At 67.5% G+C, this 55,838-nt stretch carries 56 protein-coding genes and 1 tRNA gene (1 of these 57 running past the window's edge); 40 read left to right on the top strand and 17 right to left on the bottom strand.

Translation table 11 applies throughout. The features are described from left to right. Positions 1-115: 115 nt before the first annotated feature. The 7 genes from efp to folE2 all read left to right on the top strand — a co-directional run bounded on the left by efp (position 116) and on the right by folE2 (position 5,647). Positions 116-682, top strand: coding sequence for an elongation factor P (gene efp / locus CSC78_RS12480; RefSeq protein ID WP_162338187.1), 567 nt, complete (start codon positions 116-118; stop codon positions 680-682). After that, a complete protein-coding gene (locus CSC78_RS12485) occupies positions 682-897 on the top strand; it encodes a hypothetical protein (protein ID WP_162338188.1) in 216 nt (71 codons plus the stop codon). The genes efp and CSC78_RS12485 overlap by 1 nt, the downstream gene beginning before the upstream one ends. A gap of 6 nt (positions 898-903) precedes the next feature. Beyond that, entirely contained in the window at positions 904-2,241 is a 1,338-nt protein-coding gene (locus CSC78_RS12490) for a TRZ/ATZ family hydrolase (RefSeq protein WP_162338190.1), read from the top strand. A 140-nt stretch (positions 2,242-2,381) separates the two neighbouring features. Continuing rightward, a complete protein-coding gene (ubiG, locus tag CSC78_RS12495; protein WP_162338192.1) occupies positions 2,382-3,101 on the top strand; it encodes a bifunctional 2-polyprenyl-6-hydroxyphenol methylase/3-demethylubiquinol 3-O-methyltransferase UbiG in 720 nt (239 codons plus the stop codon). Next, positions 3,098-3,793, top strand: coding sequence for a phosphoglycolate phosphatase (locus CSC78_RS12500; RefSeq protein ID WP_162338193.1), 696 nt, complete (start codon positions 3,098-3,100; stop codon positions 3,791-3,793). Before ubiG ends, CSC78_RS12500 begins: the two co-directional genes overlap by 4 nt. 99 nt (positions 3,794-3,892) lie before the next feature. Continuing rightward, complete coding sequence (locus tag CSC78_RS12505; RefSeq protein WP_162338194.1) at positions 3,893-4,600, top strand: isoprenoid biosynthesis enzyme family protein; 708 nt, start codon at positions 3,893-3,895, stop codon at positions 4,598-4,600. Positions 4,601-4,714: 114 nt separating this feature from the next. Further along, positions 4,715-5,647 carry a GTP cyclohydrolase FolE2 gene (gene folE2, locus CSC78_RS12510; protein WP_238391270.1) on the top strand — a complete coding sequence of 311 codons (933 nt, stop codon included), beginning with the start codon at positions 4,715-4,717 and terminating at the stop codon, positions 5,645-5,647. A 107-nt stretch (positions 5,648-5,754) separates the two neighbouring features. Here folE2 and CSC78_RS12515 read toward each other — a convergent pair whose 3' ends face one another. Genes CSC78_RS12515 through yidD form a run of 3 tightly spaced genes read right to left on the bottom strand, consistent with a single transcriptional unit; the run spans position 5,755 to position 8,209 of the window. Next, positions 5,755-6,603 carry a M23 family metallopeptidase gene (locus tag CSC78_RS12515; protein WP_379609298.1) on the bottom strand — a complete coding sequence of 283 codons (849 nt, stop codon included), beginning with the start codon at positions 6,601-6,603 and terminating at the stop codon, positions 5,755-5,757. A 2-nt stretch (positions 6,604-6,605) separates the two neighbouring features. Further along, positions 6,606-7,952, bottom strand: coding sequence for a dihydroorotase (locus CSC78_RS12520; RefSeq protein WP_162338196.1), 1,347 nt, complete (start codon positions 7,950-7,952; stop codon positions 6,606-6,608). After that, positions 7,952-8,209, bottom strand: coding sequence for a membrane protein insertion efficiency factor YidD (gene yidD / locus CSC78_RS12525; RefSeq protein WP_162338197.1), 258 nt, complete (start codon positions 8,207-8,209; stop codon positions 7,952-7,954). The genes CSC78_RS12520 and yidD overlap by 1 nt, the downstream gene beginning before the upstream one ends. 96 nt (positions 8,210-8,305) lie before the next feature. On the opposite strand from yidD, the gene dksA reads away from it, so the two are divergent. Continuing rightward, the gene (gene dksA, locus CSC78_RS12530; RefSeq protein WP_162338198.1) at positions 8,306-9,433 is read left to right on the top strand and encodes an RNA polymerase-binding protein DksA; all 1,128 of its coding nucleotides are present in this window, start codon (positions 8,306-8,308) and stop codon (positions 9,431-9,433) included. 67 nt (positions 9,434-9,500) lie between these two features. Here dksA and CSC78_RS12535 read toward each other — a convergent pair whose 3' ends face one another. The 3 genes from CSC78_RS12535 to cysS all read right to left on the bottom strand — a co-directional run bounded on the left by CSC78_RS12535 (position 9,501) and on the right by cysS (position 12,724). Then, positions 9,501-10,742, bottom strand: a complete 1,242-nt coding sequence (locus CSC78_RS12535) for an MFS transporter (protein WP_162338199.1) — start codon at positions 10,740-10,742, stop codon at positions 9,501-9,503. Further along, on the bottom strand, positions 10,739-11,176 hold the full coding sequence (locus tag CSC78_RS12540; protein WP_162338200.1) for a SufE family protein: 438 nt from the start codon (positions 11,174-11,176) through the stop codon (positions 10,739-10,741). Before CSC78_RS12540 ends, CSC78_RS12535 begins: the two co-directional genes overlap by 4 nt. A 159-nt stretch (positions 11,177-11,335) precedes the next feature. Next, positions 11,336-12,724, bottom strand: a complete 1,389-nt coding sequence (gene cysS / locus CSC78_RS12545; RefSeq protein WP_162338201.1) for a cysteine--tRNA ligase — start codon at positions 12,722-12,724, stop codon at positions 11,336-11,338. A 142-nt stretch (positions 12,725-12,866) separates the two neighbouring features. Here cysS and CSC78_RS12550 point away from each other — a divergent pair, with 142 nt between their 5' ends. The 13 genes from CSC78_RS12550 to CSC78_RS12610 all read left to right on the top strand — a co-directional run bounded on the left by CSC78_RS12550 (position 12,867) and on the right by CSC78_RS12610 (position 25,989). Further along, on the top strand, positions 12,867-13,373 hold the full coding sequence (locus tag CSC78_RS12550) for a hypothetical protein (RefSeq protein WP_162338202.1): 507 nt from the start codon (positions 12,867-12,869) through the stop codon (positions 13,371-13,373). A gap of 271 nt (positions 13,374-13,644) precedes the next feature. After that, positions 13,645-14,670 (top strand): N-acetylornithine carbamoyltransferase, encoded by a 1,026-nt coding sequence (locus tag CSC78_RS12555; protein ID WP_162338203.1) that lies wholly within the window; start codon positions 13,645-13,647, stop codon positions 14,668-14,670. Between the two features lie 144 nt (positions 14,671-14,814). Beyond that, on the top strand, positions 14,815-16,017 hold the full coding sequence (locus CSC78_RS12560) for an argininosuccinate synthase (RefSeq protein WP_162338204.1): 1,203 nt from the start codon (positions 14,815-14,817) through the stop codon (positions 16,015-16,017). Between the two features lie 146 nt (positions 16,018-16,163). Next, positions 16,164-17,255, top strand: a complete 1,092-nt coding sequence (locus tag CSC78_RS12565; RefSeq protein ID WP_162338205.1) for an acetylornithine deacetylase — start codon at positions 16,164-16,166, stop codon at positions 17,253-17,255. 81 nt (positions 17,256-17,336) lie between these two features. Next, the gene (locus CSC78_RS12570; RefSeq protein ID WP_162338206.1) at positions 17,337-18,656 is read left to right on the top strand and encodes an acetylglutamate kinase; all 1,320 of its coding nucleotides are present in this window, start codon (positions 17,337-17,339) and stop codon (positions 18,654-18,656) included. Positions 18,657-18,666: 10 nt separating this feature from the next. Then, a complete protein-coding gene (locus tag CSC78_RS12575; RefSeq protein ID WP_162338207.1) occupies positions 18,667-19,281 on the top strand; it encodes a GNAT family N-acetyltransferase in 615 nt (204 codons plus the stop codon). Continuing rightward, positions 19,278-20,243 (top strand): N-acetyl-gamma-glutamyl-phosphate reductase, encoded by a 966-nt coding sequence (gene argC, locus CSC78_RS12580; protein WP_162338208.1) that lies wholly within the window; start codon positions 19,278-19,280, stop codon positions 20,241-20,243. Before CSC78_RS12575 ends, argC begins: the two co-directional genes overlap by 4 nt. A gap of 155 nt (positions 20,244-20,398) precedes the next feature. Further along, positions 20,399-21,691, top strand: a complete 1,293-nt coding sequence (argH, locus tag CSC78_RS12585) for an argininosuccinate lyase (RefSeq protein ID WP_162338209.1) — start codon at positions 20,399-20,401, stop codon at positions 21,689-21,691. 14 nt (positions 21,692-21,705) lie between these two features. Further along, the gene (locus tag CSC78_RS12590; protein WP_162338270.1) at positions 21,706-21,945 is read left to right on the top strand and encodes a YciI family protein; all 240 of its coding nucleotides are present in this window, start codon (positions 21,706-21,708) and stop codon (positions 21,943-21,945) included. Positions 21,946-21,954: 9 nt separating this feature from the next. Beyond that, the gene (gene proB, locus CSC78_RS12595; protein WP_162338210.1) at positions 21,955-23,103 is read left to right on the top strand and encodes a glutamate 5-kinase; all 1,149 of its coding nucleotides are present in this window, start codon (positions 21,955-21,957) and stop codon (positions 23,101-23,103) included. Positions 23,104-23,341: 238 nt separating this feature from the next. After that, positions 23,342-24,613: a glutamate-5-semialdehyde dehydrogenase gene (locus CSC78_RS12600; protein WP_162338211.1), complete on the top strand. Its 1,272-nt coding sequence runs from the start codon at positions 23,342-23,344 to the stop codon at positions 24,611-24,613. Positions 24,614-24,638: 25 nt separating this feature from the next. Further along, positions 24,639-25,088: a hypothetical protein gene (locus tag CSC78_RS12605; RefSeq protein WP_162338212.1), complete on the top strand. Its 450-nt coding sequence runs from the start codon at positions 24,639-24,641 to the stop codon at positions 25,086-25,088. Positions 25,089-25,101: 13 nt separating this feature from the next. Further along, positions 25,102-25,989 carry a hypothetical protein gene (locus tag CSC78_RS12610; protein ID WP_162338213.1) on the top strand — a complete coding sequence of 296 codons (888 nt, stop codon included), beginning with the start codon at positions 25,102-25,104 and terminating at the stop codon, positions 25,987-25,989. A 307-nt stretch (positions 25,990-26,296) separates the two neighbouring features. Here CSC78_RS12610 and CSC78_RS12615 read toward each other — a convergent pair. After that, positions 26,297-26,373, bottom strand: a tRNA-Pro gene (locus CSC78_RS12615). Positions 26,374-26,519: 146 nt separating this feature from the next. Here CSC78_RS12615 and hisS point away from each other — a divergent pair. Together hisS and CSC78_RS12625 are read left to right on the top strand one after the other, a co-directional pair. Beyond that, the gene (gene hisS / locus CSC78_RS12620; RefSeq protein ID WP_162338214.1) at positions 26,520-27,902 is read left to right on the top strand and encodes a histidine--tRNA ligase; all 1,383 of its coding nucleotides are present in this window, start codon (positions 26,520-26,522) and stop codon (positions 27,900-27,902) included. A 1-nt stretch (position 27,903) separates the two neighbouring features. Beyond that, entirely contained in the window at positions 27,904-29,793 is a 1,890-nt protein-coding gene (locus tag CSC78_RS12625; protein ID WP_162338215.1) for an HAL/PAL/TAL family ammonia-lyase, read from the top strand. A gap of 94 nt (positions 29,794-29,887) precedes the next feature. Here the strand turns inward: CSC78_RS12625 and CSC78_RS12630 are convergent, their stop codons facing one another. After that, on the bottom strand, positions 29,888-31,723 hold the full coding sequence (locus tag CSC78_RS12630; protein ID WP_162338216.1) for a sensor domain-containing diguanylate cyclase: 1,836 nt from the start codon (positions 31,721-31,723) through the stop codon (positions 29,888-29,890). Between the two features lie 224 nt (positions 31,724-31,947). Between CSC78_RS12630 and CSC78_RS12635 the strand changes: the two genes are divergently transcribed. The 12 genes from CSC78_RS12635 (at position 31,948) to CSC78_RS12690 (ending at position 42,721) form a co-directional block, all read left to right on the top strand. Further along, complete coding sequence (locus CSC78_RS12635; RefSeq protein WP_162338217.1) at positions 31,948-32,274, top strand: YerC/YecD family TrpR-related protein; 327 nt, start codon at positions 31,948-31,950, stop codon at positions 32,272-32,274. 9 nt (positions 32,275-32,283) lie between these two features. After that, positions 32,284-33,198, top strand: a complete 915-nt coding sequence (gene hisG / locus CSC78_RS12640; RefSeq protein WP_162338218.1) for an ATP phosphoribosyltransferase — start codon at positions 32,284-32,286, stop codon at positions 33,196-33,198. Further along, on the top strand, positions 33,195-34,508 hold the full coding sequence (gene hisD / locus CSC78_RS12645) for a histidinol dehydrogenase (RefSeq protein ID WP_162338219.1): 1,314 nt from the start codon (positions 33,195-33,197) through the stop codon (positions 34,506-34,508). Before hisG ends, hisD begins: the two co-directional genes overlap by 4 nt. Continuing rightward, entirely contained in the window at positions 34,505-35,650 is a 1,146-nt protein-coding gene (gene hisC, locus CSC78_RS12650) for a histidinol-phosphate transaminase (protein WP_238391271.1), read from the top strand. The genes hisD and hisC overlap by 4 nt, the downstream gene beginning before the upstream one ends. Next, a complete protein-coding gene (gene hisB, locus CSC78_RS12655) occupies positions 35,647-36,720 on the top strand; it encodes a bifunctional histidinol-phosphatase/imidazoleglycerol-phosphate dehydratase HisB (RefSeq protein ID WP_162338220.1) in 1,074 nt (357 codons plus the stop codon). The genes hisC and hisB overlap by 4 nt, the downstream gene beginning before the upstream one ends. Continuing rightward, positions 36,720-37,319, top strand: a complete 600-nt coding sequence (hisH, locus tag CSC78_RS12660; protein WP_162338221.1) for an imidazole glycerol phosphate synthase subunit HisH — start codon at positions 36,720-36,722, stop codon at positions 37,317-37,319. The genes hisB and hisH overlap by 1 nt, the downstream gene beginning before the upstream one ends. Further along, complete coding sequence (gene hisA, locus CSC78_RS12665) at positions 37,316-38,053, top strand: 1-(5-phosphoribosyl)-5-[(5-phosphoribosylamino)methylideneamino]imidazole-4-carboxamide isomerase (protein WP_162338222.1); 738 nt, start codon at positions 37,316-37,318, stop codon at positions 38,051-38,053. Before hisH ends, hisA begins: the two co-directional genes overlap by 4 nt. Continuing rightward, entirely contained in the window at positions 38,047-38,823 is a 777-nt protein-coding gene (hisF, locus tag CSC78_RS12670; protein ID WP_162338223.1) for an imidazole glycerol phosphate synthase subunit HisF, read from the top strand. Before hisA ends, hisF begins: the two co-directional genes overlap by 7 nt. Further along, on the top strand, positions 38,813-39,436 hold the full coding sequence (hisIE, locus tag CSC78_RS12675) for a bifunctional phosphoribosyl-AMP cyclohydrolase/phosphoribosyl-ATP diphosphatase HisIE (protein ID WP_162338224.1): 624 nt from the start codon (positions 38,813-38,815) through the stop codon (positions 39,434-39,436). The genes hisF and hisIE overlap by 11 nt, the downstream gene beginning before the upstream one ends. Positions 39,437-39,597: 161 nt before the next feature. After that, positions 39,598-41,181 (top strand): calcineurin-like phosphoesterase C-terminal domain-containing protein, encoded by a 1,584-nt coding sequence (locus CSC78_RS12680; protein WP_162338225.1) that lies wholly within the window; start codon positions 39,598-39,600, stop codon positions 41,179-41,181. Between the two features lie 2 nt (positions 41,182-41,183). Then, complete coding sequence (locus CSC78_RS12685) at positions 41,184-41,759, top strand: YdeI/OmpD-associated family protein (RefSeq protein WP_162338226.1); 576 nt, start codon at positions 41,184-41,186, stop codon at positions 41,757-41,759. A 92-nt stretch (positions 41,760-41,851) separates the two neighbouring features. Further along, on the top strand, positions 41,852-42,721 hold the full coding sequence (locus CSC78_RS12690; RefSeq protein WP_162338227.1) for a cupin-like domain-containing protein: 870 nt from the start codon (positions 41,852-41,854) through the stop codon (positions 42,719-42,721). A 179-nt stretch (positions 42,722-42,900) separates the two neighbouring features. On the opposite strand, the gene yddG is transcribed toward CSC78_RS12690, so the two are convergent. The 4 genes from yddG to CSC78_RS12710 form a co-directional block, all read right to left on the bottom strand. Continuing rightward, positions 42,901-43,782, bottom strand: coding sequence for an aromatic amino acid exporter YddG (gene yddG / locus CSC78_RS12695; protein WP_162338228.1), 882 nt, complete (start codon positions 43,780-43,782; stop codon positions 42,901-42,903). Then, positions 43,779-44,483, bottom strand: coding sequence for an acireductone synthase (mtnC, locus tag CSC78_RS12700; RefSeq protein WP_162338229.1), 705 nt, complete (start codon positions 44,481-44,483; stop codon positions 43,779-43,781). The genes yddG and mtnC overlap by 4 nt, the downstream gene beginning before the upstream one ends. 79 nt (positions 44,484-44,562) lie before the next feature. After that, positions 44,563-45,123 carry a 1,2-dihydroxy-3-keto-5-methylthiopentene dioxygenase gene (locus CSC78_RS12705; RefSeq protein WP_162338230.1) on the bottom strand — a complete coding sequence of 187 codons (561 nt, stop codon included), beginning with the start codon at positions 45,121-45,123 and terminating at the stop codon, positions 44,563-44,565. A gap of 95 nt (positions 45,124-45,218) precedes the next feature. Then, positions 45,219-45,860 (bottom strand): methylthioribulose 1-phosphate dehydratase, encoded by a 642-nt coding sequence (locus CSC78_RS12710; protein WP_162338231.1) that lies wholly within the window; start codon positions 45,858-45,860, stop codon positions 45,219-45,221. Between the two features lie 111 nt (positions 45,861-45,971). On the opposite strand from CSC78_RS12710, the gene CSC78_RS12715 reads away from it, so the two are divergent. Beyond that, complete coding sequence (locus CSC78_RS12715; protein WP_162338232.1) at positions 45,972-46,301, top strand: high-potential iron-sulfur protein; 330 nt, start codon at positions 45,972-45,974, stop codon at positions 46,299-46,301. A 57-nt stretch (positions 46,302-46,358) separates the two neighbouring features. Here CSC78_RS12715 and CSC78_RS12720 read toward each other — a convergent pair whose 3' ends face one another. After that, complete coding sequence (locus tag CSC78_RS12720; protein ID WP_162338233.1) at positions 46,359-47,789, bottom strand: amino acid permease; 1,431 nt, start codon at positions 47,787-47,789, stop codon at positions 46,359-46,361. 76 nt (positions 47,790-47,865) lie between these two features. Beyond that, positions 47,866-49,338 carry an amino acid permease gene (locus tag CSC78_RS12725; protein WP_162338234.1) on the bottom strand — a complete coding sequence of 491 codons (1,473 nt, stop codon included), beginning with the start codon at positions 49,336-49,338 and terminating at the stop codon, positions 47,866-47,868. A 185-nt stretch (positions 49,339-49,523) separates the two neighbouring features. Here CSC78_RS12725 and CSC78_RS12730 point away from each other — a divergent pair, with 185 nt between their 5' ends. After that, positions 49,524-50,072: an NUDIX hydrolase gene (locus CSC78_RS12730; protein ID WP_162338235.1), complete on the top strand. Its 549-nt coding sequence runs from the start codon at positions 49,524-49,526 to the stop codon at positions 50,070-50,072. Positions 50,073-50,102: 30 nt separating this feature from the next. On the opposite strand, the gene serA is transcribed toward CSC78_RS12730, so the two are convergent. Beyond that, entirely contained in the window at positions 50,103-51,344 is a 1,242-nt protein-coding gene (gene serA / locus CSC78_RS12735) for a phosphoglycerate dehydrogenase (protein ID WP_162338236.1), read from the bottom strand. 192 nt (positions 51,345-51,536) lie between these two features. Between serA and CSC78_RS12740 the strand changes: the two genes are divergently transcribed. From CSC78_RS12740 to CSC78_RS12750, 3 genes are all read left to right on the top strand, one after another. Continuing rightward, complete coding sequence (locus CSC78_RS12740; RefSeq protein ID WP_162338237.1) at positions 51,537-52,925, top strand: FAD-binding oxidoreductase; 1,389 nt, start codon at positions 51,537-51,539, stop codon at positions 52,923-52,925. Positions 52,926-53,013: 88 nt separating this feature from the next. Beyond that, a complete protein-coding gene (locus CSC78_RS12745) occupies positions 53,014-53,313 on the top strand; it encodes a DUF2388 domain-containing protein (RefSeq protein ID WP_162338238.1) in 300 nt (99 codons plus the stop codon). Next, positions 53,313-55,136 (top strand): DUF7844 domain-containing protein, encoded by a 1,824-nt coding sequence (locus CSC78_RS12750; protein WP_162338239.1) that lies wholly within the window; start codon positions 53,313-53,315, stop codon positions 55,134-55,136. Before CSC78_RS12745 ends, CSC78_RS12750 begins: the two co-directional genes overlap by 1 nt. Positions 55,137-55,144: 8 nt before the next feature. Here the strand turns inward: CSC78_RS12750 and yeiP are convergent, their stop codons facing one another. Together yeiP and CSC78_RS12760 are read right to left on the bottom strand one after the other, a co-directional pair. Next, on the bottom strand, positions 55,145-55,711 hold the full coding sequence (gene yeiP / locus CSC78_RS12755; protein ID WP_093486429.1) for an elongation factor P-like protein YeiP: 567 nt from the start codon (positions 55,709-55,711) through the stop codon (positions 55,145-55,147). Positions 55,712-55,743: 32 nt separating this feature from the next. Further along, positions 55,744-55,838 carry the 3' portion of an SDR family NAD(P)-dependent oxidoreductase gene (locus CSC78_RS12760; protein WP_162338240.1) on the bottom strand. It continues 676 nt past the right edge of the window, so only the last 95 of its 771 coding nucleotides appear in the window; its start codon lies off the right edge, out of view; its stop codon occupies positions 55,744-55,746.

Genomic DNA, 55,838 nt, shown 5'->3' on the forward strand with positions numbered 1-55,838 from the left:
CTGCGGGTATCATGTCGGGTCTGGAAACAAGCACCCGCCGGATCCGGCGGGTTCCCCATTCTATCCGCCCGGCCGCCCTGCGCGGCGGGTCCGCCTTACCCTCAGGAGCACACGCATGGCCAGTTACGGCATGAACGACGTCAAGAACGGGATGAAGATCCTGATCAACAACGACCCGGCGATCATCACCGACACCGAGTACGTCAAGCCGGGCAAGGGCCAGGCCTTCACCCGCGTGAAGTACCGCCTGATCAAGAGCGGCCGCGTGCAGGAAATCACCATGAAGAGCACCGACTCGGTCGAGGCGGCGGACGTGGTGGATACCGACATGCAGTACCTGTACACCGACGGCGAGTACTGGCACTTCATGCAGCAGGAAACCTTCGAGCAGGTGCAGGCCGACAAGGCCGGCATGGGCGGCGCCGAGAAGTGGCTGAAGGGCGAGGAAGACTGCGTGGTGACCCTGTGGAACGGCAACCCGATCCAGGTGACCCCGCCGAACTTCGTCGAACTGCAGATCACCGAGACCGACCCGGGCGTGAAGGGCGATACCGCCGGCACCGGCGGCAAGCCGGCCACGCTGGAAACCGGCGCCGTCGTGCGCGTGCCGCTGTTCGTCGGCCAGGAAGAGGTCATCAAGGTCGACACCCGCACCGGCGAATACGTCAGCCGCGTGAAGTGATGGGACAGCTCGCGCTCTACCTCGGCGTCTGGGCGGTCGGCGTACTGATCGCCGGGCTGGGCGTCATGCTGTGCTGGAACGCCACGCTGCCGAAACTGTTCGCTGGCGTGCCGAGGCTGGGCTACGGCCGCGCGCTGGCGCTGATGCTGCTGTGCTGGCTGCTGTTCGGCGCGGGCGCGTTCGGCATCACCTATACCCTGGGCTTCGGGATCTGACCCTGCATGACCGACGTTGCGCCTGATACCTGCGACCTGTTGATCGAAGCCGGTTTCGTGGTGCCGGTCGTCCCGCACGGGGTAGTACTGGAGCACCATGCGGTCGCCGTCACCGGCGGCCGCATCGTCGCGATCCTGCCGGTGGCCGAGGCGCGCCAGCGCTTCCTGCCGCGCGAGACGGTATCGCGCCCCGACGCGGCCCTGATCCCCGGCCTGGTCAACGCGCATACCCACAACCCGATGACGCTGCTGCGCGGCGTGGCCGACGACCTGCCGCTGAAGGTCTGGTTGCAGGAGCACATCTGGCCGATCGAGGGCGCGGTGATCGGCCCGGATTTCGTCGCCGACGGCATCACCCTGGCGATTGCCGAGATGCTCCGCGGGGGCACCACCTGCGTCAACGAGAACTACTTCTTCCCCGACGTGCAGGCGGCGACCTACAAGCGCCACGGCTTCCGTGCACGCGTCGGCCTGCCGGTGATCGATTTCCCCACGGCGTGGGCGGCCTCGGATGACGAATACTTCGAGAAGGCAGGTGAGGTGCACGATCAATGGCGCGACGACGCGCTGATCGCCACCGCGTTCGCGCCGCACGCGCCGTACACGGTGAACGACGCCAACTTCGAACGCGTGCGCATGCTTTCGGATCAGCTGGACGTGCCGGTGCACCTGCATCTGCATGAGACCGCGCAGGAAGTCGAACAGTCGCTGGAGAAGCACGGCCAGCGCCCGATCGCGCGGCTGGACCGGCTGGGGCTGGTCAACGACCGCCTGATCGCCATCCACATGACCCAGCTCACCGAGGCGGAGATCCACCTCTGCGCCGAGCGCGGCGTCAGCGTGGTGCATTGCCCCGAATCCAACCTCAAGCTGGCATCCGGCTTCTGCCCGGCCTGCGCGCTGGAGCGCGCGGGCGTGACGCTGGCCGTCGGCACCGACGGCTGCGCCAGCAACAACGACCTGGACATGTTCAGCGAGACCCGCACCGCGGCGCTGCTGGCCAAGGCGGTGGCCCAAGACGCGGCGGCGCTGGATGCGTTCAGCGCCTTGCGTGCCGCGACACTGGGCGGTGCGAAGGCGATCGGCTTCGACGACCGCATCGGCTCGATCGAACCGGGCAAGGAGGCCGACCTGGTCTGCGTCGACCTGTCCGCACTGGAAACCCAGCCGCTGCACCACGTGGTATCGCAGCTGATCTACGCGACCGGGCGACAGCAGGTCAGCGACGTGTGGATCGCCGGTCGCCCGAAGCTGCTGCAGCGCGTGCTGGTGGAGATGGACATCGAAGGTGTCATCGCCAACGCGAGGCAATGGCGCGAACGGATTGCTGGCCTGCGCCGCTAAGCTGCCATCGTCCCAGCGAACGCTGGGACCCATTCTGCGCTTGCTCCGCATGACACCGGCGAGTGCAACATCAACATGGGTCCCAGCGTTCGCTGGGACGACGGACGCCCCGCCAGGCCCTGGCGCTCTACAATGACGCCATGACGACCACGACTTCGCCCCGCGACGACAACTTCACCCAGGCCGAGCTCGACAAGTTCGGCGCGCTGGCCAACCGCTGGTGGGATCCGGACGGTCCCCAGAAGGCCCTGCACGCGCTCAATCCCGTCCGCCTGCAGTACGTGCGCGAGCGCATGCGGTTGACCGGCGCCATCGCGCTGGATGTCGGCTGCGGTGGTGGCCTGCTGAGCGAAGCGCTGGCACGCGAGGGGGCCCAGGTCACCGCGATCGACCTGGCGCCGGAACTGGTCAAGGTCGGCCGGCTGCACAAGCTCGAATCGGGCGTGCAGGTCGACTACCAGCTGCGTTCGGTCGAGTCGCTAGCGGAAGAGCGCCCGGGCGGCTTCGACGTGGTCACCTGCATGGAGATGTTGGAACACGTACCGGACCCGGCCTCGATCATCCGCGCCTGCCACGCGCTGCTGAAGCCGGGCGGGCAGCTGTTCCTGTCGACGCTGAACCGCACGCCGGCCGCGTTTGCGCTGGCCATCGTCGGCGCCGAGTACATCGCGCGCCTGCTGCCGAAGGGCACGCACCACTACAAGGAATTCATCCGTCCCTCGGAACTGGCCGCGTGGCTGCGCGAGGCCGGATTCCAGTTGCAGGACGTCACCGGCCTGGCCTACGAGCCGTGGCGCCAGCGCGCACGCCTGACCTCGCGCACCGACGTGAACTACCTCGCCAGCGCGGTGAAGCCGTGACGGCGACGGGATTTCCGCGCGCCGCGCTGTTCGATCTGGATGGCACGCTGCTCGACAGTGCGCCGGACATGCTGGCCACCGCCAACCGCATGCGTGCGTCGCGCGGCGTCGATCCGATGACGCTGGACGCGTTGCGCCCGCACGTGTCGAAGGGCGCGCGCGCAATGCTGGCGGCGGCATTCCCCGACATGGAACAGGGTCCACGCGAAGCGCTGGTGCCGGAGTTCCTGACGATCTACCAGGAGGAACTCGGTCGCCACAGCGTGCTGTTCGATGGCGTTGCGGAGATGCTCGACGCGCTCGAGGCGGCGGGCAGCACCTGGGGCATCGTCACCAACAAGCCGGAATACCTGGCGCGCGACATCCTGCCGCAACTGGGCTGGAGCGATCGCTGCGCGGTGCTGATCGGCGGCGACACGCTGGCAGAGAAGAAGCCGCATCCGCTGCCGTTGCAGGTCGCCGCCGAACGCATCGGCATCGGCATCGCCGACTGCGTCTACGTGGGCGACGACGAGCGCGATATCCAGGCCTCGCGGGCGGCCGGCATGCCGTCGATCGCGGCATTGTGGGGTTACCGGCAGGCGCACGAGGTGCCCGCCGAGTGGGGTGCGGACGTGATGTGCGAGACCGCGGATGAGCTCATCAAGCCGGCCGCATGGCCGGCAATCCGTTCCTCAGTGGGAGCGACGTAAGTCGCGAGCGGTTTGGCGGTCACGCATGTCTTGAGCGTCGATTCGTACTCCTGCAACCTCCATCGCGACTGACGTCGCTCCCACGTCTCTGTAATTTGCATGTCCGACTCCGCCGCCCTCGTCAGCTTCCTTGAAAAATGGCACGCACGCTGGCCCGAATGGTCGGTGGCGGAGATCTTCGTTGCGCCCGCGCGCCGGGACATCGCGGTCGCGTGGTTCGCCTTGCTGCAGGAATTCGACGATGTCCTGAACATCAGCGGCGATCCGCTGCCGGCGGATGCCAAGCTCGCGTGGTGGAGCGAAGAACTGCGTGGCTGGAGTGCGCAGCGCTCTCGCCATCCGCTCGGCCGCAGGCTGGAACCGGTGCGTGCTCCATGGGCATCGTTGGCCGACGCGTTGCCCGTGCTGGTGGCTGCGCGCGACACACCGAGTGGCAGTGACGAGGCGTTCGCAGCACTGGCGCCGTTCGGTGCTGCCGTCGCCGCAGTGGAAGCCGACGTACTCGGCCGCGCGCCGGATGCGGATGCCGTTGTTGCGCAGGTGCTTGCCACGCGAGTGGCCGACATGGGCATCGCCGCCGTGCCGACGGCCTTCCGTCAAGCGGACGATGCGGCTTCCCTGCGGGGTTGGGCGACGGAGGTCCTGCAGCGCTGGCCTGCGTCGCGACCGGCAGCCCGTGAGCGCCGCGTGCTCGCCACGTACGCACGCGGCCGGCTGGATCGCCTGTCGCGGAAGGGCGCGCCCGCACCGCTGCCATCGCGCCCCGTGCTGCTGTTCACCGGCTGGCGTGCGGCGCGTGGCGACTGAAGGCCGCGCATATCGCCGCGATAGCGAAGGGAATGGTCCGTAACGGACTGTTTCATCGGGAAATTCAGGGGCAGGGCGTACAATGCGCGGCATCCACTCCCCCGTGCAATGACGATGGCTCCCTCGCTTCCCGTGGCGCCCCGCGCCGATCTCCCCGATGTCGCCCACCAGCGCGTGCCGCTGGCGCGCCCCCTGGACTGGGTGGGCATGGAGAACATCGCGCTGCCGGTCCGCATCGCCGACGGGCAGGGTGGTCAGCTGCAGGTGGCCGCCAGCATCGACCTGTCGGTGAACCTGGCCAACCCCGACGCGCGCGGCATCCACATGTCGCGCCTGTACCTGCAACTGCAGGACGGACTGGCGCGTGAAGCGATCACGCCGGCCGGGCTGCGGCACCTGCTGCAGGACGGCGTGGCCTCGCAGGCCGGGCTTGCCACCAGCGCACGGCTGAAGATCCGCTACGACGCGCTCCTGCAACGCAAGGCGCTGGAGAGCGACTACGCCGGCTGGAAGCGCTATCCGGTGGAAATCGAGGCGACGCTGGTCGACGGGCATCTCGGCCTGGCGCTGTCGTTCGCGGTCGAATACTCCAGCACCTGTCCGGCATCCGCGGCGCTGTCGCGGCAGGCCAACGCCGAGCGCTTCGCAAGCGATTTCGATGGCCCGCCCGCGCTGTCGGTCGCTGCCGTGCACGACTGGCTGGCCTCCGAGCGTGGCCTGGCCGCTACCCCGCATGCCCAGCGCAGCCGTGCCAGCGTGCGGGTGGAACTGCGCCCGCAGTTCGACGAACTGCCGCTGGTCCCCTTGGTCGACGCCATCGAAGCCGCCCTCGGCACGCCGGTGCAGACGGCGGTCAAGCGCGTCGACGAGCAGGCCTTCGCACGCCTCAATGCCGAAAACCTGATGTTCTGCGAGGACGCCGCCCGCCGCGTCGCGTCCGTGCTCGCCGGCGACGCGCGCGTGGCCCGTTACGACGCCACCGTGGCGCATTATGAAAGCCTGCATCCGCACGATGCCGTTGCCCGGGTGAGTGGCAGCAACGTCTGATCCGGACGCTCGGGGTACAAGATCGAGGATGTGGGAGCGACGTAAGTCGCGAAGCTTTTTCTTCGGCCCGATCGCGACTTACGTCGCTCCCACAAGAGCGAGGCGATTCACTTCCCGCGTTCGAGGACCAGCAGGGGATCGATTCGGACATCGAACCAGTTCATCCCCCAATGCAGGTGCGGCCCCGTCGCACGTCCGGTCGCACCGACGGCGCCGATCACCTGGCCCGGTTCCACGCGGTCGCCCACCTTCACGTCGATGCGCGACAGGTGCAGGAAGTTGGAGCTGACGCCGTGCCCGTGGTCGAGCAGCACGGTGCCGCCGGTGAGATAGAGATCCGGTGACGCGAACGTCACGATGCCACCGGCCGGTGCCTTGATCGGCGCGCCGTTCGGGGCCGCGATGTCCATGCCGGAATGGCCGGCGCCGGGCTGGCCGTTATAGACCCGCGCATTGCCGAAGCGGCCACTGATGCGGCCTTGCACGGGCCACTGGAACGGCAGCGCGAAGTCGGTGCGTTCATCGTCTCGGACGCGCGCGGCGGTGACCATGGCCTGCTCGCGTTCGATGCGCGCGGCGATGGCGGGAGGAGGGTTGACCGTCTTCGGTGGCACGCCGTTGACGCGTTCGACCGGCCAGTCGCGTGGCGTCACCGCGACGCTGACAGATTCGGTGCGACCCGACGGCGTGGTGACATCGACCTTCAGCGGCCCCGCTTCATCGCGGCCCACGCCGAACACGACCGTGCCGTAGCCGGTGGTGCGCAGCGCGCGGTCGCGGTAACGGACCTGACTGCCCGGCGGTACCTTGCCGAACACCAGCGCGCCCTGCGACACGCTGGCGGGGAACACGATGCGGTCTTCCTGGGACACCGGTGTTGCCGGCACCGCATCCTGAGCGGCGACCAGCGGAATCCACCCGACACATACCGCGGCGAACAGTGCCGCCACCGCCAGCTTCAACGCGCGAACTCCAGGCGCCGGCCATTGGGCGTGCCGACCAGGTGCTCGCCGTTCCAGACCATGCGGCCGTTGACCCAGGTGGCGCCGATGCGCGAGCGGAACGTGCGGCCTTCGAACGGCGACCAGCCGACCTTCGACAGCACGTCCTCGCGCTTCACCGTGAAGGGCTCGTCGTCGATCAGCACGAGGTCGGCGAAATAGCCTTCGCGCAGGTAGCCGCGCTCCTTCACGTCGAACAGCTGCGCGGGGGCGTGGGCGAACTTCTGCACGACGCGGGTCACGTCCATGCGCTGCTCATGCACCAGTTCCAGTGCCGCGACCAGTGCGTACTGCACCAGCGGCAGGCCGGACGGCGCCTGTACGTAGGGCTTTTCCTTCTCTTCCAGCGTGTGCGGCGCGTGGTCGGTCGCCAGCACGTCGATCACGTCGTCCACCAGCGCCTTGATCAGGGCCTCGCGGTCGCTGGCGTCCTTGATCGCGGGGTTGCACTTGATCAGGTTGCCGAGCGCGGCGTAGTCGGCACGGTCGAAGCGCAGGAAGTGGATGCAGGTCTCCGCGGTGATCTGCTTGCGCGTGCCGTCGGCGGCGATCAGCGGACCCGGCGTGAACAGCGCCAGTTCGTCGGCCGTGGAGATGTGCAGCACGTGCAGGCGGGTGCCGTGCTTGCGTGCCAGCGACATCGCCAGGCGGGTGGACTTGATGCAGGCCTCGCGACTGCGGATGTCCGGATGGTGCTCGGCGCTCAGCGCATCGCCGTACTTCGCCTGGAACGCCGCCAGGTTGGCGTCGATCATCGGCGTGTCTTCGCAGTGGGTGATGATCGGCGTGGGCGCCTCGCGGAAGATCGCATCCAGCGTCTCCGGGTTGTCGACCAGCATGTTGCCGGTGGAGGCGCCCATGAACACCTTGATGCCTGGCGCGGTCTTCGGGTCCAGCGTGCGGATCGCCTCGAGGTTGTCGTTGCTGGCGCCCATGTAGAAGCCGTAGTTGCCCCAGGCCCGGCCCTTGGCGCGCTGGTACTTGTCCTCCAGTGCGGCGGCGTCGAGCGTCGGCGGGCTGGTGTTGGGCATGTCCATGAAGGTGGTCAGGCCACCGGCGACGGCCGCGGCCGACTCGGTCGCCATGTCGCCCTTGTGCGGCATGCCGGGTTCGCGGAAGTGCACCTGGTCGTCGATCATCCCCGGCAGCAGCCAGCGCCCGGCGGCGTCGATCACGGCATCGTCGCCCTGCGGGCGGATCTCGGCGGCGATGCGGGCGATGCGCCCGTTCTCGATGCGCAGGTCGCCCTCGGTGACACGGCCTTCATTGACCAGACGGGCGTTGACGATGACGGTAGCGGGCATCAGTGGGGTCCTGTGCAGGAATGGGGGGAAGAGGGGTCGGCCCGCGGGGGAACGGGGTCGTATCCGCCGGGATGCAGGGGATGGCAGCGGCCGATCCGGCGGATCGCCAGCCAGCCGCCCTTCATCGGACCGAAGCGGCCGATCGCCTCCATGGCGTACTCCGAGCACGACGGCACGAAGCGGCAGCGCGGCCCCAGCATGGGACTGATGAAGCGCTTGTAGCCCTTCAGCAGCAGGATGAGCAGGCGGGCGAGCATGGCCCGATGATACCGCGTCGGGTTGCCGCTGCCTCCCGGGTAGGCTATAAAAGCGCGCTTTCCCGATGCTCGGGAAGAACCAAGGAAGCGCTGTTCGTGGCTGCAAAGAAACCTGCGAAGAAGGCCGTCAAGGCCGCCAAGAAACCCGCTCAGACCGTCGCCAAGAAGCCTGTCGCGAAGAAGGCTGTCGCCAAGAAGCCGGCCCCCAAGCCGGTGGCGAAGAAAGCGGCCCCCAAGCCTGTCGCCAAGAAGGCGGCCGCCAAGAAGGCCGCTCCGGCCAAGAAGGCGGCTGTCCCGGCGAAGACGCCGGCGCCAAAGCCCGCCGCGAAGCAGGCGGCACCGGTCAAGAAGGCGGTCGCCAAGGCGACCAAGCCCGCAGTCGCCAAGAAGCCTGCGCCCGCGCAGGTCACCAAGGCGCCTGCCGCCAAGGCGGCACCGGTGAAGGCGCCGGCCAAGGCCACGAAACCCGCTCCTGCCCCCGCACCGAAGCCTGCCGCCAAGCCGGCTCCGGCAAAGTCCGCCCCCACCGCGGCTGCGACCAAGACTCCCGTGCCTGCATCCGCCCCCAAGGCGGCTGCCCAGGCCCCGGCGCCCGCCGCCAAGGTTCCGTCCCCCCCGAAGCCTGTGCCAGTCCCGAAACCGACTACCAAGAACGCCAAAGCCTCCACCGCCGTCGAAGCGCCCGTGAGCCCCCGTCCAGCCGTTGCCCGCCCCGTGGGCAAGGTCGCGGTCGCCGTGGCTGCCCGCCCTGCGGCGCCGGTCGTGCGCGGCAAGGTGAAAGAAGTGCCCTACAAGATCGACGAAGCCACCGGTCGCCCGATCATTCCGGCCGGCTACAAGCCCTCGTCCGACGAGGAGTACATGAGCACCCTGCAGCTCGAGTACTTCCGCCAGCGCCTGCTGCAATGGCGCGCCGACCTGGTCGAGGAATCCAAGCAGACCATCGAGAACCTCAAGGACGAAGTCCGCGACATCGGCGACGAAGCCGAGCGCGCGACCCGCGAGACCGAGAACTCGCTGGAACTGCGCACCCGCGACCGCTACCGCAAGCTGATCGGCAAGATCGACAGCACGCTCAAGCGCCTGGAAGCCGGCGACTACGGCTACTGCGTCGATACCGGCGAAGAGATCGGCCTGGACCGCCTGGAAGCGCGCCTGACCGCCGAACGCACCATCGATGCGCAGGAGCGCTGGGAACACATGCAGAAGCAGCAGGGCGACTGAGCCCTCGGTTCCTGCAGACGAAAAACCCCGCCTAGGCGGGGTTTTTCATGGCCGGGCGCCGGTCGCGCTACTGCAGCTCGCGCAGGTCCAGCCGCCGCAACCTCGGCGCCTTCCACGCGGTCACGCCCGCCACCGACAGGATGGCGAAGCCGCCCAGGATGACCGCCGGCACCAGCCCGAGCAGCCTGGCCATCGTGCCGGCGTAGAACGCACCCAGTTCGTTCGACGAACTGACGAAGATGCCGTTGATCGACGACACACGCCCGCGCATCTCGTCCGGCGTGGACAGCTGCAGGATGGTCGAGCGCACCACCACCGACACGCCATCGCACATGCCGTAGAAAAGCAGGATGACCGCCGACAGCCAGAAGCTGCGCGACAGGCCGAAGGCGATGACCGCCAGGCCGAAGCCGGCGACGGCGAACAACAGCACGCGTCCCGCGTTCCTCTGGAGCGGGTGGCGGGCCAGCCACAGGCCCACGCAGACCGATCCCGCTGCCGGCGCAGCCCGCAGGATGCCGAGCCCTTCGGGACCGTAGTGCAGGATGTCGTGGATGAAGGCGGGCAGCATCGCCACAACGCCGCCGAGCAGGACGGAGAACATGTCCAGCGCCATCGCGCCCAGCATGATCTGGTTGCCCAGCACGAAGCACGCGCCCTGCGCGATGCTCGCGAAGACCGGCAGGCTGACGGCGGGCGGTCCGGGTTCCTCCACGCGCAGGCGCGCCAGCACGGTCGCCGCCAGCAGCGCGAACACCACCGCCATCGCATAGGACAGGGTCTTGCCGCCGAAGCCGACCAGCAGGCCGCCCAGTGCCGGCCCGGTGACCAGCGAAGCCTGGAAGATCACGCTGCCAAGCCCGGCGGCACGCACGAAATCCTCGCGTGGCAGCACTTTCGCGAACAGCGCGTTGTAGACCGGGCTGAGGAAGGAACGCGCCATGCCGGTCAGCGCGATGGCGGCGTAGATCGGCCACGTCCCGTGGAACGGCAGCCAGCCGGCGGACACCGCCACCAGGATCACGGCCGTGGTCGCGAGCGCAGCGCAGGCCACCATGCCGACGCGGCGGCGGGGGAGGTGATCGACAAGGTAGCCCGCGAACGGCGCCACGCAGAAGAACGGCAGTACTTCCGCCAGGCCCACGAGCCCCAGCGAGAACGGATCCTTGGTCAGTTCGTAGATATGCCAGCCGACGGTGACGGCGACGATCTGGTACGACAGCAGCGCGCAGATGCGGTACGCCAGCACCGCCGCATAGCCGCGGTTGCGGAGCAGCGAGAAGGCGGAAGGCGTACCGGTTCCGCTCACTTCGCGTTCGCGGCCGTCTCGCGGATGAAGGCCAGCAACGACGCGAGGCCGTTGCTGCGGGTGGGCGAGAGGTGCTTGGCCAGGCCGATGTCGGCGATGTAGTCGGGCGAGGCGGCCAGGATGTCCGCGGCGGAACGACCCGAGTACACGCGCAGCGCCAGGAAGATCAGCCCCGAGACGATCGCCGAATCACTGACCGCGTGGAAATCCAGCTTCGCCGCATCGCCTTCGGGCACGATCCAGACCATCGACTGGCAGCCGAGCAGGCGGTGCTCCTCGCGCTTCCATTCCTCGGGGAATGCGGGCAGCTTGCGGCCCAGGTCGATCAGGTACTGGTAGCGCTCGGACCAGTCGCCGAAGAAGGCGAATTCGTCCTTGATGGCGGCCTGCGCGTCGGCGGCGGTGGGTTCGAGCGGGAAGATCGTGTCGGTCATCGTGTCTTGATATGTCCGCGGTTCAAGCCCCTCTCCCATCGGGAGAGGGGTTGGGGAGAGGGTACGGCGAAGTAACGAAGTTGCCGGCGTCCAGATCCCGCCACACCCTCATCCGGCGCTTCGCGCCACCTTCTCCCGACGGGAGAAGGAAAGATCGGCTCACGCCCGCTTCCAGCGCACGCCCTGCGGCGTGTCTTCCAGCAGGATACCTTCCGCCGCCAGTTGGTCGCGGATGGCATCCGAGCGGGCAAAATCGCGTGCTTTCTTCGCCGCCGCGCGCTCGTCGATCAGCGCCTGGATGCGCGCATCGTCATCCGACGAAGTTCCGCGACCGAACCACTCGGCAGGATCCTGCTGCAACAGGCCCAGCACAAGGCCGGCGCCCAGCAACTCGCTCTTGAGGCGCTGCTTCTCCGCATCACCGGTTGCCTTGCGCGCGTCGGCCGCGATGCGTGCAACCTCCGCCAGCGCCTGCGGCGTGTTGAGATCGTCGTCCAGCGCGTCTTCGATGACCTGCGGCGTCACCGCAACAGCATCGACATCGCCCAAATCACGCAACGTCCCGTACAGTCGGTCCAGCGTGTTCTTCGACTGCTCCACCAGCGCCTCGGACCAGTCCAGCGGCTGCCGGTAGTGCGCCGACAGCAGGGCGTAGCGAAGTGCCTCCGGCGGATGTTGCTGCAGCAGGTCGTGGACTTTCTCGATGTTGCCCAGCGACTTGCTCATCTTGGCGCCGCCGAAGTTCAGCATGCCGTTGTGCAGCCAGAAGCGCGCGAACGTCTTGTGCGACCCGTCGGCGTGCTTGTGCGCGCATTCGCTCTGCGCCACTTCGTTCTCGTGGTGCGGGAACTGCAGGTCCACGCCGCCGGCATGGAGGTCGATGGTTTCGCCCAGGTGGGCCGCGGCCATCGCCGAGCATTCGATATGCCAGCCCGGGCGGCCGATGCCCCAGGGCGAGTCCCAGCCCGGCAGGTCCGGCGTGGAGGGCTTCCACAGCACGAAATCGCCCGGGTCGCGCTTGTAGGGGGCGACTTCCACGCGGGCGCCGGCCAGCATTTCCTCCGGGTCGCGACGCGAGAGCTTGCCGTACTCCGCGAAGCTGCCGACCGAGAACAGCACATGGCCTTCGGCCGCGTACGCATGACCGCCGGCGATCAGCTGCTCGATCATCGCGATGATGTGGCCGATGTGGTCGGTCGCGGCTGGTTCGATGTCCGGGGCGAACTCGCCGGTCACGCCCAGGCCCGCCATGTCCTCGCGGTAGGCGGCGGCGTAGCGGTCGGTGATGGCGGAGATCGCCACGCCCAGTTCCTTCGCCGCGGCGTTGATCTTGTCGTCCACGTCGGTGATGTTGCGGGCGTAGCGAAGCTGGCCGAAGCGGCGGCGCAGCAGGGCCGCCAGCACGCCGAACACGACCGGACCTCGCGCATTGCCGATGTGGACGTAGTTGTAAACGGTGGGCCCGCAGACGTACATCGTGGGGATCGGGCCAAGGGGAGCGAAGTCCTCGACCCGGCGGGTGAGGTTGTTGTGCAGGCGCAGGGTCATGAGGACAGGGCAGGGGAGAGCCGTGGAATTCTACCGCCTGCGCCGCTTGCAGGGGCCGCGCGGGCTTGGGGGCGGCCGATGTTCAGCGTGACTCAAGGCGTGGTTCTTACACTGGGCCCCCTGGATACCGCTTGCAGGCCACATGCCCCGCCTCCGCACCACCCTTTTCCTGTCCTGCCTCCTGCTCGCCGCCCCGGTCGTGGCGCAGGAGCGGGTGATCCCGACGGAGAACGTGCGCCTGGATTATGCGCAGGTGCTGGGCGTGGAGCCGGTATACCAGACCCTGCGGGCGACCCGCACCGAACAGCGTTGCGATGAAGTACCGGCATCCAAGGCCGAAGCGCCTGCGCAGGGAGCCAAGGAAGAGGGTCGCTGGAGCCGGATGGTCAGCTCGGTGCGAGGCTGGTTCGGTGGCGATGAAGAGCCGGCGCAGACGCCTCCGGTGACGCTGCCCGCGGTCAAGGTCAATTGCCGCATCGTGCCGATCGAGCGCGAGTTCCAGCGCCCCATCGCCTACGACGTGGACTATATCTACAAGGGCGTGAAGTACCGCTCGCGGCTGGCCGAAGATCCCGGCAACCGCCTGCGCATCCGCATCTCCGTGGTGCCCTACGTGGCGCCGGTCCAGCCGACCGCCAGCGGTCCCTGATTCGTGCACGGTTGCACACGCAACCGAATCCGTCCTTGCGCTGCGCCGCAGCACATGCGAGCATTCGCGCCCATGAAGATGAACGCACACGCCCATGCTGACAGCGCGGCCTCGCAGGCCTCGAGCATGACCTCGCGTGCGCGTCGACCGGAATCCTGCCTCTAGCTGGGTACCCCGGACGTCGTCGCCTGTTCACCGGAACCCAGCCAGAGGCTGGGTTTTTTCGTTTCCGAAGCCCGTTTTGCCACATTCCCGACACCAGGATGCCGTAATGAAGCACTTCTTGAACACGCAGGACTGGAGCCGCAGCGACCTCGATGCGCTGCTGACGCAGGCCGCCCTCTACAAGCAGCACAAGCTGGGCGACGCGCTGAAAGGCAAGTCCATCGCGCTGGTGTTCTTCAACCCGTCCATGCGCACCCGCACCAGCTTCGAGCTGGGCGCGTTCCAGCTGGGCGGCCATGCGGTGGTGCTGCAGCCGGGCAAGGACGCGTGGCCGATCGAGTTCAACCTGGGCACGGTGATGGACGGCGACACCGAGGAGCACATCGCCGAAGTGGCGAAGGTGCTGGGCCGTTACGTGGACCTGATCGGCGTGCGTGCCTTCCCGAAATTCGTCGACTGGGCGTACGACCGCGAGGACATCGTGCTGAAGTCGTTCGCCAAGTACTCGCCGGTGCCGGTGATCAACATGGAGACGATCACCCATCCCTGCCAGGAACTGGCCCACGCGCTGGCGCTGCAGGAACACTTTATGAAGTTGGACCCCGGATCAAGTCCGGGGCAGGCTCTGCGCGGCAAGAAGTACGTGCTCACCTGGACCTACCATCCCAAGCCGCTGAACACTGCCGTCGCCAACTCGGCGCTGACCATCGCCACGCGCATGGGCATGGACGTGACCCTGCTGTGCCCGACGCCGGACTACGTGCTGGATGAGCGCTACATGGGCTGGGCCGAACAGAACGTCGCCGAGAGCGGCGGATCGCTCACGGTCAGCCACGACATCGACAGCGCCTATGCCGGTGCCGACGTGGTGTATGCCAAGAGCTGGGGCGCGCTGCCGTTCTTCGGCAACTGGGAGCCGGAGAAGCCGATCCGCGACCAGTACCAGCACTTCATCGTCGACGAACGGAAGATGGCGCTGACCAACAACGGCGTCTTCAGCCACTGCCTGCCGCTGCGCCGCAACGTCAAGGCCACCGACGGCGTGATGGACTCGCCGCAGTGCATCGCCATTGACGAAGCCGAGAACCGCCTGCATGTGCAGAAGGCGATCATGGCGGCCTTGGTGAAGTAACCCGGTTCTGCTCCTTCCCCCGCATGCGGGGGAAGGCTGGGATGGGGGCGAACCGCCTCCGGAAAGTTCGGCCTCGTCCCATTGCCCCCACCCCGACCCTCCCCCGCAAGCGGGGGAGGGGGCACATCACTTGAGACCTCAGAAATGACTGCTTCCGAATCCAAAGACATCGTCCTCGCCTTTTCCGGCGGCCTCGACACCAGCTTCTGCGTGCCCTACCTGAAGGAGCGCGGCTGGAACGTGCATACCGTGTTCGCCGACACCGGCGGCGTGGATGCGGAAGAGCGCGCCTTCATCGAGCAGCGTGCCGCCGAGCTGGGCGTGGCGAGCCACGTCACCGTCGATGGCGGTCCTGCCATCTGGGACGGCTTCGTCAAACCGTTCGTGTGGGCGGGCGAGGGCTACCAGGGCCAGTACCCGCTGCTGGTGTCCGACCGCTACCTGATCGTCGACGCCGCGCTGAAGCGCGCTGCCGAACTGGGCACGAACGCCATCGCGCACGGCTGCACCGGCATGGGCAACGACCAGGTGCGCTTCGACCTGGCGGTCAAGGCCAGCGGCGACTACCGCATCGTGGCGCCGATCCGCGAGATCCAGAAGGAACACACGCAGACGCGCGCCTACGAACAGGCCTACCTGGAAGAACGCGGCTTCGGCGTGCGCGCCAAGCAGAAGAGCTACACGATCAACGAGAACCTGCTGGGCCTGACCATGTCCGGTGGCGAGATCGACAAGTGGGAAGCGCCCGGCGAAGGTGCGCGCGGCTGGTGCGCGCCGCGCGCCGAGTGGCCCGAGGCGCCGCTGCGGGTGACCATCGGCTTCAAGCACGGCGAAGCGGTCAGCCTGGACGGCCAGCCGGTCGCCGGCGCCGCGTTGCTGGCGAAGTTGAACGCATTGTTCGCGCCCTATGGCGTGGGTCGTGGCGTGTATACCGGCGACACCGTGATCGGCCTGAAGGGCCGCATCGTGTTCGAAGCGCCGGGCCTGGTGTCGCTGCTGGCCGCGCACCGCGCGCTGGAAGAGACGGTGCTGACCAAGCAGCAGAACCGCTTCAAGCCCGAGGTCGCGCGCAAGTGGGTGGAGCTGGTGTACGAAGGCTTCTACCACGATCCGCTGAAGGAGGACCTGGAAGCGTTCCTGCAGTCCTCGCAGTCCATCGTCAACGGCGAGGTGGTGCTGGAAACCCGCGGTGGCCGCGTCGATGCGGTAGCGGTGACGTCGCCGCACATCCTCAACGCCAAGGGCGCGACCTACGCGCAGTCGGCCGACTGGGGCGTGGAGGAGGCGGAAGGCTTCATCAAACTGTTCGGCATGAGCTCGACCCTGTGGGCCGAGATCAATCGCTGAGCACACGCTGCAACTCACCACGTCATTCCAGCGCAAGCTGGAATCCACGTTGATTCTGCCTCGGATGCGTTAGAGGCAAGAGCAAGATGGATCCCGGCTTTCGCCGGGATGACGACTGAAACGACGACGGTCCACGGACACACACCATGCTGCAATCCGTTCTCCAACATCTCGAAAAGCTGGTGTCGTTCGATACCCGCAATCCGCCACGCGATATCGGCACGGACGGGATCTTCGATTACCTGCGCGCGCAACTGCCGGACTTCCGCATCGAGGTGACCGACCACGGTGCCGGCGCGGTGTCGTTCTTCGCCGTGCGCGGACAGCCGAAGCGGGTGTTCAACGTGCACCTGGACACGGTGCCGTCGTCGCCGGCGTGGAGCGCCAGTCCGCACGTGCTGCGCATCGAAGGCGACCGGGCCATCGGCCTGGGGGCCTGCGACATCAAGGGCGCTGCCGCCGCGCTGGTCGCGGCGGCGCAGGTGACGCAGGTGACGCAGGGCGATGCCGCGTTCCTGTTCACGACCGATGAGGAAGCGAACGATGCGCGCTGCATTGCCGCGTTCCTGGCGCGCGACCATGGCTTCGGCGAGGCGATCATCGCCGAGCCGACCCGCTGTGAAGCCGTGCTCGCGCACCGCGGCATCAGCGCGGTGCGCATGGCGTTCAAAGGGCAGGCAGGCCACGCCTCGGCCGAGAACGCGCTGTCGCTGAGTGCGCTGCACAACGCGATGCGCTGGGGCACGACGGCGCTGGACTTCGTGCAGGACCAGCATCACCTGCGTTTCGGCGGGCTGACCGGACTGCGCTTCAACATCGGCCGGGTCGAGGGCGGCATCAAGGCCAACATGATCGCGCCGAGTGCGGAGGTCCGCTTCGGCTTCCGTCCGCTGCCGTCGCAGGACATGGACCAGCTGCACGCCACGTTCCGCGGCTTCGCCAATGCCGAGGCGCTGGCCGAGTACGAAGAGACCTTCCGAGGCCCGTCGCTGCCGTCCGGCGACGTCGCGCGTGCCGAGGAACGCCGTCTGGCCGCACGCGACCTCGCCGACGAACTCGGCCTGCCGATCGGCAACGCGGTGGACTTCTGGACCGAGGCCTCGCTGTTCTCGGCCGCCGGCCTGACGGCCTTCGTCTACGGGCCTGGCGATATCGCCCAGGCGCATACCGCCGACGAATGGGTGTCGCTGGAGCAGTTGCAGCGGTATGCCGAGAGCGTTGCGCGAATTCTCCAGTAGCACCGTAGGGCGGGCCTCGGCCCTCCGTGCGCAACCCGATGACGACGGTGGGCCAAGGCCCACCCTACGACAAGCAAAGACATGGAATCGAACAAGCAAACCCGCCAGACCATCATCCGGCTGCTGTCCAGCATGGCCAGTGCGAAGGAGATCTCGCAGTACGTCAAGCGCTTCTCGCAGCTGGACGCCAAGCGCTTCGCCGTGGTCAAGGTCGGCGGCGCGGTGCTGCGCGACGACCTGGAAGCGCTGACGTCCTCGCTGACCTTCCTGCAGGAAGTGGGCCTGACGCCCATCGTCGTGCACGGCGCCGGCCCTCAGCTGGACGAGGAGATGACCGCCGCCGGCATCACCAAGCAGACCGTCAACGGCTTGCGCGTGACCACGCCGGATGTGCTCGCCATCGTGCGCAAGGTGTTCCTGCAGCAGAACCTGGCGCTGGTCGAGGCGCTGCAGCAGGTCGGCGCGCGTGCCACGTCCATCGTGTCCGGCGTGTTCGAGGCCGAATACAAGGACCAGGCCACCTACGGGCTGGTCGGCGATGTCACCCGCATCAACCAGTCGCCGATCGAGGCCAGCCTGAAGGCCGGCTCCATCCCGGTGATCGCCAGCATGGGCGAAACCATCGGTGGGCAGATCCTCAACATCAACGCCGACTTCGCCGCCAACGAACTGGTGCAGGTGCTGCAGCCGTACAAGATCATCTTCCTGACCGGCACCGGCGGCCTGCTGGATGCGGAAGGTCGCGTCATCGACTCGATCAACCTGTCCACCGAGTACGACGAGTTGATGGCGCAGCCGTGGATCAACGGTGGCATGCGGGTAAAGATCGAGCAGATCAAGGATCTGCTGGACCGCCTGCCGCTGACCTCGTCGGTGTCGATCACCAAGCCCGCCGAACTGGCCAAGGAACTGTTCACCCACCGTGGCTCCGGCACGCTGGTGCGCCGCGGCGAGCGCGTGCTGCGCTTCCAGGATGGCTGGGACGGCGTGGACCTGCCGCGCCTGAAGACGCTGATCGAATCCAGTTTCGGCCGGACGCTGCTGCCTGATTATTTCGAGCGCACCACGCCGTACCGCGTCTACATCAGCGAGAACTACCGCACCGCGCTGATCCTGACGCAGGAAGAGGGCTTCGCCTATCTCGACAAGTTCGCCGTGTTGGACGATGCGCAGGGCGAAGGCCTGGGCCGCGCGGTCTGGCACGTGATGCGCGAGGAGAATCCGCAGCTGTTCTGGCGTTCGCGCCACAACAACCCGGTCAACATCTTCTACTACGCCGAATCGGACGGCTGCTACAAGCAGGAGAAGTGGAAGGTCTTCTGGTATGGCATCGAGGCTTTCGGCGATATCGAGCGCTGCGTCGCGCATTGCCGCACGCGGCTGCCGACGCTGAAGGACTGACGTGGCCGACATGTCCCTTCCCGCCGCCTGGCAGCAGGTTCCCGTTCTTGCGGGTCGCCATGCCCGCCTGGAGCCGATGTCGCGTGACCACGTCGCTGGCTTGCGCGCGGCATTGGCCGGCGATGCGCTGGCCGCCTTGTGGTTCACCAGTGTGCCGAAGGCTGACGAGGCGGCGGGCTACGTGGATGCGGTGCTGGCGGCGCAGGCCGAGGGCCGCGTGCTGCCGTTCGTGGTGCTGGATGCCGATGGCCGCGTGGTGGGCAGCACGCGCTACTACGGGCTGGAAGCGGATGTACCCAAGCTCAGCATCGGCTACACCTGGTATGCGCCGGATGTGCAACGCACGGGGATCAACACCGAGACCAAGCTGCTGCTGCTCACCCACGCGTTCGAGACGCTGGGCTGCATCAGCGTGGTGTTCGAGACCAGCTGGTTCAACCAGCGCTCGCGCGCGGCCATCGCCCGCCTGGGCGCCAAGCAGGACGGCGTGCTGCGCAACCACAAGCGCCACGCCGACGGGTCGCCGCGCGATACCGTCGTCTTTTCCATCATCGACAGCGAATGGCCCGCGGTGAAACGCAACCTGCAGGCCAGGCTGGCGCAGCACGAACAGGATTCCCCATGAGCAACAAGAAGACCGTCGGCATCGTCGGCGCCCGTGGCCACACCGGCGCGGAACTGATTCGCCTGATCGCCTGCCATCCGCATCTTGAACTGGCCTTCGTGTCCTCGCGCGAACTCGCCGGCCAGAAGGTCAGCGACCATATCGCCGGGTTCGTCGGTGACCTGTGCTACGAGAACCTCAGCCACGAGCAGGTCGGCGGCAAGGGCGCGGACGCCGTGATCCTGGCGCTGCCCAACGGCAAGGCCGTCGAGCTGGTCGCCGCCATCGATGCGCAGGCACCCGATACCGTCGTGGTCGACCTGTCCGCGGATTACCGCTTCGACGAACACTGGTACTACGGCCTGCCCGAACTGACCCGGCAGAAGTACGCCGGTGAGAAGCGCATCAGCAACCCCGGCTGCTACGCCACCGCCATGCAGCTGGCCATTGCGCCGCTGCTCGGTCGCCTGGCCGGACCGCCGCAGTGCTTCGGCGTGTCTGGCTATTCCGGCGCGGGCACGTCGCCGTCCGACAAGAACAACACCGAGCTGCTGCGCGACAACCTGATGCCGTACGCGCTGACCGACCACATGCACGAGCGCGAGGTCAGCCGGCAGCTTCGCGTGCCGGTCGAGTTCATACCGCACGTGGCGCCGCATTTCCGCGGCATCACCATGACGGTCAATTTGTGGCTGCAGCAGGCGATGAAGATCGACGAGGTCCGCGCGCTGTATCGCGAACGCTACGCAACCGAGCCGCTGATCCGCATCCTCGACGAGGCACCCTGGGTCAGTCGCATCGCCGGCCGGCATGGCGTGGAGATCGGTGGTTTCACCCTGGCGCCCGGCGGCAAGCGGCTGGTCGTGGTCGCCACGCTGGACAACCTGCTCAAGGGCGCGGCGACGCAGGCGATGCAGAACCTCAATCTGGCATTCGGCTTCGATGAGTTCACTGCTATCCCGGAGAATCCGGGACAGGTTTGAAAGCCCCTCTCCCTCCGGGAGAGGGGTTGGGGTGAGGGTACGGCGAAGCTGCAGGCAGCCAGCGCGCCGCACCCTCATCCGGCCCTTTGGGCCACCTTCTCCCGGAGGGAGAAGGAAAAGAGCGAGGGATCGGCAATTTCTTGCGGAGAGACACGATGTCTGATTTGTTGTGGCAAAAACCCGGCGTGGCGGTGGACGCGGAGATCCAGCGTTTCCTCGCCGGCGATGACGTGGTGCTCGACCGCGAATTCTTCCTGCACGACATCCAGGCCAGCGCCGCGCATGCCGAAGGCCTGCAGCGCACCGGCATCCTGTCGGGCGACGAACTGGCCGGGCTGAAGCGCGAACTCGCGACGCTAGCCGAGGATTTCCGGCGCGGTGACTTCGTGCTCGACGAGCGCTTCGAAGACGGCCATTCCGCCATCGAGGCGCGCCTGACCGAGCGCTTGGGCGATGCCGGCCGCAAGATCCATACCGGCCGCAGCCGCAACGACCAGATCCTGGTCGCCACGCGTCTGTGGCTGAAGGAGAAGCTGGCGCGCGTAGCGGTGCTGTCGCGCGAGATCGCCAAGGTCGCGCTGGACCGCGCGCAGGCCGAGCGCGACCTGCCGATTCCCGGCTACACCCACATCCAGCGGGCCGTCGTCTCGTCGGCCGGCATGTGGTGGGCGGGCTGGGCCGAGGCCTTCGTCGACAACACCACGCGTGCGCGCGACACGCTGAAGCTGGTCGACGCCAATCCGCTCGGCACCGCGGCCGGCTACGGCGTCAACCTGAAGCTGGATCGCGAACACACCACTGCTGCACTCGGCTTCGCGCGCATGCAGGTCAGCCCGATCTACGCCCAGCTCTCACGCGGCAAGTTCGAACTGGCCGCGCTGGAAGCGCTCGGCGGTGCCACGCTGGACCTGCGCCGCATCGCCTGGGACCTGTCGCTGTTCACCAGCGCGGAATTCGGTTTCGTCGCGCTGCCGGCGCAATACACCACCGGCAGTTCGATCATGCCGAACAAGCGCAACCCCGACGTCATCGAGCTGATGCGTGCCACCCACGCCAGCGTGTCGGCGGCGCGCAGCGAGATCGAACAGTTGCTGTCGCTGCCGTCCGGCTACCACCGCGATCTGCAGGCCAGCAAGGGCGCGATCTTCCATGGCTTCGGCCGTGGCCTGCCGGCACTGGAACTGCTGCCCGCGCTGCTGGCCAACCTCGAGTGGCGCGAAGACAAGCTGCGTGCCGGCATCGATTCCGGCATGTATGCCACCGATGTCGCGGTCGAGGCGGCCGTTGCCGGCGTGCCGTTCCGCGAGGCCTACAAGGCCGCTGCGGCCTCCGCCGACAGCGCGGGGCAGGGACGCACGCCGGAAGGCAGCCTCGCTGCGCGCGTGTCGCCCGGCGCCGCCGCCGACCTGCGGCTGGACGAACTGCTCGCCCGCTGGGACGCGCTGTGATCCGCTACCTCGTCATGGCGATGCGTCGCCCCTCGTTCGATGATGCGGTGATCGCACCGCATCTCGCGTTCCTCGATGAACTGCGTGCCGCCGGGCACGTTGAAATGACCGGCGGCTTCAGCGACAAGACCGGTGGCGCCTACGTGCTGGTCAACGTCGCTTCGCTGGACGAGGCGCAGGCGATCGCCGCGCGCGATCCTCTGGCGCTGACCGGCGCCTCCGACCTCACCGTCCACGAATGGAATACCCACTGAGGCGACCCGATGACCCTCGCCATGCCGCCGCCGTTCTCCGAACAACCGTTGCCGGCCTGGCGTCGCGCCGTGCTCAAGGTGGGCAGCAGCCTGCTGGCGGCGGAAGGCGAGGGGTTGAGCCCGCGTCATGCGCTGAACCTGGCGCAGTTCGTGTCGTCCAGCATCGCCGCCGGGCGCGAGGTGGTGATCGTGTCGTCCGGCGCGGTCGCCGCCGGACGCGGCCTGCTGCATCGCAAGCCGCAGGCCGGCGTGGCGATGGCCGAACGGCAGGCGTTGGCGGCGCTGGGTCAGGCGCAGCTGATCGCGCTGTGGCAGCGCTTCTTCGACCGTCCGGTGGCGCAGGTGCTGCTGACCCACGACGACCTGCGCAACCGCCGTCGCTACCTCAACGCGCGCGCCACGCTGCAGGAGCTGCTGGCGCTGGGCGCGTTGCCGGTGGTCAACGAGAACGACACCGTCTCCGTCGACGAGCTGAAGCTCGGCGACAACGACAACCTGGCCGCGGTCGTCGCTGCGCTGATCGATGCCGATGCGCTGTTCATCGCCACCGACATCGACGGCTTCTACACCGCCAACCCGCGCACGCACGCGGATGCGCAGCCGATTCTCGACGTGGAAGCGCTGACCCCCGAGTTCTTCGCCATGGCCGGCGGTGCCGGCAGCGGCGTGGGCACCGGCGGTATGCATACCAAGCTGGAAGCGGCGGCCAAGGCGGCGGCGGCCGGCATCGAGACCTTCCTGTTCAACGGCACGCAGGCCACCACCGTGTCGGCGCTGTCGCGGGGCGCGTTGCTGGGCACGCGGTTCCGTCCCGCGCAGAACCGGCTGGCCGCGCGCAAGTACTGGCTGCGCAACGTGCCCGTCGAAGCGGGCGCCATCGTGGTCGATGTCGGCGCGGCGAATGCGATGGGGCAGAAGGGCGCCTCGCTGCTGCCGGGCGGTGTGACGACCGCCGAGGGCGATTTCCGTCGCGGCGACATGGTCGAGCTGGTGCTGCGCGACGAGGCCGGCGACCGTCGCATCGCCCGCGGCGTCAGCCAGTATTCGGCGGTCGACATCCGCCGCATCGCGCGCCGCCATTCGCGCGAGATCGAAGCCATCCTCGGTTATACCTACGGCGAGAACGTCGTCCATCGCGACGATCTGGTGCTGCTGTGATGGTTCGTCTGCACGCACCGAACGCATCGCGCACATCGCACGCATCATTCGCATCGCCTGCATCGCCTGCATCGCCTGCATCGCTCGCATCGCTCGCATCGCTCGCATCGCTCGCATTTTGTAGGAGCGCCCTTGGGCGCGATGCTCCTGCCCGGGATTTCAGATCGAAAAGCATCGCGCCCGAGGGCGCTCCTACAAGGACATGGGTTCCATGACCGATCGTGAGCAAGGAGGTCGCATGACCGACATCAAGACGTTGGCGCTGGAATGCCGCGACGCGGCGACCGCCATCGCGGGCCTGCCGACGGAGGCGAAGAACGCGCTGCTGCGCGCGATGGCCGATGCGCTGCTGGCCGATGAGGCCACGATTCTCGCCGCCAATGCGCGCGACCTCGAGGCGGCATCGGCGAAGGGCATCGGCAGCGCCATGCTGGACCGCTTGCGGCTGGATGCGTCCCGCCTGCAGGGCATCGCCGCGGCCGTGCGCGAGGTGGCGGAGTTGCCGGATCCGGTCGGGCAGGTGACCCGCGCCTACGACCGGCCCAACGGTATCCATGTGGAACGCGTGCGCGTTCCACTCGGCGTCATCGCGATGATCTACGAGGCGCGCCCGAACGTCACCGCGGACGCGGCGGCCTTGTGCCTGAAGGCGGGCAACGCGGTGATCCTGCGCGGCGGCTCGGAAGCGATCCATTCCAACACCGCCATCGCGGCGGCGCTGAAGCGCGCATTGAGCGAAGCCGGGTTGCGGGACGCGGTGCTGACGCTGGTCGAGGATCTGCGGCGCGAGACCATCCTGGAGCTGATCCAGCTCAGCGATGTGATCGACCTGGTCATTCCACGCGGTGGCGAAGGGCTGATCCGGTTCGTCGCGGAACACGCACGCGTGCCGGTGATCAAGCACTACAAGGGCGTCTGTCACCAGTACGTGGACGCGGGCGCGGACGAAGACCTGGCGCTGGCCCTGCTGCTGGATGGCAAAGTGTCGCGGCCGTCGGCCTGTAATTCGCTGGAGACGCTGCTGGTCCATCGCGATATCGCGACGACGTTCCTGCCGCGTGCGGCGGAGGCGCTGCGTGTACGCGGCGTCGAGATCCGGGCGGATGAGGCGGCCCGGGCGCTGATGCCGGGCGGGGTCACTGCGACGGACGAGGATTTCGCGGCCGAGTTTCTCGATCTGGTGATAGCGGTCGGCGTGGTGGACGATCTTGATGCCGCCATCGCCCATATCCGCCATTACACGTCCGACCACACCGAGGTCATCGTCACCCGTGATCCCGCGCATGCGGAGAAATTTCTCAACGCATTGCGGTCAGCGGTGGTGATGGTCAACGCGTCGTCGCGCTTCTCGGATGGCGGCGAGCTGGGGTTGGGTGCGGAGATCGGCATTTCCACGACGCGCCTGCACTCCTATGGCCCGATGGGGCTGGAGGCGCTGACGGTGGAGCGATTCGTTGTGCGTGGGGAAGGGCAAGTGCGGCATCCTGCTCTAATCAAACCTGGGCCCTGAGCCACTTTTCCATGAGCGCTGAATCGTGAGCAAGTCATCGGATTTCGGGAACTTCATCTTGCTCGTCATCGGCGCTGGCGTTGCCGGCGTTCTATTTGGAAACTGGGCGTTCACTGCCGTCTTGTATATCGGTATTGGGGTCATGGTGCTCGGCACCATTCTTTATATTCTCAATGCGATGGGTGTTGATCTAAATGCTCGCCCTGAGAGGCTGGGTAGAGCGCCAATGGTTTCGCGCGACGCGCAGATCGCAGCGCAGAAGGTGCAGCAGCTGCTGGCAGCCGTGGATGCCAAGGATGGCCAGTCTATCGAGAGGCTGGTGCTCCAAGACAACGTGAGCCCGTTTGAGTATGGATCTTGGGAGGGTGAAGCATTGAGCGCTAACACACTGGCCACTCAACAGCACTATGAATCCGCCATCGTGTTCTTCAAAAGCTGGTCTGCCAGTGGGGCGACAGCTCGGTTCAAATCCTGACCGGAGAGCTTCTATGAAGGAACGAGTTGAAGCTTGGAAGCAAGCGTTTGAAGGCGATGAGCAGGCAGTCTTGCCTACGCTGGTGAACTTCGCCTGGAACTATGCTGCATTTATGACTGTCGTTCAGATCGTGCGCGACGCTCCGCAAGATGAGGCGGGACGCATGAAATTGAATTCGATGGTGCTAGATCTCCTAGCCGGCGGCTATTGGGCTAACGCTATCTTGGCCATCCGGCGCCTTGTGGACCGCGGGCCGTTTAAGGGGAAGCGTGGTGTCAATTCCTTATGGGCTTTACTGCAAGACATCAAGGCTAGCCGCGACAATCTGACACGAACTGTCTATGTCGAGACCATCGCGGGGCTTCCGTATGACTACGAGGAAATCCGCGACAAATACTGGGAGTTCGTCTATGCCCAGCCTCCGGGTGGAGTGAATGTTCCTAGAGAGCTTCGGTATGAGCCATCCGAACAGCGGCATGAGGAGTTTGACTGGCTAAGCGGCGTTGCCGCAGACGCTCGCTCGCCAGACGATTTGATCCGCGAGGATGTCTTTTCAAGAATGGAAGAAAGGCTTGGTCAGTTGGATCAAGTGGCAGATCACGCCACGATCTTCTTCGCCCACGCGGCAACCAAGGCAAGCCGGCAAGGGCGCGTCATCGACAAGTGGGGCCCCAACGAAGCGAAGCAGTCGTTGCAACAGGTTGCTGAGGTCGCAGAGTTTGTCGGCCGGTGGTTTTGCTTTACTGGCATAGGTGACATCTTGCCCACTGCTCAATATGATCAATTTGAATTTCTTGACCAACCTCTATGGCAGGGCGAGCGGGCCCGGCTACAAGAGCAATGGGATGCCTTCGGTGAAGAAGTTGGCCAGTGGCCTCACATCGACAACCAGGCTTTATAGATAGTGCATAGGTTGGGGTGAGCGAAGTGAAGCCCAAGATCGATGCACGGACATCTCCTGGTGTTGAGGCTCGCAAGCTCATCCCAACCTATGGCCTACCACAGCGACGGTAGGGACACGCCGAGTTGCGGAGAGGGAGGGATTCGAACCTCAAGCCGCCTGTGCGATTCGCTCGAGGTGCCGGAAATAGGAATCGAACCGTAGCTTGCACAACCATCGCCTACGCGGCGATCCGTGGAATGGCAGCACCTTACGGGCATGAAAAAACCGCCACTAGGGCGGTTTCTTCGTAACACGCTGAATCTATTGGTCGGGGAGACAGGATTCGAACCTGCGACCTCTACGTCCCGAACGTAGCGCTCTACCAGACTGAGCTACACCCCGACTGAGCGCGGCATTGTAATGAAGCCGCCGGGCCGAGGCAAGACTTGGGGCGCGGATCCGACCATCGGCCGGGCCGGGTCCCACAAAAGCTGCGGCCCCCGCGGCGGCCACGTAAAATGTGCCGTTCACGAAAGCCGGAGTGTCCCTTGATCAAGCCCCGTACCCCGCCTGGCGTCATGGAGCTGCTCCCGCGCGAGCAGATCGCCTTCCAGCGCATGCTGGACACCATCCGCCGGAACTACGAGCGCTTCGGCTTCCTGCCCGTCGAAACCCCGGTCTTCGAACTGTCCGAGACCCTGCTGACCAAGTCCGGCGGCGAGACCGAGCGGCAGGTCTATTTCGTCCAGTCCACCGGCGCTCTGGCCAAGGAAGGCGAGGGGCTGCCCGAACTGGCCCTGCGTTTCGACCTGACCGTGCCGCTGGCCCGCTACGTGGCCGAGCACGAACATGAGCTGACCTTCCCGTTCCGCCGCTACCAGATCCAGCGCGTCTACCGCGGCGAACGCCAGCAGCGCGGCCGCTTCCGCGAGTTCTACCAGTGCGACATCGACGTGATCGGCAAGGACGCGCTGAGCGTGCGCTTCGACGCCGAGATCCTGGCGGTGATCCACGCCGTCTTCAGTGAGCTTGGCATCGGCGACTTCACCATCCAGTTGAACAACCGCAAGCTGATGCGCGGTTTCTTCGAAGCGCAGGGCGTCACCGACGGCGAACAGCAGGCGCTGGTCCTGCGCGAAGTCGACAAGCTGGACAAGCGCGGCGCCGACTACGTGCGCGAGACGCTGACCGGCGAAGGCTTCGGCATGTCGGCCGAGGGTGTCGACCGCATCCTCGATTTCGTCGCCGTGCGCAGCACCGGCCACGCCGATGCGCTGGCCAGGCTCGACGCGCTGGGGCAGGGCAGCGACACCTTCAACCAGGGCATCGCCGAGCTGCGCGAAGTGCTGGACCTGGTCAAGGCGCTGGGCGTGCCGGAAAGCGCCTACTGCCTGAACTTCTCCATCGCACGCGGCCTGGACTACTACACCGGCACCGTCTACGAGACGCAGCTGGACGGCTATCCGCAGATCGGCTCGATCTGCTCGGGCGGCCGCTACGAAGACCTGGCCAGCCACTACACCAAGTCCAAGCTGCCGGGCGTGGGCATCTCGATCGGCCTGACCCGCCTGTTCTGGCAGCTGCGCGAGGCCGGTCTGATCGCCGGCAGCGACGAGAGCAGCGTGCAGGCGATGGTGGCGCTGATGGACGACGGCCAGCTGGCCGGTTCGCTGGACATCGCGCGCCGCCTGCGCGCGGCCGGCATCAACACCGAAGTGCAGATGGAAGGCCGCAAGCTGGCCAAGCAGTTCCAGTACGCCTCGCGTGCGGGCATCCGCTTCGTGGTGCTGGCCGGCGAGGACGAACTCGCGCGCGGCGTGGTGACGGTCAAGGACCTGCTGCGCGAGCAGCAGTTCGAGGTGAAGCGCGAGGAACTGGCCAGCAGCCTGAAAGTGGAGCTGGAACAGGCCCGCGCATTGGCGGGGCGCTGACATGAAGCCGATCCTGCTGGATGGTGCATCGCTTACCCGCGACAAGCTGGTCGAGATCGCGTTCGGCGCCAGCGTCGAGCTGGACAAGGGCGCGCTGAAGGCGGTCGCACGCGCGGCCGACTTCCTCGCCGAACAGGTCCGCCGCGAAGAGCCGATCTACGGCGTCTCCACCGGCTTCGGCAGCAATGCCGACAAGCTGCTCGGCGCGCATCCGCTGCGCGACGAACTGCCGGGCGCGGTGAAGTCCGGGCGTTCGCTGCATGAGGAGCTGCAGTACAACCTGATCGTCACCCACGCCGTGTGTGTCGGTGAGCCTATGGCGCCGGAGATCGTCCGCGCCATGCTCGGCATCCGCATCAACACCCTGCTGAAAGGCCATTCCGGCATCCGCGTGGAGACGCTGCAGGCGCTGACGGCGATGCTCAATGCCGGCATCGTGCCGGTGGTGCCGTCGCTGGGTTCGGTCGGCGCATCCGGCGACCTGGCACCGCTGTCGCACCTGGCCATCGTGCTGCTGGGCGGTGGCGAAGCGTTCTACAACGGCGAGCGCATCGCCGGTGCCGAGGCGCTGAAGCGCGCCGGCCTGTCGCCGGTCGCGCTGTCGTACAAGGAAGGGCTTGCGCTCAACAATGGCACGGCGCAGATGCTGGCGATGGGTGTGCTGGCGACTTACCGGCTGGACCAGTTGCTGGACACCGCCGATCTCGCCGCCGCGATGACCATCGACGCCTTCGCGGGCCGTCTGGGCGCGTTCGCCGAGGAGGTGCATGCGCTGCGGCCGCATCCGGGCCAGGTGCACGTCGCCGCCCGCCTGCGCGAACTGCTGGACGGCTCGACGCTGGCCGACATTCCGTACCACCTGGTGCCGAAGTTCCGTCCCTGGCTGCCGCGCAGCTGGGATACCGCCGAGGCGCAGGCACTGCGCTTCGACATCGGCTGGGACTGGGTGCCGACCGACCAGCGCCACGGCCGCGAGAAGTTCTACGACCGCTTCATGCCGTTCCGTGGCGGCAAGAAGCACCAGCCGCAGGACAGCTATTCGTTGCGCTGCATCCCGCAGGTGCACGGCGCCGTGCGCGATGCGGTCGAGCAGGCCAAGCGCGTGCTGGAGATCGAACTCAACGCGGTAACCGACAATCCGCTGGTGTTCCCCGACAGGCAGGCCGAGCACGTCGAAGAGCAGGTGATCTCCGCCGGCCACTTCCACGGCATGCCGCTGGCGCTGGCGATGAGCTACGTGAAGGCGGCCATCCCGACGCTGGCGTCGATTTCCGAGCGCCGCCTCAACAAGCTGGTCGACCCGGCCACCAACGACGGACTGCCGGCGTTCCTGATCGGCAACGAGGACGGCACCGAGTCGGGCCACATGATCGTGCAGTACTCGGCGGCGGCCATCGTCAACGACCTCGCCAGCCGCGCGCACCCGGCCAGCGTGTTCTCGGTGCCGACCAGCGCGAACGCGGAAGACCATGTATCGATGGGCGCCAACGAGGCACGCCATGTGCTGGCGATGGTGCAGGACCTGGGCAAGGTGCTGGCGCTGGAGCTGTACACCGCCGCGCAGGCGCTCGACCTTCGCCGCGACATGATCAACGCCGCGCGTGCGCTGTCGGATCGCACGGATGCGGAAGGCCTGGCGGTGAAGGTGGCCGGTGGCCCGCAGGCCGGCGCGGAGGGGCGCGATACGTTCCTGGCCGAAGTCGAAGCGCTGCGCGCCGCGCTGGCGTCCAGCGCGGCCTTCCACCCCGGCCACGCCGTCGCCGCCGCGCACGCGGCGATCCGCGCGAAGATCCCGTTCCTCGACCGCGACCGCGCACTGGATGGCGAAGTCGCCACTGCGGTGCGGCTGGTGGAGTCGGGGGAGATCCTGGCGGCAGTCCGGAGCCGCTGAGGTCCAGGAAAAGTAGGTGTGGGAGCGACGTGAGTCGCGAGCTTTTTGCAGAGAGCCTTCGCGACTTACGTCGCTCCCACAACAGCGAAATTCTTTACAGGGTCCGCACGCAGTCCCGCCCTTCGGCCTTGGCCGCGTACAGCGCCTGGTCCGCAACCTGCAGCGCCGATTCCAGGCTGTCGCGCGCCTCCAGGTCGACGCAGTGCACGCCGATGCTGGCGGACACCGCGATGACCAGCTCGCCGCTCCGGCAGGGTTGCGCGCGCAAGGCCTGACGCAGTTCCTCGGCCACGACGCTCGCTTCGCCCAGGCCCATGCCGGGCAGGGCGGCGATGAATTCCTCGCCGCCGAACCGGGCCAGCAGCGCGCCGTGCGGCCGCAGCGTCTCGGCCAGCGTGTTCGACGTGCAGCGCAGGCAGTCGTCGCCGACCAGGTGGCCGTAGGTGTCGTTGATGCGCTTGAAGTGGTCCAGGTCGATCATCAGCAGCGAGATCGGCCGCTGCGAATTGCGCGACTGCGACAGCAGGTGTTCGAACGCCTCGCGGAAATGCGTGCGGTTGTAGAGGTCGGTCAGGCCGTCGAGGCGGCTGGATTCGCGCAGGCGGTGGTGCGCGCTTTCCAGTTCCGACATCGCCTGGCGCAGTTCGCCGGTCCGCTCGACGACCTGCGCTTCCAGCGAGTTCTTCGCGTCGCGCACGATGCGCTCGTTCTCGTTGCGCAGGGCCGCATACCGGTAGCCCAGCGCCACCGACAGCAGCAGCATCTCCAGCGCCGAGCCGATCTGCACGCCGTACTCGGTGATGAAGGTCTTCGGCAGCAGGCCGAACGCCAGCGCTACGAAGATGCCGGTGCCGAGCAGGAACATCGCCCAGGCCAGCAGGAACACCTTCGCGGGCCGGTAGCCGGTGCGCACCACCATCAGCGTGATCACCGCGATCCACACGATGCTGGGGAACACGGCCGCCGAGGCGATCGGCGTGGCCACGTGGTACGGCAGCTGCGTGGCCGCGATGCCCAGCAGCACGAAGAACGCGATGATGGCCTTGCTGATGCGGTCGCCCAGCCGCCATCGCGTGTTGAGGTCGAGGAACGTGCGGGCGAACTGCTGCATGCCGATCTGCGCCAGGCAGACCGAGAGCGGCACCGACTTGTCCGCCAGCCAGGTGGAATGCGGCCACAGGTATTCGAACCCCAGGCCGTTGAGGGTGAACAGCACCAGTCCGAATGCGCTGATGTGGAACAGGTACCAGAAGTAGCTGCCGTCGCGCAGCACCAGCCACAGCACCAGGTTGTAGAAGAACAGCGCCAGCAGGATGCCGTAGTAGATGCCGATGCCGAGTTGGCCGTCGCGCGAGAGTTCGGCGAAGGCGGCGGGCGTGTACAGGAACAGCGGCACCTGCATTGAACTCTGGCTCTGCACGCGCACCAGCAGGTCGACCTCTTCGCCGGTCGGCAGGTCGAGCCAGAAGTTGGGGTGGCGGTAGCGGATGCTGCGTTGCTCGAACGGGAAGCTGTCGCCACCCGCGTGATGCACGGTGCGGCCGTCCGGATAGCGCGCATACACGTCGATGCGGTCGCTGAGGGCGTACTGCTGCACCAGCAGCCAGCGCTGCTCGCGCGGGTTCTGGTTGGTCACGCGGACGTGGAACCAGAACGCGCCGGTCTGGAAGCCGAAGGAGGCATCGCCGTTGGGCAGCGGAACAAAGCGGCCGTCGTCCAGTTGCCGCTTCGCCCCTTCGACCGTCGTCGTGCCATCGGCGTCGTGCAGGTACGTGGTCTGGGGGGCGAGCGGGAGATAGCTGGCGTCGGCCGCGATGCGCGCCGGCGAGTCGCGGGCGTTCGCCACCAATGGGAAGCAGACCAGCAGCAGGAGCCAGAGCCCGGCGGCCAGTGTGCGGTGCTCGCGTGGCGTGGTGTGTGGTGACCGCATGCCCGTCCCCCCCGGGTTGCCCGCTGCGCGGTAGGTGCTCCGGCGTTCGGGCGTCCTTGGCAGTGTACTCATCGTCCGTGTCCGCTCCAGTCCATCGCGGGTCCCCGTCCTGTCCTGCCCAAGACAACGCAATCGACGCACGCATCCAGACAAGCGGCGGGTTGACGCTCCGCAACAATCCAATTAATGTACTAGCGTATTAATACATTGGATCGCCCGTTTACATGAAGCGCCGTCCCCACGACGACCCCCAGTCCGCCTCCGGCCCGCTGCAGGCGCTGTCCGAGGCGCTTGCCGCGCTGGGGCAGGCGCAGGAAGTGCGGGCCTTCCTGGAAGACCTGTGCACCCCGGCGGAACTGGAAGCCATGTCCGACCGCTGGCGGGTCGTGCCGCTGTTGCTGAAGGGCGTGCCGTACCGCGAGATCCACGACCTGACCCAGGTCAGCGTGACCACCATCGGCCGTGTCGCCCGCACGCTGGAGCGGGGGGCCGGTGGCTACGCCGCCGCCGTCCAGCGCCAGCAGGCCGCGACGTCCTCCGCTTCCCACTGAGTTCCCCCCATGAGTCCCTCCCTGACCCCCGCGACGCGCGAGCGTCTGCGCATCGCCATCCAGAAGAGCGGGCGGCTGGCCGAGCCGGCGCGCACGCTGCTCGCCGCCTGCGGCCTGAGCTGGCGCGAAAGCCGCGACAAGCTGTTCTGCTACGGCGAATCCCTGCCGGTGGACCTGCTGCTGGTGCGCGACGACGACATCCCCGGCCTGATCGCCGACGGTGTCTGCGATTTCGGCATCGTCGGCCGCAACGAACTGGACGAGCAGGCCGGCGAACGCGCCCTCAATGGGTTGCCGCAGGCCTACCGCGAACTGCGTCCGCTGGGTTTCGGCAGCTGCCGGCTGATGCTGGCGATCCCCGACAGCTGGGAATGGACCGGCCCCGAACAGCTGCAGGGCCTGCGCATCGCCACCAGCTATCCGTCCGTCTTGCGCCAGTGGCTGCAGGCGCGCGGCATCGACGCGGCGGTGGTGGAACTGTCCGGCTCCGTCGAGATCGCGCCGAAGCTGGGCACCGCCGACCTGATCTGCGATCTGGTTTCCAGTGGCGCCACGCTGGCGGCGAACCAGCTGAAGCCGGTGGAGACCCTGCTCGACAGCGAGGCCGTGCTCGCCGGTCCGGCGCGCGAGTTCGACGATGCCCGCGCCGGCCTGGCCGACATGCTGCTGCGTCGCCTGGATGGCGTGTTGAAGTTGAAGGACAGCAAGCTGCTGATGTTCCGTGCCGAGCGCGACACCGTGCCGGCGCTGTCGCGCCTGCTGACCGACAGCGAGGGCCTGGTCACGCTGCCGGGCGGCGAGGACGGTCCGCTGTCGCTGCAGGCGATGTGCCACGGCGCGGTCACCTGGCAGCGGCTGGAGGAACTGCAGCGCGCCGGCGCGCAGGGACTGATGGTGCTGTCGGTCGAGAGGTCGCTGGCATGACCGCGTCGCCCGCACCCGTGTACGACTGGACCGTGCTGGACGACGCCACGCGCGAGGCACTGCTCGCGCGTCCTGTGCAGACCGTCGCGCAACGCACTCGCGATGCCGTCGCCGGCCTGCTGGCCGATGTGCAGGCCCGTGGCGACGCGGCGCTGCGTGAGGTCACCGCGCGTTTCGATGGCGTGGAACTCGCGACGTTCGAGGTCAGCGAGGCAGAGTTCGCCGCCGCGCATACCGCCGTGCCTGCCGACCTGCGCCAGGCGATGCAGGAGGCCGCCGAGCGCATCGAGGCCTTCCATCGCGCCGGCATGGCGCAGCCCTATTCTGTGGAAACCGCGCCGGGCGTGGTGTGCGAGCGGATGATCCTGCCGATCCCGCGTGTGGGCCTGTACGTGCCCGCCGGCAGTGCACCGCTGCCGTCGACGGCGCTGATGCTGGGGATTCCGTCGCGCCTGGCCGGGTGCCGCGAAGTGGTGCTGTGCACGCCGCCGCGCAAGGACGGCACGGCCGATCCGGCGGTGCTGGTGGCTGCACAGCTGACCGGCGTGCGTTGCGTGTTCAAGCTGGGGGGCGCGCAGGCGATCGCCGCGATGGCGTTCGGCACCGACAGCGTGCCGGCCTGCGACAAGCTGTTCGGCCCAGGCAACAGCTACGTGACCGAAGCCAAGCAGCAGGTCGCGCAGTCCGGCGCCGCGGCCATCGACATGCCCGCAGGGCCGTCGGAAGTGCTGGTGATCGCCGATGCCGGCGCGGACGCGGCCTTCGTCGCGGCCGACCTGCTGTCGCAGGCCGAGCATGGCCCCGACTCGCAGGTGCTGCTGCTGTCCGATGACGAGGGTCTGATCGAACGCGTGCAGGCGGAACTTGCCACGCAGCTGGCGGAACTGGACCGCGCCGATATCGCGCGGCAGGCGCTGTCGGCATCGCGCCTGGTCAAGGTCGCGACGCTGGACGAGGCCTTCGCCATCAGCAACCGCTATGCGCCGGAACACCTGATCCTCGCGCTGCGCGATGCGCGCGCCTGGCTGGGTCGCGTGGAGGCGGCGGGTTCCGTCTTCCTCGGTGACTACACGCCGGAAGCATTGGGTGACTACTGCAGCGGCACCAACCATGTGCTGCCCACCAGCGGCGCGGCGCGTGCGTACAGCGGTGTCAGCGTGGCCAGCTTCCAGAATTTCGTCAGTGTGCAGTCGGCCAGTCGTGCCGGCATCGCCGCCATCGGTGACTGCGCAGTGACGCTGGCGCGCGCCGAAGGGCTGGATGCGCATGCCAATGCCGTCGCGTTGCGCCTGCGCAAGGCGGCAGCGTGAGCGCCGTGCTCTCCCTCGTCCGCCCTGACCTGCGCGACTTCGCCGGCTACAAGTCGGCACGCAGCGAGGCGCTGCGTGGCGATGTGTGGCTGAATGCCAACGAATCTGCCTGGGCCAATCCGGCCGATGGGGAGGGACGCAGCCGCCGCTATCCCGATCCGCAGCCCCCGGCGCTGCGCGCGCGGATGGCACAGCTGTACGGCGTTGCGTCGGAACACCTGCTGGTCGGGCGCGGCAGCGACGAGGCGATCGACCTGCTGGTGCGTGCGTTGTGCGTGCCGGGACAGGACGCCATCGTGATCACGCCGCCCGTGTTCGGCATGTATGCCGTCTGCGCACGGCTGCAGGGCGCACGCATTGTCGAGGTACCGCTGGTCGACGGCGAAACCGGTTTCATCGCCGATCTCGACGCCATCCGCGAGGCGGTCTTGGGGCAGGGCGCCAAGATCGTGTTCCTGTGTTCGCCCTCGAACCCGGCCGGCTCGGCCATTCCGCACGACGGCATCTCGGCGTTGGCGCGTGCGCTGGACGGCAAGGCACTGGTGGTGGTGGACGAGGCTTATGGTGAGTTCGCCGATGGCCCGTCCGCCACGACGCTGCTGGACACGCAGGCGAACGTGGCCGTGCTGCGGACGCTGTCGAAGGCACATGCGCTGGCCGCCGCGCGCATCGGCGTGGTGATCGGCGATGCCGACCTGATTGCGGTGCTGCAACGCTGCCAGGCACCGTATCCGGTGCCGACGCCCTGCGCCGACGTGGCGCTGGAAGGCCTGTCCGACGCTGCGCTGACGCAGACGCGCGAACGCGTCGCGCTGGTACGCAGCGAACGCGCGCGCCTGCATGCAGCGCTCGAAAGGACTGCCGGTGTCCGTCGCGTCTACGCTTCGCAGGGCAACTACCTGCTGGCGCGCTTCGACGATGCCGAGCGCGCCTTCCGCACGCTGCTCGCTGCCGGTGTCGTGGTTCGCGACCAGCGTGCCGCCCCCCAGCTCGGAGACGCACTGCGCATCACCGTCGGCTCGCCGGTCCAGAACGATCGCGTGCTGTCCGCCCTGGGCGAGGACGCTGCAGGAGGGGCTTCAGCCCCGACCGGTTTGGTCGTCGTCGGGGCTGAAGCCCCTCCTACCGAAACCATGTCATGACGCCAATCCTTTTCATCGACCGCGACGGCACCCTGATCGAGGAGCCCGAAGACTTCCAGATCGATGCCTACGAGAAGGTGCGCTTTGTCGCCGGTGTCATCCCGGCGCTGCTGAAGCTGCGCGATGCGGGCTACCAGTTCGTCATCGTCAGCAACCAGGACGGACTGGGCAGCGAGCAGTACCCGCGCGCCAGTTTCGATGGCCCGCAGGCACTGATGATGCAGGTGTTCGAAAGCCAGGGCATCCGCTTCCGCGACGTCCTGATCGACGAAAGCTGGCCGCACGAGAACAAGCCCACGCGCAAGCCCGGCATCGGCCTGATGGTGCCGTACCTGCAGGACCGCAGCATCGACTGGGCGCGCTCGGGCATGGTCGGCGACCGGCCGACCGACATCCAGTTCGCCGACAACCTGAAGATCCGCGGCTTCCAGCTGAAGACCGCGCAGTTCGGCGGCGAGTGGGACTGGGTCGGCATCGCGCACGAACTGGCCGATGCGCCGCGCCGTGCCGTGGTCCAGCGCGATACGAAGGAAACGAAGATCCGCGTCGAGGTGGACCTCGACCGCGTGGCCGAACCGGTCGCGAAGACCGGCCTGCCATTCTTCGACCACATGCTGGAACAGATCGGCAAGCACGGCGGCTTCGCGCTGGACGTGCGCGCCGATGGCGACCTGCATATCGATGAACACCACACGGTCGAGGACACCGGCCTCGCCTTGGGGCAGGCGCTGAAAGAGGCGCTGGGCGACAAGCGCGGCATCGGCCGCTATGGCTTCACCCTGCCGATGGACGAGACGCTGGCCAGCGCTGCGCTCGACTTCAGTGGTCGGCCGTACTTCGTCTTCAACGGCGAATTCAAGCGCGAGCGGGTCGGCGACCTGCCGACCGAACTGGTGCCGCACTTCTTCCGCTCGCTCTGCGACGCGTCCGGCCTGAATCTCAACCTGAAGGTGGAAGGCGACAACGACCATCACAAGGTCGAGGCCAGCTTCAAGGCACTGGCGCGTGCATTGCGCCAGGCGGTGAAGCGCGAAGGCGCCGAACTTCCGACGACCAAAGGTGCGCTCTGATGAAGGTCGTGCTGGTCGACGCCGGTGGCTCCAACATCGGGTCGGTGCGCTACGCCCTGCAGCGCCTGGGAGTGGACGCGGAACTGACGGGCGATGCACAGGCGATCCGCGATGCGGACCGGGTGATCCTGCCCGGCGTCGGCGCAGCGGCGGTCTGCATGGCGCGGTTGAAGGAGCTGGGACTGGTCGACGTGTTGCGCACGCTCGACACGCCGCTGCTCGGTGTCTGCGTGGGCGTGCAACTGCTGTTCGCGCACTCCGAAGAGGATGACACACCCTGCCTCGGCCTGTTGCCGGGACAGGTGCGCAAGCTGGCAGTGTCCACCGGCATCCGCGTGCCGCACATGGGCTGGAACACGCTGCAGCGCACCCGTGATGCTTCATTGCTGGACGGCATCGCCGACGGCGATCACGCCTACTTCGTCCACAGCTATGCGGCACCGGTCGACGACGACTGCCTGTGCAGCAGCGACCACGGCCAGCGCTTCGCCGCGGTGGTGCAGCGTGGCAACGTGGCCGGTGCGCAGTTCCACCCGGAACGTTCGGGTGCGGTGGGCGCGCGATTGTTGAAGAACTTCATCGAGTACGGACTGCAATGACCGGTTTCACCGTGTATCCCGCCATCGACGTGCGCGACGGCCGCGTCGTGCGCCTGGCGCAGGGCGACTATGCGCGCGAGACGCGCTACGAAGGCACGCCGCTCGAGGTCGCATCGCGCTATGCCGAACAGGGCGCGGATTGGCTGCACCTGGTCGATCTGGACGCCGCCCGTGCCGGCGGCTATACGCTGGCGCCGCTGCTGGGCGAGATCGCGCGGCACACGCGGCTGAAGGTGCAGACCGGCGGTGGCGTCCGTCAGCGCGACGACGTGGCCCGCATCCTCGATGCGGGCGCCGACCGCGTGGTGATTGGTTCGCTGGCGGTCCGCGAGCCGGAGACCGTGCTGGCCTGGCTGGCCGAATTCGGCAGCGAGCGCATCACCGTGGCGCTGGATTCGCGCCGCGACCGCGACGGCATCTGGCGCTTGCCCGTGCATGGCTGGACCGAAACGGCATCGGAAACGCTGGACGAACTCGCGCTGCGCTACGCCGACGCCGGCCTGCACCACCTGCTGTGCACCGATATTGCACGCGACGGCATGCTGACCGGCTCGAACCTGGCGCTCTACGCCTACCTGCACGATACCGTGCCGTCGCTGGCAGTGCAGGCATCGGGGGGCGTCAGCGCAGTAGCCGACGTGGTGGGCGCACGTGACGCCGGATGCGCCGGCATCGTGCTCGGGCGCGCCTTGCTGGAAGGACGCTTCACGCTGCCGGAGGCGCTGGCATGCTGAGCCGGCGCATCATCCCGTGCCTGGACGTGCGCGAAGGACGCGTGGTCAAGGGCGTGAAGTTCCGCGACCACGTGGACATGGGCGACATCGCCGACCTGGCGCTGCGGTACCGCGACGAGGGCGCGGACGAACTGGTGTTCTACGACATCAGCGCCAGTCCCGAAGGACGTTCGGTGGACTACGCCTGGATCGAGCGGGTTTCGCGCCTGCTCGACATCCCGTTCTGCGTCGCCGGCGGCATCCGCAGTGTCGAGACGGCGCGGCGCGTGCTTTACAGTGGCGCCGACAAGGTGTCGGTGAATACGCCGGCGCTGGAACGCCCCGCGCTGATCGGCGAACTGGCCGAGGCCTTCGGCGTGCAATGCGTGGTGGTCGGCGTCGATTCGATCCTCGAGGCGGACGGTGAGTGGCGCGTACGCCGCTACACCGGCGACCCGTCGAAGATGCAGGGCGCGGGGCTGAGGACACTGGACTGGGTGGTGCAGGCGCAGCGGCTGGGTGCGGGCGAGATCGTGTTGAATTGCATGGACCAGGATGGCGTGCGCCGCGGCTACGATCTGTCGCAGCTCAAGGCGGTTCGTGCCGTGTGCGAGGTGCCGTTGATCGCGTCCGGCGGCGCGGGCGAGGTGGAGCATTTCGCGGACGTGTTCGCGCAGACGGACGTGGACGGCGCGCTCGCGGCCAGCGTGTTCCACAGCGGACACATCAGGATTCCCGCGCTGAAGCGCGCATTGGCAGAGCAGGGCATCGAGGTGCGACGTGGCGAATGACAACGGATCGTCCGGTTTCGATCCGGGCCGGCTTGACTGGGGCAAGGGCGATGGCCTGCTGCCTGTCGTGGTGCAGGACGCGTCGAACCTGCGCGTGCTGATGCTGGGCTACATGAACCGTGAAGCGCTGGAAGCCACGCTCGCCAGCCGGCGCGTGACGTTCTTCAGCCGCAGCAAGCAGCGCCTGTGGACCAAGGGCGAAAGCTCGGGCCATGTGCTGGACCTGGTGTCGGTCGATGCCGACTGCGACGACGACACGCTGCTGGTGCTGGCGCACCCGCAAGGACCCACCTGCCATCTGCAGCGCGCCAGTTGCTTCCCGTCTGCGCCTTCGGCGTTCCTGTCGGACCTGGACGCGCTGGTCGCGCGGCGCGAGCGCGAGCGACCTGCGGACAGCTATACGACGCGCCTGTTCGAATCCGGCACACGCCGCATCGCGCAGAAGGTGGGCGAAGAGGGTGTCGAGACCGCGCTGGCGGCGGTCGCGCAGGACGAAACCGCCCTGCTCGGCGAGAGCGCCGACCTGCTGTACCACCTGACCGTCCTGCTGCGCGCGCGCGGCCTGTCGCTGGCCGATGCGGTCGACGTGCTGCGCGAGCGACACGGAGCCTGAAGCGTTCCCGGTAGAGGGCGTGGGAGCGACGTAAGTCGCGAGCTTCTTCGTGGGGCCGTCTGGCATCCTCATCGCGGGCGATCACCGTCGCGGTTCCTGTCGCACCTACAAGGAAACCGCCCCTGCGCCATAATCCGCCGGTCGCCCCCGCTGGAGTCGCCGTGCGCGCTTCGCTGACCGTCTTGCTGCTGGCCTGCCTGGCCGTCCCCGCCCATGCGCTGCCGCCGCCCTGCAGCAGCGGCTTTGTCTTCGAGGACCGCAACGGCAACGGCGTGCGCGATGCCGGCGAACCCGGCATCCCCGGCATCAAGGTCTCCGACGGCGTGCAACTGGTCACCACCAGCGCGGACGGCGGGTACGACGTGCCGTACGAGGACGGTCGCACGCTGTTCGTCGTCAAGCCGGCCGGCTACGACGTGTCGGTGCGGCCGGACGGCATGCCGGATTTCTGGCACAACCGGCAGTACCACAAGGGCCCGGCGCTGAAGTACGGCGGCACTCCGCAACGCCAACCGGGCTGCAGGCATTTCGGCCTGCGTCCGCGTGGCGAAGCGACAACTGCCGGTGAATTCGAGGCCCTCTTGCTGGCCGACAGCCAGACCGCCTCGGTGCAGGACGTGGACTACTACTGGCGCGACATCGTGCAACCGCTGGTGGGCAAGCACGGCGCGTCGCTGGGGCTGACGCTGGGCGACATCGTCAACGACGACCTGGCGCTGTATCCCGAGATGCTGCGCACGACGATGAGCCTGCAGGTGCCGTGGCTGTTCATTCCCGGCAACCATGACCTCGATTTCGATGCCGCCAGCGACGCGGATTCGCTGCGTACGTTCCGCCACCACCTGGGGCCGGACACGTTTGCATGGGAAGAGGACGCGGTGACCTTCATCGGGCTGGACGACATCATCTACCGGCCGGGCGAGTCGCCGTCCTACCTGGGCGGACTGCGCGAGGATCAGTTCGCCTTCCTGCAGGCGTACCTGCCGACCGTGCGCAGGGATCGCCTGCTGGTGATCGGCGTGCATATCCCGTTCTTCGAGGAGGGCGCGCGTGGGTTCCGCGCGGCGGATCGCGAGCGGCTGTTCGCGCTGCTGAGGGATTTTCCGCACGTGCTGCTGCTCAGTGGGCATACCCACACGCAGCGTCACTGGTACCACGATGCCGCCACCGGCTGGCACGGCACGCAGCCGCTGCACGAGTACAACGTCGGCGCGGCCTGTGGTGCGTACTGGTCGGGCGTCAAGGATGCGGCGGGTATTCCGGACAGCACCATGGCCGACGGCACGCCGAATGGCCATGCGCGCTTGCGCGTGCGGAAGGGCGGCGAGTACACGCTGTCGTGGCATGCGGCGCGCGCGAAGGACGACAGCGGCATTGGCCTGCATGCACCGAACGTCCTCCGCAAGGGGGCGTACCCGGCCTGGGGCGTCTACGCGAACGTCTACATGGGCGAGGCGGACACGCGGGTGGAGTACCGGGTCGACGGCGGCGAGTGGAAGGCGATGAAGCGCGTCGAGCAGCCCGATCCATCGCTGCTGGTGGAGAACATGCGCGACGACCTGGCCGACGCACTGCGTGGCTACGACCGCTCCCCCGAAGCCGAACCGTCGCATCACCTGTGGCGCGGCGCACTGCCCACCGATCTTGCCGAGGGCGAGCATCGCGTGGAGGTCCGTGCCTTCGACCGCTGGCGCGGCGAGACCACCGCCCACACGAGCTACCGTCTGCAGACCGCCACACCCTGACCATGGCCAGCCCGGACCTGCCCATCGAGCACTTCGCCGATCCGGCCGCGTGGGAATGCTGGCTGGAACGTCATCCGCAGTCGTCAGGCGTGTGGCTGAAGATCGCCAAGAAGGACACCGGCATTCCGTCGGTGACGTATCCCGAAGCGCTCGACGTCGCGCTGTGCCATGGCTGGATCGACGGGCAGAAGAAGGGCTTCGACGCGCAGTTCTTCCTGCAGCGCTTTACGCCGCGTCGCGCGCGCAGCACCTGGTCGAAGATCAACGTGGCGAAGATCGACACCTTGAGCGCGGCGGGCCGCATGCGGCCGGCGGGACTGCGCGAAGTCGAAGCCGCGAAGGCGGACGGACGCTGGGACGCGGCCTACGACGGCGCGAGGTCGATGGACGTGCCGCCCGAGCTGGCGAAGGCGCTGGCCAGAAACCGCAAGGCCAAGGCGTTCTTCGACACGCTGGACAAGACCAACCGCTATGCCGTGTGCTGGCGCGTGCAGACGGCAGTGAAGCCGGAAACGAAGCAGGCGCGGGTGGAGAAGCTGGTCGCCATGCTTGCCCGGGGCGAGAAGATCCACGGGTGAGGGGCTGCCGACAGGCGGTGGCCTGGCCGGTCCCGGTGCGTTTCAGCGTGGGGTAGCATGATGCCGTCAGGGGGCGGCGACAGGGGGTTTCGATGTTCCAGTGTTTTGATTCCGGTTTGCCCGTGGGCAAGCTGGACCGCGTTCCGTTCACCTTCAAGCATCGCCTGCTGGACCATCCGGCGCTGACCATGGAGGGACTGGCCGAGTCGCTGCCGCAGTTGTCCCCGGAGTGCATCACCTACTCCAAGGGCCTGTCCGACCTGTCGATCAACTTCGACCGCGCGCATCTCGAGCACGGCAATGGCCTCAGCCTGCGCGAGACCATCGAGACGATACGCACCTCCAACTCGTACATCGCGGTGCGCGACCCGGTAGCGCACCCGGCGTTCCGCGACCTGTACGAGTCCCTGCGCGCCGAGATGACGGAACTGCAGCGCCAGAGCGGCAACTCGCAGGCGATCCACGAACCGCGCATGTGGCTGTTCATCGCATCGCCCAATGCAATGACGCCGTTCCACTTCGACCGCTATTCGAACGTGCTCATGCAGATCCGCGGCAGCAAGGAAGTGGCCGTATTCCCGAACTTCCGGCCCGACATCGTGCCGGTGGACATCTGCGAGGCCTACATGGACCGCAAGGAAGTGCAGGCACCCTGGCACCCGGACCTGGACGCGCATGCGATCAAGTTCGATTTCCGGCCGGGCGATACGCTGCATATTCCCTACACCTCCGGCCACTACGTGAAGAACGGACCGGAGGATGTGTCGATCTCGCTGTCGTTCTTCTTCCAGACCGACGAAACGCTGCGCTGGACGCGGGCGATGCAGTTCAACCATCGCGTCCGCAAGCGCGTGCAGCGCTTCGGCGTGACGCCGTCGCCTGTCGGGCATAACCGGTATGTGGACGGCGCAAAGGCCAGGGCGCTGCCGCTGCTGTCGATGATGTGGAGGCTGGCCAGCTGAAACCCCGCAAGCCCTGAAACGCGGAACGCCCCTCGTCGAGGGGCGTTTCCTGTGAGGACCTGGCGGGCGAGCGGAGGCTGGCGGGCTGGGTTCACATGGCTGGCTGGCGGATGGCTGGCTTGCGACGTGGCGCGCAGTCTAGGCAATCGCGCAACGCCGTGCAGGAACGCGAATCGCTCTCACCGCGACGCACGGCTGGCGCGGACGCTCAGCCACGCGCCGGCCAGCAGCAGGACGACCGCCACCGCCTGTATCCAGTGCGCCTCCGCACGGCCCGATGCCACCAGCAGCAGGGTGGACAGCAGCGGCGCGAGGTAGGACAGGCTGCCGAGCAGGGCGATGTCGCCGTGCTTGGTGCCGTGGTCCCACAGCCAGAACGCCGCGCCCACCGGCCCGATGCCCATCAGCAACAGCACGACCCACTGGCCCGCGGTCGGCACGACGGTCTGTTCGCTGAGCAGGTGCGCGACCGTGCCCAGCACGGCGACCCCCGCACAGCCCACGGTGATGGCCGCGGTGGGCACGTCGGCGTAGCGGCGATTGAGCACCGAATACAGCGACCAGATCAGCGCCGCGCCCAGTGCCGCGAGATAACCCGGAACGTGGGCGGGTTCGACCTGCAGACCACGGCCGCGGGTGACCAGCAGGACAGCAGCGACCAATCCGAGCGCGGTGCCCAGCCATTGGCCCGGCCGCACCGCGACGCCGCCGATGAGGCCCGCGAACACCACGATCAGCAGCGGCCACAGGTAGTTCAGCAGGTTGGCTTCCACCGCCGGCGCGCGTTTCAGCGCGATGAAGTACAGCGCGTGGTAGCCGAACAGCGCGAACGTCGACAGCGCGAGCGCAGGCAGTGGCTGACGCAGCTCACGCCAGCCTGCGGTGCCGCGCAGCGTGGCGCGGACCAGCCCCAGGACGGCGGCAATGCCGAAGCCGATCGCCAGTACCTGGAATGGCGGCAGGTTGCCGGTCGCCGTCGTGAGCAGGGCCAACGACGCCCACAGCAGGATCGCGACCAGCCCGACCAGCGTGGCCTGTCGCTGCGCGGCGGCGCCGTTCACGCGGTAGGCAGCGGAATGTCGGCGAAGGACACGACGCGTGCGTGCCCGCGCGATGCGTCGCCGGTCCGCGGCTGCGGGTAGTCGTCGAGCCGGTCCACCAGCTGCGTCTGCAGGCCGGCCTCGCGCGCAGCGTCCAGTTCCTCGACGACGTCGGACAGGAACAGGATGCGCTCAGGTGCGATGCCGATGCGGTCCGCGATCGTGCGGTAGCTGTCGGCCTCGCGCTTGCCGCCGATCTCGGTGTCGAACCAGCCGGAGAACAGCGGCGTCAGGTCGCCCGCATCGCTGTGGCCGAAGAACAGCTTCTGTGCCGGCACGGAGCCGGACGAGTACACGTAGAGCGGATAGCCCTGCGCATGCCAGTCGCGCAGCGCCGGCGCGGCGTCGGGATAGATGTGCGCGGCGAAGTCGGCATCGCGGTAGCCGGCTTCCCAGATCAGGCCCTGCAGCGCCTTCAGCGCGGTGTGCTTGCGGTCCTGGTCGATCCAGCCCTGCAGCGTCTCGACGATGACGTCGTCGCTGCAGATGCTGCCGTGTTCCGTGGCCACCACGTCCAGCCAGCGGCGGACGTCCGGTTCCTGCCCGTGCTCGCGCACGAAGCCGGGCAGGGCACGCCGCGCATACGGGAACAGCACGTCCTTCACGAACGAGATGCTGCTGGTGGTGCCTTCGATGTCGGTGAGGATGGCGGAAACGGGCATGGGATTCCTGTAGAGCGGAGCTCGCTCCGCTGCGCTTGTTCGGACGGTTGTGCAGCCGGGCAAGCCCGGCTCTGGACGGTCAATGGCCGTCGGTCAGGCCTTCGTAGCGCGGGAACTGCTGCGCCAGCGTGGTGCCGGTGAAGTGGCCCACCCAGCCGTCCGGCTCGGTGAAGAAGCGGATGGCGACGAAGCTCGGTTCCGGCCCCATGTCGAACCAGTGCAGCGTGCTGTCGGGCACGCCGATCAGGTCGTCCTTCACGCACTCGACCTCGTAGACCTTGTCGCCCAGGTGCAGGGTGAACAGGCCCGAGCCGGCCACGAAGAAACGCACTTCGTCTTCCTTGTGGTAATGCTCGTCGAGGAACTTGGCGCGCATCGCCTCGCGCTGCGGGTTGTCCGGCGCGATGCTGACCACGTCGACGGTCTTGAATCCGCGCTCGGCGACCAGCCGGTCGATGTCGGCGCGGTAGGCGTCGATCACGTCCTCCGGCGAAGCACCGGGCGCGATCGCCTTGCTGGCTTTCCAGCGTTCGAAGGTCACGCCGAGCTTCTTCAGTTCGGTGGCGATGAAGTCGGGGTCGTAACTGGCGAACTCCGGCGTGGCCGGGTCGGATTCGTTGAAGATGCGCAGGCGGCTCATGGCGATGGCGTGAGGCGGCGAGGGGGACGCTAGGGTAGCAAACCCGGTCCCTGCGCCCTGTTGCAACATCGGAACGGCGCGATAACCGCCGGTTATCAGCGCCGGCAGCCGAGCTTGCGCAGCTCCAGTTCCGCGGCGAACAGGAACTCGAACGCCTCCAAGTGGCGGCGTGCTTCGGCCATCGTGCGGCCCCACGCATACAGGCCGTGGCCGTCGATCAGGTAGCCCCACAGCGGCTGGCTGTCGAGCAGCGCGTCGACCTGCGCGGCCAGCGTGGGCATGTCCTGGGTGTTGGCGAACACCGGCACGTCAATGGCCATCTCGTGCGTGCTGTTGCCGTGGAAGGCCTTCAGCAGCTCGAAGCCTTCCAGGCGGACGTGGCCGGCGCCGGCGAACAGGCGCGACGCCACGGTCTGCACCAGCGAATGGGTGTGGAGCACGCAGCCGATCTCGGGGTAGCGGCGGTACAGCTGCGTGTGCAGCAGCGTTTCCGCAGACGGGCGATGGTCGCTCCCGACCGCCTTGCCGTCGAAATCCACCACCATGATGTCCCCCTCAACCAGACGCCCCTTGTCGCGGCCGGAAACGGTGATCGCGGCATGCCGCTCGTCCAGCCGCTGCGAGAAATTGCTGCTGGTGGCCGGCGTCCAGCCCAGCTGCGCCAGTTCGCGCACGTTGGAAATGATGGACTGCGCGCGGTCGCGCAGCTGGTCGGCGTCGTAGGGCAGGGTGTTCATGCCGCGCATTCTAGCGGAAGGCCCGCGGCGCCCCTGTCGATTGATCCAGCGCAATGCGGCCGCCGGTCGCCGCGCGGAGACTGGCTACTCCCTTCCGCAGGTACCCAGCCGATGAGCCACGATGCCTCCCGCCGCCGCTTCCTGACCACCACCCTGACTGCCGCGGCCGTAGCGCCGCTGGCCTGGCACAGCCTGCGTGCCGACGCCGCCGCACCGGCCGCGTTGCCGAAGCTGGATGCCGCCAATCCCACCGCCAAGGCGCTGGCCTATACCGACAATGCGGCGACCGCCAAGCATCCCAAGCACAAGGCGGGCGACCATTGCGCGAACTGCAATTTCTTCAAGGCCGCCGCGGGCCAGGCCTACGGCCCCTGCACACTGTTCCCCAAGAACTCGGTGGCCGCGGCTGGCTGGTGCAGTGCCTGGGCCAGGAAGCCCTGACAGGACGTGAAAAAAAAGCGCGGCCTGGCCGCGCTTTTTTCACCCCCGGAGCCGGGTTCAGCGCTTGCCGCGCAGGCGGCTGTGGCGGAAGCCGTAGAGGAAGTAGATCAGGAAGCCGACCGCGGTCCACACCGCCATCAGCATCCAGTTGTGGGCGGTCATCGCCGACAGCAGCGCCAGGCAGCTCAGCACGCCCAGGGAGCAGACCAGCCACGCCATCGGGATGCGGAACGGCCGCGGCAGGTCGGGTTGCGTGCGGCGCAGGACCAGCACGCCGACGCACACCGAGGCGAAGGCGATCAGGGTGCCCATCGAGGTCAGTTCGCCCAGCACGTCGAGCGGGAACAGCGCCGCCAGCAGGGCGATGCCGATGCCGGTGATCACCGTATTGATGTGCGGCGTGCGGTACTCCGGATGGATCTTGGTGAACACCGGCGGCAGCAGACCGTCGCGGCCCATGATCATGAAGATGCGCGGCTGGCCGATGATCATCACCAGCACCACCGACGACAGACCGATCAGGGCGCCGATTTCCACGATCACGCGCAACCAGCCGAGCTGGGGATGCGCGGCGACCGCGGTCACCACCGGCTCCGCGGTGCCCAGCGCGGTGTAGGGCACCAGGCCGGTCATCACGGCCGCCATGCCGATGTACAGGAGGGTGCAGATCACCAGCGAAGCCAGCATGCCGATCGGCAAATCCTTCTGGGGACGATGCGACTCCTGCGCCGCCACCGAGACCGCTTCGAAGCCGATGTAGGCGAAGAACACCATCGCCGCGCCGCGCAGCACGCCGTCCCAGCCGAACTTGCCCGGCCCCTCGTTCGCGGGAATGAAGGGCTGCCAGTTGCCCGGATCGACATACTTCCAGCCGGCGACGATCACCAGCACGATCAGGCCCGTCTTGAGGACCACCATCGCCATGTTCATGGCCGTGGATTTACGGATGCCGACGTAGCACAGCCAGGTCAGCAGCAGCACGATCGCCGCGGCGGGAAGATTGGCGATTGCACCGGTGGGGCGCAGCTGCGCGTCCAGCGGCGCGCTGACCAGCGCCTGTGGCAGATAGATGTTGAAGTGTTCTAGCAGGCTCAGGAAATACCCGGTCCAGCTGACCGCCACCGCCGAGGCGGACACGCCGTATTCCAGCACCAGCATCCAGCCGATGAACCAGGCGGCCAGTTCGCCCAGCGTGGCGTAGGTATAGGTGTAGGCGCTGCCGGACACCGGCACCATCGCCGCGAACTCGGCATAGGCCAGCGCGCAGAAGGTGCAGCACAGCGCGGCCAGCACGAACGACAGCATGATCGCCGGGCCGGCATGGTTGGCCGCGGCCTGGCCGGTAATGACGAAGATGCCACCGCCGATCACGGCGCCGATGCCCAGCGCGGTCAGGCCCCAGGGGCCGAGCGTGCGGCGCAGGCTGAGCCCTTCGGCCTCTTCATGGGCGGCGTGGGGATGTTTGGTGGACAGGAGCTGTCGGAGCATCGTGCGTGGTCTCGGAGCGGTGTCGAGGTATGCCATCAAAAAAGGCCGGCGGTACGGCCGCCGGCCTTCCGGTGGATCAGGTCGGCTGCCTGAGTTTGCTGTTCCAGAAGCCGTAGGTGAAGTAGACCACCAGGCCGAGGATCGTCCAGCCCACGAAGATCTTCCAGTGCTCGACGAAGGGCTGCCAGAACAGGTAGAGGCACGCGACCACGCCCAGCGGACAGATCACGATGGCCATCGGCACCTTGAACGGGCGCGGCATCTCGGGGCGCGTGTAGCGCAGGATCAGCACGCCGGCGCACACGGTGGCGAACGCGAGCAGGGTGCCCATCGACACCAGTTCGCCCAGCACGTTGAGCGGCATCAGGCCGGCCAGCGCGGCGGCCAGCACGCCGACGATGATGGTGCCGACGTAGGGCGTGCGGTACTTGGGGTGCACCCGGCCGAAGAACTTCGGCATCAGGCCGTCCTTCGCCATGCTGTAGAAGATGCGTGGCTGGGCCATCAGCATCACCAGGATGACCGAGGAGAGGCCGGCGATCGCGCCGATCTCCACCGCCGTCTTCAGCCAGGCCAGGTTCGGGTAGGGCTCCAGCGCGGTGGCGACCGGCTTTGCGGTCCCCAGCAGCGTGTAGTTGGTCATGCCGGTCAGCACGGCGCACACGATGATGTAGATGACGGTGCAGATGGCCAGCGAACCGAGGATGCCGACCGGCATGTCGCGCTGCGGATTCTTGGCTTCGCCGGCCGCCGTGGAGACCGCGTCGAAGCCGATGTAGGCGAAGAACACGATGGCGGCCGCGCGGGTCACGCCTTCGAACCCGAACTTGCCCGGGCCTTCGTTGGCCGGGATGAACGGCGTCCAGTTGGCCGGGTCGATGTACGTGGCGCCGATGCCGATGAACAACACGATCACCGTGACCTTGATCGCCACCACGATGGCGTTGACGAAGGCCGACTGGGTGATGCCCACGTAGCACAGGCCGCTGATGGCGGCGACGATGGCGATGGCCGGCAGGTTGAGGATCGACCCCGTTGCGATGAAAGTGTGGCCGTCCCAGTTGATCGGCGCCTGCGCCAGTTCGGTCGGGAAGGGCAGGTGCAGCGTGGTGGTCAGGAAGCTGATCAGATAGCCGGACCAGCCCACGGCCACGGTGGCCGAGGCGAACAGGTATTCCAGCACCAGGCACCAGCCGATGAACCAGGCCACGAACTCGCCCAGGGTGGCGTAGGAATAGGAGTAGGCACTGCCGGAGACCGGCATCAGCGCGGAAAACTCGGCATAGCACAGGCCGGCCAGGGCACAGGCGAAGCCGGCCATGACGAAGCTCAGCATGATCGCGGGGCCGGCGTGGTTGGCCGCTGCCTGGCCGGTCAGCACGAAGATGCCCGCGCCGATCACCGCGCCCACGCCCAGCAGCACCAGGTGCTTGGCGGTCAGCGTCCGTTTCAGGGTGGCTTCGCCGTCCAGGCTGCCTTCGAAGGGTTCACCGGCATCGACGTGGCCTGCCGGCGCGACCGGCTTGACCCTGAACAGAGCTTTGAGCATTCGCAGCGTCCCCTTGAAAGACTGGATGCCGACGAAGAACTCCGCCGGGCGGTGGCAACGGTCATGGAGGCGGCCCCCATGGAAGGCCGTACCTTGCCAAAGCGGGCGGGGGATCACAAGCGCGGGTGCAGCATGACCGGCGATAATCGCGGCCCATCGCCCGCCTTCGAAGAGAAAACCACGCCGTGTCAGTCGCTCATGCCGTCCTCCGCGAACAGTTGGCCACCTACGGACGACGCTGGCCTGCCGAAACCGGGGTGGTGGGCCAGTTCCTCGCCCTGCTCGACGAGCCTGCCGATCCCTTCGTCCGGGAGCGGCTGGAAGGCCACCTGACCGGCGGCGCGTGGCTGGTGAGTGCGGATGGACGCCGTACCCTGCTGACCCACCACCGAAAACTGGGGCGCTGGCTGCAACTGGGCGGCCATGCGGACGGCGACAGCGACATGGCGCGCGTCGCGCTGAAGGAAGCGGAAGAGGAGTCGGGCCTGTCGGACCTGTCCGTGGAGGGCGACATCTTCGACCTCGACCGCCACTGGATACCCGAGCGCAAAGGCGTGCCCGGCCACTGGCACTACGACGTGCGCTACGTGGTTCGCGCCAACGGCAGTGAGGACTATGTGGTCAGCGAGGAATCGCTGGACCTGGCCTGGCGCGAGATCGGACCGATCGCGGACGAGCCGGACGAATCCCTCAGCCGCATGGCGCGCAAGTGGCTGGCACGGAGTACCGCGTAGGGTGGGCCTTGGCCCACCGTCCTGGACGCATCAATAGAGCACGCGCACCCGCAGCGTGCCGTCGATCGCCGCCATCGCATCGCGCAGGCTGGCGGTCTGTTCCTCGTCCGCGGTCACGTCGATGACCACGTAGCCGACCTTCGGGTCGGTGCGCAGGAACTGGCCGTCGATGTTGATACCACGGTCGCGGAAGATGTCGTTGATCTGCGACAGCACGCCCGGCACGTTGCGGTGGATGTGCAGGATGCGGCGGCTGCCCTCGTGGCCGGGCAGGGTCACCTCGGGGAAGTTCACCGACGACAGCGTGCTGCCGTTGTCGCTGTAGCGCACCAGCTTGGCCGCCACTTCGATGCCGATGTTGTCCTGCGCCTCCAGCGTGCTGCCGCCGACGTGCGGGGTGAGGATGACGTTGTCGAGGCCGCGCAGCGGCGACTCGAACAGCTCCGCATTGCCCTTGGGCTCCAGCGGGAACACGTCCACCGCCGCGCCGCCGAGCTTGCCGGCCTTCAGTGCGTCGGCCAGCGCGTCGATGTCGACCACGGTGCCACGCGACGCGTTGATCAGGTGCGCGCCGGGCTTCATCCGGGCGATCTGTGCCGCGCCGAACATGTCCTTGGTGGCCGCCGTCTCCGGCACATGCAGCGTCACCACGTCGCTCTGCGCCAGCAGGTCGTCCAGGCTCACGGCCGAACGCGCATTGCCGAGCGACAGCTTGGTCTCGATGTCGTGGAAGAGCACGTGCATGCCCAGCGCTTCGGCCAGCACGCCGACCTGGGTGCCGATGTGGCCGTAGCCGATGATGCCCAGCGTCTTGCCGCGCACTTCGTGGCTGCCCGCGGCCGACTTGCTCCAGCCGCCGCGGTGGCATTCGGCGTTCTTCTGCGGAATACCGCGCATCAGCAGGATGGCTTGCGCGATGACCAGTTCGGCCACGCTGCGCGTGTTGGAGTAGGGCGCATTGAAGACCGGGATGCCGGCCAGTTCCGCCGCGTCCAGGTCCACCTGGTTGGTGCCGATGCAGAAGCAGCCCACCGCGATCAGGCGGCGCGCCTGCGCCAGCACATCCTCGCTCAGGTGGGTGCGCGAGCGGATGCCGACGATGTGCGCCTCGGCGATGCGGCGCTTCAACTCGTCTTCCGGCAGCGACTTCTCGTGGAACTCGATCTGCGAATAGCCGGCCGCGCGGAACGTCTCGACGGCCGTCTGACTGACCCCCTCCAGCAACAGCACGCGGATGTCCTGCTTCGGGTACGAGGTCTTCTTGATCGACATTGCCGGAAAGGTCGCAGCGGAGGGGAAAGGGTCGTCACTATGCCAGATGGGAGACATCGATGGTGCGGCGCGCCATGGAAAGCTCGGTTGCTGTTTTCCGGCTTGGTTGCCCCTGAAACCAAGGCGCGTTTCGGCTGGACGCCATCGGGCTTCGCTGGCACGCTGGGCGCCCCCGAAAGTCCTGCCCCCGCAATGAGCGATCCACGCCTGGAAGCCCTGCAGCACGCCGTCCCGGCGCTGCGCCTGAAGACCGATCCTGCCGATCTGGAACACTACGGTCGCGACTGGACCCGTCGCTGGGCGCCATCGCCGCTCGCCATCGCGTTGCCGGCGACGGTCGATGAGGTGCAGGCGGTCGTGCGCTGGGCGAACGAGCATCGCGTGGCGGTCGTGCCGTCGGGCGGACGCACCGGCCTGTCCGGCGGCGCGGTGGCGGCGAACGGCGAACTGGTGCTGAGCCTGGAGCGCATGAACCAGGCGCTCGATTTCAATGCGGTGGACCGCACGCTGACCGTGCAGGCCGGCATGCCGCTGGAGGCCGTGCACAACGCCGCGCGCGACCACGGCCTGGTGTATCCGGTGGACTTCGCCGCGCGCGGGTCCTGCGCGATCGGCGGCAACATCGCCACCAATGCCGGCGGCATCCGCGTGATCCGCTACGGCAATACGCGCGAATGGATTGCCGGATTGAAGGTCGTCACCGGTGCTGGTGACGTGCTGGAGCTCAACAAGGCGCTGATCAAGAATTCCAGCGGCTACGACCTGCGCCATCTGTTCATCGGGTCCGAAGGCACGCTCGGCATCGTGGTGGAGGCCACCGTCCGGTTGACCGATCCGCCGCCGCCGACCAACGTCATGTTGCTGGCGCTACCGTCGTTCGAGGTACTGATGCAGGTCTTCGCCGCGTTCCGCGAACGTCTGCAACTGGAGGCGTTCGAGTTCTTCACCGACCGCGCGCTCGAGCACGTGCTGGCGCACGGCGCGCAGAAGCCGTTCGACGAGGTGCACCCGTACTACGTGGTCACCGAGTTCGCGATCGGCGATGAGGCCAGGGAAGCCGCGGCAATGGCGGCCTTCGAGGCCTGCATGGAGCAGGGCTGGGTCAGCGACGGCGTGATCAGCCAGTCCGATGCCCAGGCCGCCCAGCTGTGGCGCCTGCGCGAGGGCATCACCGAGGCGCTGGCGCGTTATGTGCCGTACAAGAACGACGTGTCGGTGCGCATCTCGGCCATGCCGGCGTTCCTGGCCGAGACGCAGGCGCTGCTCGGCGAGGCCTATCCGCAGTTCGAGGTGGTGTGGTTCGGCCATATTGGCGACGGCAACCTGCACATCAACGTGCTGAAGCCGGACGGCATGGAGAATGCGGACTTCGTCACCCAGTGCGAGCAGGTCACCAAGCTGTTGGCGGCGTCGCTGAAGCGCCACCACGGCAGCATCTCGGCCGAGCACGGCATCGGGCTGGTCAAGAAGGGTTATCTGGAAAGCACGCGCAGCGCTGGGGAAATCGCGGTGATGCGCGGCATCAAGCAGGTGCTGGACCCGAACGGACTGATGAATCCGGGCAAGCTGTTCGACACCTGACGATACCGCCGGATTCAGCCTCGGAGCGTCGATTGCAGGTAGTCTTTGCGCACCGCGCCAGCCACGGCGTTCCCCCGTTTGGATGTCCATGTCCCGATTGATCCTGGCCGGCGTGTTGCTGGCGTTCTCCGTGCCGGCGTTCGCCGGCAGCTTCGCCGGCTCGTCCGCCGGCGCGTCTTCGGCCGGTTCCTCTGCCTCGTCCGACAGTTCGTCCGGCGACGACAAGATCGTCGTGCAGGCGCGCGAAGATGCGGCCAGCTTCGTCGCCAGCGACGGCCGTATCCGCGGTGCGCAGCTGGAAGCCGCATTGCGCCACCTGCGCGAGAAGGACGAAGCCGCACGCAAGGCCAGCGACATGCAGCTGGCGCAGGCTATCCTGGCCCGCTGATGCACGCGCGTCGGCCCCGGGGCCGGCGCATCGCCGCGCTCCTGCTGTGGGCGTGGCTCGGCCCGGCCGCCACGGCGGCCGCGCTCGACATCGACGCCACGAACCTCGCACCTGACGATGTTGCCGCGACGCAGGCGCTCGTCGATGACGTACTGCCACGTCTGCCCGAGGCGTGGCGCGATGGCCTGCCGTCCAACCTGGTTCTGCAATGGCGCGACGATCTGCCACCGCATGTCGCGGGGCGACGCAGCGGCCATCGCATTCTGCTTCCGCGCCGCCTGTTGCAGGGATGGGAGGCGCGCGACGCCGTGCCGCCTGACGATGCTTCGTTGCGCGAGGTGCGCGCGGCGCTGGTGCACGAACTGGCGCACAGCTACGACCGCGCCCAGGGCAACGTGCTGTCCGGCGATCCGCGCCTGCGCGATCTGGCGGGATGGCAACGCAGCGTGTTGCCGCTCGCCGGTCGTCGTTCGCGCAACGATTTCGTCGCGCGGATGCCGGATCCCTATGAACTCGAGCGTCCGTCCGAATTCGTGGCGGTGAACCTCGAGCACTTCGTGCTCGATCCGACGTATAGCTGCCGGCGTCCGGCACTGCATCGCCATCTCGCGACTCACTTCAACCTGTCGGCCGGAGCGGAGGCGTGCGCGCCCGGGTTGCCGTTCCTTGACGTCGATGCCGAAGCGGGCGATGCCTCGTTGCTGGCGCTGGATCCCTCGCGCGTCTATGCCGTCGACTACCTGCTGGCCGAGGGCAACACCCAGGCGATGAGCCGCTGGGGCCACAGCATGCTGCGGCTCGTGATCTGCGCGCCCGGGCGTGCGCCGGGGCCCGATTGCCGCTTCGACCTGGCCCACCATCGCGTGCTGTCGTTCCGCGCCTTCGTCGGCGACGTGCAGATCTCGGGCTGGCGCGGACTGACCGGTTCGTATCCGTCGCGCCTGTTCCTGCTGCCACTGGATCAGGTGATCGAGGAGTACACCCGGGTCGAGCTGCGCGGCCTGCAATCGATTCCGTTGCGGCTCCAGTCGCAGGACATTGCGTCGTTGCTGGAGCGGGCCGGCCAGTTGCACTGGAGCTACGACGGACGTTACTACTTCATCAGCAACAACTGCGCGGTCGAGACCTGGAAGTTGCTGCACGAGGGCGTACCGAGGTTGTCCGGCGAGTCGTTCGCCAGCATCACACCGACTGGCCTGCTGAAGAAGCTGGCGCGGCGCGGCATCGCGGATACCGGCGTGCTGGACGACACGGAAGAAGCGCGCCGGCTCGGCTACTACTTCGAACCGATGAGCGCACGTTACGAATCCTTGTTCGCCGTCGCGCGCGAGTCGCTGGCGCTGCCGCAGCAGGATGTGCAGGCCTGGTTGACGCTGTCGCCGACCGAACGGGCCGCGTGGTTGCCGCACGCGGATCTGCGCGCCAGTGCGGCGCTGCTGGTACTGGAGACCGCCGCGCAGCGTCGCCAGCAATTGCTGCTGCGCGACGAGCTGAAGCGACGTTACTTCGGCCGCGATGCGCCGGCCGACATCGCGCACGCACTGCAGGCCTTGCGCACGTGGCTGGGCGATACGGGTTTCGTCAGCCGCCCGTCGGAACTTGTGCCGGAGGGCTACGGATTGCCGCAGGCGGAGGAGCGTGAACGCATCGCGGACGAAGCCCGCGTGCGCGTGGCCCGCCTGCGCGAGCAGGACGGGGTGCTGCGGGAAGAACTGGAGCGCTGGCTGCCCGCCGACCAGCGCGAGGTGCTGCAAGGCATCGAGGCGAACCTGGAGACGATCGTTGCGCGCCTGCGCGCACTGGATGCGGCAGGCGCGTCGTAACCGCGGACTCAGTCGGCGCGGCCGCCGAACTCGCCCGTGGTCGTGTTCACCAGGATGCGCTCACCGTTGGTGATGTACTCCGGCACCATGATCTCGATGCCGGTGCTGAGCCTGGCCGGCTTCGGGCGCTTGGTGGCGGTGCCGCCCTTCAGTTCCGGCGGCGTTTCCACCACTTCCAGCGTCACGTGCTGCGGCAGCTGCAGTGCGACCGGCAGTTCGTCGATCACCTGCACGTAGCAGCCGCTCAGGCCATCGGTGATGTAGCCGGCATCGTCGCCGATGACGTTGGCGTCCAGCGTGTAGGGCGTGTAGTCCTCGTCGTCGAGGAACACGAACGCATCGCCGTCCTTGTAGGAATACGTCGCCTGGCGGCGCAGCAGTTCCACCTCGCTCAGGTTGTCGTCGGCGTCGAAGCTGGCATCCAGCTTGTTGCCGCCCGGCACGCTGTACATGATGAAACGGAAGCGCACGTTGCCGCCGCGACCCTGCGGCGAGCTGCGCTCGATGTCGCGGATCTGGTACACGCCGCCGTTGTGTTCGACGACGTTGCCCTTCTTGATGTCGAAAGCTTTCATGGAGATGACCGTGAGTAAGGTAAGAACAGGGGTTACTTCGGTGCGAGCCGCACGGCGCCGTCCAGGCGGATGGTCTCGCCGTTGAGGTAGGGGTTGCCGAGGATGTAGGCGACTAGGTCGGCGAACT

Origin of the sequence: Pseudoxanthomonas japonensis, assembly GCF_010093445.1 — a bacterium.
GTDB classification, from domain to species: domain Bacteria; phylum Pseudomonadota; class Gammaproteobacteria; order Xanthomonadales; family Xanthomonadaceae; genus Pseudoxanthomonas_A; species Pseudoxanthomonas_A japonensis.

Bases quoted from the DNA above. Each gene is read 5' to 3' on its own strand.
- CSC78_RS12705 (WP_162338230.1), bottom strand. From the start codon at position 45,123: ATGAGCCGCCTGCGCATCTTCAACGAATCCGACCCGGCCACGCCGGAG.
- CSC78_RS12565 (WP_162338205.1), top strand. From the start codon at position 16,164: ATGCTGCAATCCGTTCTCCAACATCTCGAAAAGCTGGTGTCGTTCGAT.
- yidD (WP_162338197.1), bottom strand. From the start codon at position 8,209: ATGCTCGCCCGCCTGCTCATCCTGCTGCTGAAGGGCTACAAGCGCTTC.
- argC (WP_162338208.1), top strand. From the start codon at position 19,278: ATGAGCAACAAGAAGACCGTCGGCATCGTCGGCGCCCGTGGCCACACC.
- serA (WP_162338236.1), bottom strand. From the start codon at position 51,344: ATGTCGATCAAGAAGACCTCGTACCCGAAGCAGGACATCCGCGTGCTG.
- CSC78_RS12685 (WP_162338226.1), top strand. From the start codon at position 41,184: ATGGCCAGCCCGGACCTGCCCATCGAGCACTTCGCCGATCCGGCCGCG.
- CSC78_RS12720 (WP_162338233.1), bottom strand. From the start codon at position 47,789: ATGCTCCGACAGCTCCTGTCCACCAAACATCCCCACGCCGCCCATGAA.
- CSC78_RS12635 (WP_162338217.1), top strand. From the start codon at position 31,948: ATGAAGCGCCGTCCCCACGACGACCCCCAGTCCGCCTCCGGCCCGCTG.
- CSC78_RS12740 (WP_162338237.1), top strand. From the start codon at position 51,537: ATGAGCGATCCACGCCTGGAAGCCCTGCAGCACGCCGTCCCGGCGCTG.
- CSC78_RS12610 (WP_162338213.1), top strand. From the start codon at position 25,102: ATGAAGGAACGAGTTGAAGCTTGGAAGCAAGCGTTTGAAGGCGATGAG.
- CSC78_RS12570 (WP_162338206.1), top strand. From the start codon at position 17,337: ATGGAATCGAACAAGCAAACCCGCCAGACCATCATCCGGCTGCTGTCC.
- CSC78_RS12745 (WP_162338238.1), top strand. From the start codon at position 53,014: ATGTCCCGATTGATCCTGGCCGGCGTGTTGCTGGCGTTCTCCGTGCCG.
- proB (WP_162338210.1), top strand. From the start codon at position 21,955: ATGACCCTCGCCATGCCGCCGCCGTTCTCCGAACAACCGTTGCCGGCC.
- CSC78_RS12575 (WP_162338207.1), top strand. From the start codon at position 18,667: ATGTCCCTTCCCGCCGCCTGGCAGCAGGTTCCCGTTCTTGCGGGTCGC.
- CSC78_RS12560 (WP_162338204.1), top strand. From the start codon at position 14,815: ATGACTGCTTCCGAATCCAAAGACATCGTCCTCGCCTTTTCCGGCGGC.
- CSC78_RS12600 (WP_162338211.1), top strand. From the start codon at position 23,342: ATGACCGACATCAAGACGTTGGCGCTGGAATGCCGCGACGCGGCGACC.
- CSC78_RS12625 (WP_162338215.1), top strand. From the start codon at position 27,904: ATGAAGCCGATCCTGCTGGATGGTGCATCGCTTACCCGCGACAAGCTG.
- CSC78_RS12725 (WP_162338234.1), bottom strand. From the start codon at position 49,338: ATGCTCAAAGCTCTGTTCAGGGTCAAGCCGGTCGCGCCGGCAGGCCAC.
- mtnC (WP_162338229.1), bottom strand. From the start codon at position 44,483: ATGCCCGTTTCCGCCATCCTCACCGACATCGAAGGCACCACCAGCAGC.
- CSC78_RS12485 (WP_162338188.1), top strand. From the start codon at position 682: ATGGGACAGCTCGCGCTCTACCTCGGCGTCTGGGCGGTCGGCGTACTG.
- ubiG (WP_162338192.1), top strand. From the start codon at position 2,382: ATGACGACCACGACTTCGCCCCGCGACGACAACTTCACCCAGGCCGAG.
- CSC78_RS12630 (WP_162338216.1), bottom strand. From the start codon at position 31,723: ATGCGGTCACCACACACCACGCCACGCGAGCACCGCACACTGGCCGCC.
- CSC78_RS12715 (WP_162338232.1), top strand. From the start codon at position 45,972: ATGAGCCACGATGCCTCCCGCCGCCGCTTCCTGACCACCACCCTGACT.
- CSC78_RS12505 (WP_162338194.1), top strand. From the start codon at position 3,893: ATGTCCGACTCCGCCGCCCTCGTCAGCTTCCTTGAAAAATGGCACGCA.
- CSC78_RS12710 (WP_162338231.1), bottom strand. From the start codon at position 45,860: ATGAACACCCTGCCCTACGACGCCGACCAGCTGCGCGACCGCGCGCAG.
- CSC78_RS12555 (WP_162338203.1), top strand. From the start codon at position 13,645: ATGAAGCACTTCTTGAACACGCAGGACTGGAGCCGCAGCGACCTCGAT.
- cysS (WP_162338201.1), bottom strand. From the start codon at position 12,724: ATGACCCTGCGCCTGCACAACAACCTCACCCGCCGGGTCGAGGACTTC.
- hisG (WP_162338218.1), top strand. From the start codon at position 32,284: ATGAGTCCCTCCCTGACCCCCGCGACGCGCGAGCGTCTGCGCATCGCC.
- yeiP (WP_093486429.1), bottom strand. From the start codon at position 55,711: ATGAAAGCTTTCGACATCAAGAAGGGCAACGTCGTCGAACACAACGGC.
- CSC78_RS12690 (WP_162338227.1), top strand. From the start codon at position 41,852: ATGTTCCAGTGTTTTGATTCCGGTTTGCCCGTGGGCAAGCTGGACCGC.
- hisH (WP_162338221.1), top strand. From the start codon at position 36,720: ATGAAGGTCGTGCTGGTCGACGCCGGTGGCTCCAACATCGGGTCGGTG.
- argH (WP_162338209.1), top strand. From the start codon at position 20,399: ATGTCTGATTTGTTGTGGCAAAAACCCGGCGTGGCGGTGGACGCGGAG.
- CSC78_RS12540 (WP_162338200.1), bottom strand. From the start codon at position 11,176: ATGACCGACACGATCTTCCCGCTCGAACCCACCGCCGCCGACGCGCAG.
- CSC78_RS12750 (WP_162338239.1), top strand. From the start codon at position 53,313: ATGCACGCGCGTCGGCCCCGGGGCCGGCGCATCGCCGCGCTCCTGCTG.
- CSC78_RS12490 (WP_162338190.1), top strand. From the start codon at position 904: ATGACCGACGTTGCGCCTGATACCTGCGACCTGTTGATCGAAGCCGGT.
- CSC78_RS12590 (WP_162338270.1), top strand. From the start codon at position 21,706: ATGGCGATGCGTCGCCCCTCGTTCGATGATGCGGTGATCGCACCGCAT.
- folE2 (WP_238391270.1), top strand. From the start codon at position 4,715: ATGGCTCCCTCGCTTCCCGTGGCGCCCCGCGCCGATCTCCCCGATGTC.
- CSC78_RS12550 (WP_162338202.1), top strand. From the start codon at position 12,867: ATGCCCCGCCTCCGCACCACCCTTTTCCTGTCCTGCCTCCTGCTCGCC.
- hisD (WP_162338219.1), top strand. From the start codon at position 33,195: ATGACCGCGTCGCCCGCACCCGTGTACGACTGGACCGTGCTGGACGAC.
- hisB (WP_162338220.1), top strand. From the start codon at position 35,647: ATGACGCCAATCCTTTTCATCGACCGCGACGGCACCCTGATCGAGGAG.
- hisF (WP_162338223.1), top strand. From the start codon at position 38,047: ATGCTGAGCCGGCGCATCATCCCGTGCCTGGACGTGCGCGAAGGACGC.
- efp (WP_162338187.1), top strand. From the start codon at position 116: ATGGCCAGTTACGGCATGAACGACGTCAAGAACGGGATGAAGATCCTG.
- CSC78_RS12520 (WP_162338196.1), bottom strand. From the start codon at position 7,952: ATGCCCGCTACCGTCATCGTCAACGCCCGTCTGGTCAATGAAGGCCGT.
- hisA (WP_162338222.1), top strand. From the start codon at position 37,316: ATGACCGGTTTCACCGTGTATCCCGCCATCGACGTGCGCGACGGCCGC.